Here is a 57,671-nt window from a genome sequence, read left to right as displayed (position 1 = left end):
GTCCGTGGGAGCTGAACAAGACGCTCGCCATCGACGTGATGGACGGCATCGGCACCAATGTCCGCCTCGACAGCCGGGGGCGGCAGGTGCTGCGCAGCCTTCCGCGCGTCAATGACGAGGTGAACGAGGAGTGGGCGAGCGACAAGACCCGCCACGCGATCGACGGGCTGATCCGTCGCCGCCTCGACACGCCCTATGTCCGCAAGGACGGCAAGCTGCACCCGGTAAGCTGGGAAGCGGCATTTGACGCGATTGCCGCGGTAGCGCAGGGCGCTGGCGACAGCGTGGCGGCGATTGCGGGCGATCTGGTCGATTGCGAAACCATGTTTGCGGCAAAGGCGCTGGTCGGTCAGTTTGGTTCGGCGATGCTCGAAGGCCGCCAAACCGGCATGGACTATGATGTATCGAGCCTGTCTGCGGTCAATTTCAACACGACGATCGCGCGGCTGGAAGAAGCGGACGCCATTTTGCTGGTTGGCACCGATCTTCGCTGGGAAGCGCCGCTGGTCAACACGCGCATTCGCAAGGCGATCCGCAAGCGCGGCGCGAAGGTGTTCGGCATCGGGCCGCAGCGTGACCTGACCTACAAGATCGAGTGGCTGGGTAACGACCTGTCGCTGATCGGTAATCTACCGCAGGCGGCGAAGGATGCGTTCGATGCCGCCGAAAAGCCGGTGGTGATCGTCGGCGGCGCTGCGCTGAAGGGCGGTCATGGCGGTTCGCTGGCAGCCGCAAAGGCGCTGAATCTGGTGCGCGCGCTGGAAGACGGGACCGCGTGGAACGGTTATAACGTCGTGCACATGTCGGCCGCGCGCATGGGCGGGCTGATGCTCGGCTATGCGCAGGCGGGCGGGCTTGCCGATATCGTCGCCGCGAAACCGAAGCTGGGCTTTTTCCTCGGCGCGGATGAGGTCGATTATTCGGCGTTCGGCGATACGTTCAAGGTGTATGTGGGCCATCATGGCGATCGCGGCGCGCATGCCGCCGACGTGATCCTGCCGGCGGCGGCCTATACCGAAAAGCCGGGAACCTATGTCAATCTGGAAGGCCGCGTGCAGCGTGGTGACCGCGCTGTTTTCCCGCCGGGCGATGCGCGCGAGGACTGGACGATCCTGCGCGCGCTTTCCGAACGGCTGGGCAAGACGCTTCCCTTCGACAGCTATGACGAACTTCGCGCCGCGATGTTCGCTGAAGTGCCCGCGCTGGCGACGGAAGGGCTGGTGAGCCTCGAATGGAATCCGCCCTCGCTGGGCAGTGAAGCGTCGGGCAGCGTCATCTATCCGATTCAGGACTTCTACCTGACCAACGCGATTTGCCGCGCCAGCCCGACGATGCAGCGTTGTTCGGCCGAACTTGTCCATGGCGAGCAATTTGCGGAGGCAGCCGAATGACCGCCTGGTTCGAATCCTTTGGCATGATGCACGGATGGGCGTGGTTTCTGGCCACGATCATCGGCATTCTGGTGATCGCGCTGCCGCTGATGCTGGCGGTCGCTATTGTGATTTATGTCGACCGCAAGATATGGGCGGCGATGGCGCTGCGCCGGGGTCCGAACGTCGTTGGGCCGTTCGGGGTGCTGCAGAGCTTTGCCGACGGATTGAAGGTCTTTCTTCAGGAAACGATCATTCCGACCAGCGCCAACAAGGGGCTGTTCCTGCTGGCGCCGATCATCACCTTCACCGTCGCGCTGATCGTATGGGCGGTGGTGCCGTTCCAGCCGGGCGTGGTCGTCGCCAACATCAATGTCGGGCTGCTCTATGTGCTCGCGGCATCGTCGCTCGGCGTATACGGGATCATCCTGGCGGGCTGGTCGTCCAACTCCAAATATCCTTTCTATTCGGCGATCCGCGCGGCGGCGCAGATGGTAAGCTATGAAGTCGCGATCGGCTTTGTGCTGATTTCGATCGTGCTGTGGGCGGGAAGTTTCAACCTCACCACGATCGTCGAGGCGCAGCGCAGCATTTACGGCCTCGGCATCCTGAACGGCTTCGGGTTCAACATCCTGCTGTTCCCGATGGCGGTGGTGTTCTTCATCTCCTCGCTAGCCGAAACGCAGCGCGCACCGTTCGACCTGACCGAGGCCGAATCGGAACTCGTCGCCGGGTATCAGACCGAATATTCGTCGATGGCGTTCGCGCTGTTCTGGCTGGGCGAATATGCCAACGTCATCTTGATGTGCGCGCTGAACGCGATCCTGTTCTGGGGCGGATATCTGCCGCCGTTCGACATTCCGTTCCTGTACGTGGTGCCCGGCATCATCTGGCTGCTGCTGAAGATGGGTTTCTTCTTCTTCGCGTTCAGTTGGGTAAAGGCGACGGTGCCGCGCTATCGCTACGACCAGCTGATGCGACTTGGCTGGAAGATCTTCCTGCCGCTGTCGCTGATCTTCGTCTTCCTCGTTTCCGGGTTCCTGATGCTGACCCGGGTGGGATTGTGAGCATATGAGTTTCGCCCAGACCCTGAAAACCTGGACGCTGTGGGAGTTCGTCAAGGCGCATGCGCTGACCTTGAGCTATTTCTTCAAGCCCAAGGCGACGATCAACTATCCCTATGAAAAGAACCCGATCTCCGCACGGTTTCGCGGTGAGCATGCATTGCGTCGCTATCCCAATGGGGAAGAGCGCTGCATCGCGTGCAAGCTGTGCGAGGCGATCTGCCCCGCGCTTGCCATCACGATCGAGGCGGAGCCGCGCGACGACGGATCACGTCGCACAACGCGCTACGACATCGACATGGTGAAATGCATCTATTGCGGGCTGTGCCAGGAGGCATGTCCGGTGGATGCGATCGTCGAAGGACCGAATTTCGAATTTGCGACCGAAACGCGAGAGGAACTGGTCTATCACAAGGCCAAACTTCTCGAAAACGGGGACCGGTGGGAACGCGCGATCGCCGCAAACCTTGCCGCCGACGCGCCCTACCGTTAAGCGGCTGCCAACCTAACGGGGGCTTCCTGATTCCGTGATACAAGCTATCGCCTTTTACCTGTTCGCTTTCGTGGTGCTGGTTTCCGCCGCACTGACGATATCGTCGCGCAATCCGGTGCATTCGGTGCTGTGGCTGATCCTGGCGTTCTTCAACGCCGCCGGCCTGATGGTACTGGTAGGTGCCGAGTTCATCGCGATGCTGCTCGTCATCGTTTATGTCGGCGCGGTCGCGGTGCTGTTCCTGTTCGTCGTGATGATGCTCGACATTGATTTTACCGAGCTTCGCGCCGGGTTCGTCCGCTATTTTTGGATCGGGCTGGCGTTGTCGCTGGCGCTGGTGTGCGAAATATTCATCGCGATTGGCGCATGGAGCGCCGGCGGTATCGACTTCGCCCGGCGCGCAGCGCCGATCGACGGCGCGGTGCCGAATATCCAGGCGATCGGCGAGCTGCTCTACAGCCGCTATCTTTTCGTATTCGAACTGGCCGGGCTGGTGCTTCTGGTCGCGATGATCGGTGCGATCGTGCTGACCTTCCGCCAGCGGCCGGATTCGCGCCACCAGCGTATCCGCCAGCAGGTTTCGCGCCGGTCGAAGGATGCGATCCGCAACGTCAACGCGCCCGTTGGGCAGGGAGTGGAGCTGTGATCGGCCTTACCCATTATCTGGTCGTTTCGGCGATCCTGTTCACCATGGGGGTGCTGGGCATCTTCGTGAACCGCAAGAATCTGATCGTCATCCTGATGGCGATCGAACTGATCCTGTTGGCGGTGAACCTGAACCTGGTGGCTTTTTCGGCCTATCTACAGGATCTGGTGGGTCAGGTGTTCGCGATGTTCGTGCTGACCGTCGCTGCGGGCGAAGCGGCGATCGGGCTTGCGATCCTGGTAATTTATTTCCGTGGCCGCGGTTCGATCGCGGTCGATGACGTCAACCGGATGAAGGGGTGATCGTTCGGTGACTTCGATTCAATTCATCGTATTCCTGCCGCTGCTGGCGGCCGCGTTTGCCGGGCTTTCGAACCGGGCGTTCGGCACGATCGTGCCCAAGGTGGCGACCACCGGCGCGCTGTTCATCGCATGTGCGCTGAGCTGGCCGATCTTTATCGGCTTTCTCAGCGGTGCGAATGAAGCGGGCGTGGCACCGGTCTTCACCTGGATGAAGTCGGGGTCGTTCGACGTTGCCTGGCAGCTTCGCGTCGATGCGCTGACATCGGTCATGCTGGTGGTGGTGACGAGCGTTTCGTTCCTCGTGCACCTGTATAGCTGGGGCTATATGGAGGAGGATCCGGATCAGCCGCGGTTCTTCGCCTATCTGTCGCTCTTCACTTTCGCCATGCTGATGCTGGTCACCGCGAACAACCTGATTCAGATGTTCTTCGGCTGGGAAGGCGTTGGCCTTGCTTCCTATCTGCTGATCGGTTTCTGGTTCCGCAAACCCAGCGCCAATGCCGCCGCGATCAAGGCGTTCGTGGTCAACCGCGTCGGCGACCTTGGCTTCATGCTCGGCATTTTCGGGACGTATCTGGTGTTCAACACCGTATCGATCCCCGAAATTCTTCAGGCTGCTCCCGGCATGGCCGGCTCCACGATCGGCTTCCTGGGCCACCGCTACGACACGATGACGGTTATCTGCCTGTTGCTGTTCGTCGGTGCGATGGGCAAGTCGGCGCAGCTCGGCCTGCACACCTGGCTTCCGGACGCGATGGAAGGTCCGACGCCGGTTTCGGCGCTGATCCACGCCGCGACGATGGTCACCGCGGGCGTGTTCATGGTTTGCCGCCTGTCGCCGATGTTCGAAACCAGCCCGACGGCGCTCGGCTTCATCACTTTTATCGGCGGGGCAACCTGTTTTTTCGCGGCGACGATCGGCACGGTTCAGACCGATATCAAGCGCGTGATCGCCTATTCGACCTGTTCGCAGCTCGGCTATATGTTCTTCGCGGCGGGCGTCGGTGCCTATGGCGCGGCGATGTTCCACCTGTTCACCCACGCTTTTTTCAAAGCGCTGCTGTTCCTTGGCGCGGGTTCGGTGATCCATGCGATGCATCACGAACAGGATATGCGCTGCTATGGCGCGCTGCGTAAGGAAATCCCCGTTACCTTCTGGGCGATGATGGCGGGCACGCTGGCGATTACCGGCGTCGGTATCATCGATGTCGGCGGCTTTGCCGGATACCATTCGAAAGATGCGATCATTGAAAGCGCGTTCGCGGCGGGTAGCTACCCGGCATATTGGGCGGGCGTGATCGCGGCGCTGTTGACTAGCTTCTATTCCTGGCGCCTGATGTTCCTGACCTTTTGGGGCAAGCCGCGCTGGATCACGTCCGAGCATGTTCAGCACGCGGTGCACGAAGCCCATGGGCACCATCCGGCCGAGGACGCGCATGTTGCACACAGCGGTGCGGAAGTGGCGGACAATCCGCAGGCCGAGGATTCGGGAAGCGAGCCGCACGTCCATGGCCCGCATGAAACGGACCTGCCCGAAGGCACCGGCGGCTATCACCCGCACGAAAGCCCGATCGTGATGCTGATCCCGCTGATCGTGCTGTCGATGGGTGCTGTCTTTGCCGGGTATTTCTTCCACCCGTTCTTTATCGATCCGGAAAGTGCGGGCGCGTTCTGGAAGGGCAGCGTGTTCTTCAACGAACATCTCGCCCATGCGAGCCACGAAATTCCGACCTGGGCGAAGCTGTCGGCGACGGTCGTGATGCTGCTGGGACTGGCGGTGGCGTGGTACGGCTATATCGCGAACAAGGACTTTCCCGCGAAGTTCGCCGACCATTTTCGGTTGCTGTACCGCTTCCTGCTCAACAAATGGTATTTCGACGAGCTTTATCATTTCATCTTCGTGCGTCCGGCATTCGCCATCGGCCGCTTTTTCTGGAAGGCCGGCGATGAAGGCACGATCGACCGGTTCGGGCCGAACGGTTCGGCCGCGGTGGTTTCCTTTGGCAGCCGCCTCGCCGGACGCCTGCAATCGGGATATTTGTACAGCTATGCTTTCGTCATGTTGATCGGCCTTACCGCGGCGATCACCTGGGCAGTGACGCGGTGAGGGCAGGACGATGAACGGTTTTCCAATCCTCTCCATCATGCTGCTCGTGCCCGCCGTCGCGGCGGTCGCGTGCCTGTTCCTCGATGCGAAATCGGCGCGCTGGCTGGCACTTGCTGCCACGCTGGTCGATCTGGCACTTGGCATCGTGCTGTGGGCCAGTTTCGATATCGGCGGCGCGCAATGGCAATTCGTCGAACATAGCGATGCCTTGTTCGGCAGCTTTTCCTGGGCGCTGGGCATTGACGGTTTCGCGCTTCTGCTGATCATGCTGTCGGTGTTCCTGATGCCGATCTGCATCGGGGCGAGCTGGGAAGCGGTAACCGAACGCGTGCCCGAATACATGGCGGCATTCCTGCTTACCGAAGTGCTCATGATCGGCACCTTCGCGGCCCAGGACCTGTTCCTTTTCTACGTCTTCTTCGAAGCGGGCCTGATCCCGATGTATCTGATCATCGGCATCTGGGGCGGGGTGAACCGGATCTACGCCAGCTATAAATTCTTTCTCTACACGCTGCTCGGATCGGTGCTGATGCTGATCGCGATGCTGTGGATGACGCAGCAGGCAGGAACGACGTATATTCCCGACCTGATGAACCACGACTTCCCGGCGCATGCGCAGACATGGCTGTGGCTGGCTTTCTTCGCCTCGTTCGCGGTGAAGATGCCGATGTGGCCGGTGCACACCTGGCTTCCCGACGCGCACGTTCAGGCACCGACCGCGGGATCGGTGATCCTTGCGGGCGTGCTTCTGAAACTCGGCGGATATGGTTTCCTGCGTTTTTCGCTGCCGATGTTCCCCGAAGCGTCGTCCCAGCTGATCTGGCTGATCTTCGGCCTGTCGGCGATCGCGGTGATCTATACCTCGCTCGTCGCGCTGGTGCAGAGCGACATGAAGAAGCTGATCGCCTATTCCTCGGTCGCGCATATGGCGATCGTCACGATCGGCCTCTTCGCGTTCAACCGGCAGGGGATCGAGGGCGCGATGATGATCATGCTGGGCCACGGCCTGGTGTCGGGCGCGCTGTTCCTGTGCGTCGGCGTCATCTACGACAGGCTGCATACGCGAGAGATCAATCGCTATGGCGGTCTTGCCATCAACATGCCGCGCTATGCCGTATTTTTCCTGCTGTTCACCATGGCCTCGATCGGCCTGCCGGGCACCAGTAACTTCGTCGGCGAATTGCTTGCGCTGATGGGCACCTATCAGGTGTCGACCTGGACCGCGCTGCTATGCACCACCGGGATCATCCTGGGTGCTGCGTACATGCTGTATCTCTATCGCCGCGTTGTGTTCGGCGATCTTATCAAGGACGATGTGAAGGCAATGCCCGACCTTAGCATGCGCGAAATCGCGCTGCTCGCCCCGATCGCGGCGGTGGTGCTGTGGATGGGCGTCTACCCCGAAAGCTTCCTCGCGCCGATGCGGCAGGACGTGACCATCCTGCTCAACCGGATCGATCGCGCCCAGCCGGCGAGCGATTCCGCGCCCAGCGCGGGTAACCCGGCGGCCGCTGCCGCCCGGCACCATGCGGAAGGGGAGGCGCACTGATGAGCTATTCCCAGCAAATGATGATGATCCTGCCCGAAATCGTTCTCGCGCTCGGATCGCTGATCCTGATGATGGTGTCCGCGTTCGCCGGCCACCGTTCGGCGCGGGGCGTGAGCTGGGCAGCGGTCGCGCTGCTGATCGGCGCAGGCATTGCGCTTCTGGGACCTGCGTCGTCGGGCGGCGTCGCATTTTACGGGCTGCTGCGCGCCGATGCTTTTTCCGCGTTCGCCAAATTGTTGATCTATATCGCCGCCGCGGTTTCGATCATCATCGCGCCACGCTTTTTCGCGGCGACGCATGGCGATGACCTGAAACCCGAATATCCGGTGCTGATCCTTTTGTCGGCGATCGGCATGGGGGTGATGGTATCGGCGAGCGACCTTTTGACGCTCTATGTCGGGCTCGAACTGCAGAGCCTTGCCGCCTATGTGCTGGCCAGCTTCATGCGGCAGGATACGCGTTCGGCCGAGGCGGGGCTGAAATATTTCGTGCTCGGCGCATTGGCGAGCGGCATTCTGTTGTACGGGATTTCGCTGGTATACGGTTTTACCGGCAGCACGCTGTTCGACGTGATCGCGCTGCAATATAGCGGTGGACTTTCCACCGGGCTTTTGTTCGGGCTGGTGTTCGTGTTCGCGGGCCTCGCGTTCAAGATTTCGGCCGTGCCGTTCCATATGTGGACACCTGACGTGTACGAAGGCGCTCCGACGCCGGTGACCGCGTTTTTCGCGTCGGCGCCGAAGGTTGCGGCGATGGGCCTTGCGGTTCGCATCGCGGTCGAGGCGATGGGCCCGGCGGTCGATCAATGGCGGCAGATCGTTATCTTCGCGGCGCTTGCGTCGATCATCCTTGGTGCGGTCGCCGCGATCGGGCAGAGCAATATAAAGCGGCTGCTCGCCTATTCGTCGATCAACAATGTCGGATTCGCGCTCGTCGGCCTTGCCGCGGGGACGCAGGCGGGCGTGTCGGCAGTGCTGATCTATATGACGATTTATATCGCGATGACGCTCGGCAGCTTCCTTATCGTTCTGCAGATGCGCGATGAAAACGGCGTGCCGGTTGAAACCATTGCCAGTCTTGCGGGCATGTCGCGCACGCGGCCCTGGCTCGCGGCGGCGCTGGCGATGTTCATGTTCAGCCTTGCCGGCATTCCGCCCCTGTTCGGGTTCTACGCCAAATTCGCGGTATTCAGCGCGGCGGTCGACGCCGGGCTGTTCGCGCTGGCGGCGGTCGGCATCGCGGCATCGGTGATCGGTGCCTATTATTATCTGCGCGTCGTCAAAACGATGTTCTTCGACGAACCCGCGCCGGCCTTCGCCCCGATGCAAAGCAAGGTCGAGGGCGGGCTGATCGCGATCAGCGCGCTGTTCATTTCCCCGCTCGGATATCTGCTGATCCCCGCACTGCTGTCGGCGACGACGTCGGCGGCACGCGCGCTACTCTGACCGGCGTGATCCGTACGGTCGGGGAGACCGGTTCGACCAACGCCGATATGGCGGCGCTCGCGCGGGAAGGCGTCGCCGAGGGCGAATGGCTTCGCGCCGAGCGTCAGACGGCGGGCCGCGGGCGGCAGGGCCGGCAATGGGCGTCCGAAACGGGCAATTTGTACGCGAGCACGCTGGTGCGGCTTCGCGCTTCCGATCCGCCCGCGCCGACGCTGGGCTTCGTCGCCGCCGTCGCGCTGGAAGAGGCGGTATCGGCCTATCTGGGCGAGGCGAAGGCGCTGCTCAAATGGCCGAACGACCTGCTGGTAAGTGGGGCGAAGCTGTCTGGCATCCTGCTCGAACGAACCGGCGATGCGGTCATCATCGGTTTCGGCGTCAACCTTGCGCATCATCCCATGGATCTGGACCGGCCGGCGACCAGCCTTGCCGCGCAGGGATGCGATGTCGCGCCCGAACTGTTTCTCGAAACACTGGCCGAATCGCTTTCCCGCTGGCTGGTGCGCTGGCGCGGCGAAGGGTTTGAAAGCGTTCGGCGGCGTTGGCTGGAACGCGCACATCCGCAGGGAAGCGCGCTCGCCGCACGGCAGGGCAACGAAGTGGTAGAGGGGCTGTTCGCAGGGATTGATGCGCAGGGCGCGCTGCTGCTGCGCTTGGCGGACGGAACGCGCCATGTCATTCATGCAGGCGATGTGTTTCTGATCGAATAAGGGGAGGGCGCGCGCGATGCTGCTCGCGATCGACGCTGGAAATACCAATATCGTGTTCGCGCTTTTCGACACGGGGGCGAATACGCGGCCATGGGGGGAAATCCGCGCGCGCTGGCGGATTACCACCGATCCGCGGCGCACCGCCGATGAATATGCGGTATGGCTGAGCCAGCTGCTCGCGCTGGAAGGGTTCGAACGCGGCGATATCGGCAAGGTCATCATCGGCACCGTCGTTCCGCGAGCGCTGCACAATCTGCAAACGTTGGCTCGCAAATATTTCGCCACCGAACCGCTGATCGCAGGCGAGGGCGGATGGGATTTCGCGCTGGACGTGGATGAGCCGCAGAATCTGGGTGCGGACCGCGCGCTCAACATGATCGCGGCCAGTGAGATGCATCGCGGCGGCGACCTGATCATCATCGATTTCGGGACGGCCACCACGTTCGACCTGATCGATTATCGCGGAGCGTACAAGGGCGGTATCATCGCGCCGGGCATAAACCTCTCGCTCGACGCGCTGGTCAATGCCGCGGCGCAATTGCCGCGCATGGCGATCAGCGCGCCGACCAATCCATCGGTCATCGGCAGGAACACGGTGGACCAGATGCATATCGGCATCTATTGGGGCTATATCGCGATGATGGAGGGGCTGGTCGCGCGGATGCGACAGGAAGCCGGCCGCCCGGTTCAGGTGGTCGCGACCGGCGGCCTTGCCATATTGTTCGAAAAACATACCGATATATTCGATGCCGTCGAAGCGGACCTGACGCTGCATGGACTGGCGATCCTGTGGGCGCGTTCCCATAACGACAGCAATGACACACGATAACAGAACAGGATTTCAGTGACCCCAGGCAACGAACTCATTTTCCTCGCGCTTGGCGGCTCGGGCGAAATCGGCATGAACGTCAACCTGTACGGCACGCAGGGCAAATGGGTGATGGTCGATTGCGGCATCACCTTCGCCGATCCCTTTTATCCCGGTGTGGACGTGATCCTGCCCGATCTGCAGTTCATCGAAGAGCGTGCCGACGACTTGTTGGGCATTGTACTGACGCACGGTCATGAGGACCATATCGGCGCGCTGCCCTATCTTGCCGGCGACCTTGGCGTGCCGTTGTTCGCCACGCCGTTCACCGCAGGGCTGATTCGCGGCAAGCTGGAGGAAGAGGGCATTTCCGATCAGGTCGAACTGAACGTCATCGACCGCGAAGGATCGTTCGACCTTGGCCCGTTCGGCTTTCGTTACGTTCCGCTGGCGCATTCGATTCCGGAGGGAAATGCGCTGCTGATCGATACCCCGCATGGCCGTATCTTTCACACCGGCGACTGGAAGCTGGACGATGCGCCGTTGCTGGGCGAACCGGCGACCGCGAAACAGCTCAGCGCGATCGGCGACGAAGGCGTGCTGGCGCTGGTGTGCGATTCGACCAATGTGTTCAACGAACACGCCTCCGGTTCCGAAGGCGATGTGCGCAAGGGGCTGGACGAAGTGGTGCAGGCGGCGACGGGCCGGGTGCTCGTCACCACTTTCGCATCCAATGCGGCGCGGTTGCAGACGCTGGGCGAGGTCGCGACCGATACCGGCAGGCGGCTCTGCGTTGCGGGCAGGTCGCTAAATCGCATTCTCGCCGTCGCGAAAGCGAGCGGATATCTGCGCGATTTTCCCGACGTCGTCGATTTCGACACCGCGATGTCGCTGCCGCGCGATCAGGTGCTGATCGTGGCGACCGGCGGGCAGGGCGAACCGCGCGCGGCCCTGTCGCGCGTCGCTGAAGGATCGCACCCGATCAAGCTGGAAGCCGGCGACACCGTCGTCTTTTCTTCAAAACAGATTCCGGGCAATGAAGTCGCGATCGGCCGCATCCAGAATGCCCTGGCGGCCAGGGATGTGCAGATGGTGACCGACCGCCAGGCCTATGTCCATGTGTCGGGTCATCCAGGTCGCCCCGAACTCGCCGAAATGTATAAATGGATTCGCCCCGACATTTTGGTGCCGGTCCATGGCGAACTGCGCCATTTGACCGAACAGGCCCGGTTCGGGATCGAATGCGGTGTGCCGGGCGCGGTCGTGCAGTCGAATGGTGAGATCATCCGGCTCGCGCCCCAGGAACCCAAGCGGATCGGACATGCGCCCGTCGGCAGGCTGGTGCTCGACGGCGATGTTATCCTGCCCGCCGATGGCGGCACGATCAACGAACGGCGCAAATTGTCGGTCAACGGGCAGATGTCGGTGGCAGTGGCCGTGCGCTCGCAGGGCGGGCTGGCCGGCACGCCGCAAGTGCGCTTTTCGGGGGTTCCTGTCGAAGAGGAGCGCGACGCGTTTCTGAACGAAGTGGTCGACGCGGTCGCAAGCGCCGTCAGCGATGGTGGCGCGCCCGACGATCGGCTGCGTGAAAGCGTCCGGCTTGCCGCGCGGCGGACGGCAACGCGCTGGACGGGCAAGAAGCCGGTGGTCGATGTGCTGATCGTGGAGGTCTGATCGCGCGATGGGCCTGCCATCGGCGATCGCGGTCTATTTCCTGATCTGGGTGCTAAGCGCCTTTCTTGTCCTGCCGTTCATCAACGCGCGCAATCAGCGGGAAGAGGGGGATGCGCAAATCCCGGGGCAGGCGGATAGCGCGCCGACGCATTTTCCGGTGCGGCAAACGGCGCTGTGGACGACGATCGTCGCAACCGCGCTGTTCACGGTCTTCTGGCTGAACTGGGACTATGGCTGGGTCACGGTCGATATGCTCGACTGGACCCAGTGGTGAGCGGGGCCCGCTGATCCGAACGGTCAGGTGCGAAGCCGTTCGATCGCCTGCGCGAGCGCTACGTACAGTTTGCCCATATCCGATGACAACAGCGTCACGCCGAGCGGTGATCCATCGCGCAGCGACAAAATCTGCCGCAACATCGCTTCGAAATCGTGGATATAGCGGTTGACCTGTTCGCGAAAATGATCGTCCTCGCCATATAGCCGGGCGATGTCGCGCGCTTCGGACGGATCGAGCAGGCGCACCGCACGGCGCGTGAAAACGCCGCGATCGCCTTTCAGATACGCCGCCCAGGCGCTGTCGGACACTTCGTGGCTGAAACTCTTCGCAATGTCGATCGACGCCGAATTGAGCGCTTCGATGAGCAACGACACCCGCCGCGCGAAAGTGTCGCGATCATGCGATTCGCGCTCGGCGCGCGCTTCCTCGAGCCGGTTTTCGATATCGGCGGTGCTGCCGGAAATCTCGTCCATCTGAACGCTCAGCCGCTCGGCCGCTCCCGCAGCGGCGGCGACCGCCTCCTCGATCGTGCGGTGAAGTTCTGCGATTTGGCGATTGACGGTGGTGTCGACCGCGCGGCCCAGCGCGTCGGCGCCCTCCTGCTCCAGCTTGCGCGCTGCGGCGGGAATGACGCTGGCAAGCGTGTTGCGCGCCTGATCGCTGGCGGTTGTGGCGGTTTCGCGGATACGCAGCAGCGAATCGACAAGCTGCGGTGCGGCTTCGTCGGCAAAGCGCCGAGCACTTTCCACCGTAGCGTCGACGATCCGCTGCACATCGGTAATCCGATCCTTGCCGTTATCGAGATTTTCGAGCAGCGACTTGTTGGCCGCAGCCAGCGTATCGCGCTGATGCGACACCACCCCGGCAATCGCCTCTACCGCATCATGCGTGCTTTCCGCTGCCGTCACCAGCGCTAGCAATTCCGGCTTTGACGCAGCCACGATCCGGCGGCTTTCGTCGATCCGCGCGTCCAGCCTTGCCAGCGCCTCTGGCATCGTTTCGTCCATTTCGCGCGTCGCGGCGTCAAGCGCGATCAACAGATGATCGGCGGTTTCGATCACCGATCTGGCAGTTACGTCCCCGCTGCGCATCGCTTCGTTCATCGCATCCGCCGATCCGGTCAGCGCGTTCAGCGACTCGGCGATATCCTGCGCGCGACGCGTGCTTTCACCGTGCAACGTTTCGATGCGCGCATCGACCGCTGAAACGCCGGTATCAATCGATGCGAACAGGTCCGAACTGCGTTGATGCTCCGCGCCGAGCTGTTCCGAAATACGCGCAATCGCATCCTCGATCGCATCGATCCGCTCACCGAGTGCCGCTGCGCCTTCTTCACCTGCGCGATGCATCGCCTCCTGATTCGATGTGAGCATCGCGACCACCGCTTCGCCCTGTGCGCTGATGCCCTTGCGCGCTTCATCGACCGCCTGCGCTGCGCGATCGAGCACCGCGTCGACCTGACCGGACATCGCGTCGGTCACGCGTTCAAGCCGCGCGCCGGCGGCTTCGCTGGTGGCCTCCATACGTGCGATATGCGCGGCAAGCCGTTCGGCCGCGCCGCCCGCGATCTCGTTCGATTCACGCCCCCGATGGGCGAGCGCGGCAAGCTGCGCATCGAGCGCAGAAACATGCCGTCCGGCAGCAAGGCCGGTATCGTCCAGCGTTTCCTTCAAATCGCGCGTTTCGGCATGCGCCTTGGGCAGCGATGCCAGCACGATGTCGAGTGACTGACCGGTATCCTGTGCGGCATGGGTCAGCCGGGCGGTCGCCTTGTCGATCGCCTTGACCTGTTCAGTCATGCCGTTGCTGACCGCGTGCAACCGTTCGGCCGCGTCGTCGCCCATGGTGAACAGCGCATTCGTCTGATCGGCCAGCGCGGCGCGATTTTCTTCGATCCGGCGCGAAAGCGTGGCGATGATTCGTTCGAGACTCGCCGCTTCGGCGCGCATTGCGCGCGCGGTCTTGCCGAAACGCCGCGCCTCGGCCCGGCTGGTGCGCATGGCCAAAAGCCAGACGATACCGGCCAGGGCGGGGGGGATGCACAGCGCGGCGACAAACTGGGCAAGCGCGACCGGTGGCATCCCTGCCTGCACCTGCGGCCAGGCGAGTGCCAGCATGCCCGCTATCCAGGCAAGCGAGGCAGCCAGCGTGAGAACGACCGCAATCCGGCCGATTGCGCTGCGCTCGGGCGCATCCTCCCATGCATCGTCGACAAGCAGTTCGTGCTCCAACGCCTGCTCATCGGTGGTGTCCGGCGCATCCACCTGCGGCGATTGCGCGTCTTCAGGGCGTAACCCCACGATCTTCGACCCCCCGTTCATGCCGGCATGTTTACCACGATTCGGCCAGCGGCAAAGTCCATTTGCGAAACGATCTCTTAAGCATGTTCGCGTTATGCCGATTCGCATGGCATATGATCCCGGTGCAATCGATGCGATTCTGGCGGCGGCGGTAGGGGACGAACCCGGCCTGATCGCCGAGTTGCGCGAGGCCTTTCTCGACAGTGCGAAGCGATGTTTCGCGGCGATGGAAGATGCGCCGGACGACGACGCCTGGCGCGGCGCGGCGCTTCGGATGAAAGGGCTGGCGGCAAGTTTCGGTGCGATTCGCCTGATGGCGATGGCGTCGCAGGCGGCAGAAAAGCCGTTTGGCGACCCGGACACGCTACGACGTATGAAGCAAGCGGTGGTGCGGCTGTAACGATCGCCTATTTCTTGCGGCTGAGTTCGCGCATCGCCCGATCGAGACCATCAAGCGTCAGCGGATACATGCGATCGTCCAGCAATTCGCGGATCAGGCGAGTCGACTGGCTATAACCCCAATGCGCCTGCGGGGCGGGGTTGAGCCATGCCGCGGAGGGATAGGTGTTGGCGAGGCGCTGCAGCCAGACGCCACCTGCCTCCTCATTGAAATACTCGACCGATCCGCCAGGATGCGTGATTTCATAGGGACTCATCGCCGCATCGCCGACAAATACCAGCTTATAATCATTGCCGAATTTATGCAGCACGTCCCAAGTGGGTATGGTTTCGGAAAAACGGCGGCGATTGTCCTTCCACAGCCCTTCATAGGGGCAGTTGTGGAAATAGAAGAATTCCAGATTCTTGAACTCGGCCGTGGCGGCGGAAAACAGTTCCTCGCAAATCTTGATATACGGGTCCATCGATCCGCCGACGTCAAGGAACAGCAGGAGTTTGACCGCATTGTGCCGTTCGGGGCGCATATGCACGTCGAGCCAGCCCTGTTTGGCGGTGCCGTGCACCGTTGCATCTAGATCGAGTTCGTCGGCTGCGCCTTCACGCGCGAAGCGGCGCAGGCGGCGCAACGCCACCTTGATATTGCGGGTGCCGAGTTCGCGCGCATTGTCCAGATTTGAAAATTCGCGTTTTTCCCACACCTTCAGCGCGCGTTTATGCCGGCTCTTGCCCCCGATGCGGACACCGTCGGGATTGTACCCCGAATGGCCGTAGGGAGAGGTGCCGCCCGTGCCGATCCATTTGTTGCCGCCCGCGTGCCGTTCGGTCTGTTCCTCAAGCCGCTTTTTCAGCGTCTCCATGATGTCCTCCCACGACCCCAGCGATTCGATCTCGGCCATTTGTTCGGGGGTGAGATATTTTTCGGCCAGTGCGCGTAGCCATTCTTCGGGGATTTCCGCCTGTTCGTCGCCGGTTGCAACAATCCCCCGAAATACCTTGGCGAACACCTGATCAAACCGGTCGAGCAGTCCTTCGTCCTTCACGAAGGTGGCGCGCGCCAGATAATAGAAATCCTCCGGCGTCTGGCGGATGACATCCTGGTCCAGCGCTTCGAGCAGCAACAGATGCTCTTTCAGGCTGGCCTTGATACCGGCGGCGCGAAGTTCATCGACGAAGGAAAGGAACATGCTGTTTCTTCCGAATGTCCGGCGGGGTTTGCGGCCCCGCCCGGCCGTTCAGCCCTTGCCCTGACGGCGGCTCATAAAGGCAAGGCGTTCGAACAGCATCACATCCTGTTCGTTTTTCAACAATGCGCCGTGCAGCGGCGGAATTGCCTTTCCGGGGTCCTGCGATTGCAGCACGTCGAGCGGCATATCCTCGTGCATCAGCAGCTTCAGCCAGTCGAGAAGTTCGCTGGTCGACGGTTTTTTCTTTAGTCCCGGCACATCGCGAATGTCGTAGAAAATATCCATAGCGCGGCTGACCAGCAGTTTCTGGATATCGGGAAAATGAACGTCGATGATCGACTGCATCGTCTCACGATCGGGAAATTTGATATAATGGAAGAAACAGCGGCGCAGGAACGCGTCGGGCAGGTCCTTTTCGTTGTTCGACGTGATGACGACAATGGGACGCTCCCTTGCGCGCACCGTTTCGCCGGTTTCGTATACATGAAATTCCATGCGATCGAGTTCCTGAAGCAGATCGTTCGGAAACTCGATATCGGCCTTGTCGATCTCATCGATCAAAAGGACTGGCAGCCTTTCGGAAGCGAAGGCGTCCCATAGTTTTCCGCGTCGGATATAGTTCGAAATGTCGTGAACGCGTTCATCGCCGAGTTGACCGTCGCGCAGCCGCGCGACCGCATCATATTCGTACAGGCCCTGTTGCGCCTTGGTCGTCGATTTGACGCCCCATTCGATCAGCGGCGCATCGACTGCTTGGGCGATTTCCTGCGCCAGCACCGTCTTTCCGGTGCCCGGTTCGCCCTTTACCAGCAGTGGACGGCGAAGCGTGACCGCAGCGTTAACCGCTACTTTCAGATCATCGGTCGCGACATAGCTTTGCGTGCCTTCGAAGCGCATGGTGTCCCCAATTCGTGACAATTTCTCTGTCCGAATAGGCGGCGCGGGAGGGCGCGCGCAAGCGCCATCGCGGACGAGGCGATCAGGCGCGTTCGCGTGCGTCGACGCGTGCTTCGAGCAATTCCCAAAGGCCGCGATGCTGGGCCAGCACCTGACGAAACCCGAACAGCATGGCGCGCTCGACAGGAGCGGTTGTCGCCATCGCCGCCATTAACGATGCGGTTTCGCTTTCAGGCGGCATGGCGAGCGGCGGCACATCGATTTCCAGTCGGCGCGCCGCGCTGTCGAGAATCTGTCGGATGATCGGCCATTCCAGCGCGAGTGCGATCGCGGCGCCGGTGGCGCATCCCGCCCGATCGGAACGGGAAAGCATTTCCAGCGCGTGGCGCTGTGCCGTGACCGCGGTTTCGGATTCGGCATGGGCAGGGGTGCTGGGCGGCGGGCCGGCGGCGGCGGAAAGCGCGACCAGAAAGGCGCGCTCGGTATGGAAATTGTCGCTTGCCGTTGTAAGCCACTGCGATGCGAGCGGATCGGCGCCGTTTGCGAGCGCCAGGTCGAACAGGCCGGGATGGTTGCCATGGATCAGGCACAGGAAATGCATCGCATCGGCAAGATCGCGAAGCTGTGTCGCCGGATTGGCCAGATGCCAGAGAAGCGGATGCGCGCCGCTGCCTTCGCTGCGGTCAAGATCGCGGACCCGCTCCCAGATTGCGTCAGATGTTTTCAGATCCGCGCTGTTCAACGGCATAGGCTCCTTTACCCGACCCGATGGTTTGTGTCCCATCGGCAGTGGTAGGGCAAAAGCCTATACCGAAGCGCGTAAAAGACTGGTTTATGGCCGGTTAGGTATAAAATTCGGCCCGGCGCGGATACCGCCGCCGGGCCGTGCTGATTACTGGTCGAGGAAGGAGCGCATCTTGCGGCTGCGGCTGGGATGTTTCAGCTTGCGCAGCGCCTTTGCCTCGATCTGGCGAATACGTTCGCGGGTCACACTGAACTGCTGCCCTACCTCTTCCAGCGTGTGATCGGTGTTCATGCCGATGCCGAAACGCATGCGAAGCACGCGCTCCTCACGCGGGGTGAGGCTGGCGAGAACGCGAGTCACCGTTTCCTTCAGATTGGACTGGATCGCGGCATCAACCGGGATGGTCGCGTTCTTGTCTTCGATGAAATCGCCCAGATGGCTGTCTTCCTCATCTCCGATCGGCGTTTCGAGGCTGATCGGCTCCTTGGCGATTTTCATCACCTTGCGAACCTTTTCCAACGGCATGGAAAGGCGCTCCGCCATTTCCTCCGGCGTCGGTTCGCGGCCCTGTTCGTGAAGGAACTGACGACTGGTGCGCACCAGCTTGTTGATCGTTTCGATCATGTGCACCGGAATGCGGATCGTGCGCGCCTGATCGGCGATCGAGCGAGTGATTGCCTGACGAATCCACCAGGTCGCATAGGTGCTGAACTTGTAACCGCGACGATATTCGAACTTATCGACCGCCTTCATCAGGCCGATATTGCCTTCCTGAATCAGGTCGAGGAACTGAAGCCCGCGATTGGTGTATTTCTTCGCGATCGAAATCACGAGGCGCAGATTAGCCTCGACCATTTCCTTCTTCGCGATCCGCGCCTCGCGCTCGCCCTTTTGCACCATGTTGACGATGCGGCGAAATTCGGTGAGCGCCATACCCGTCTGTTGCGCGATTTCGGCGATTTCGGTGCGAATGCGATCGACCGCATCGCCTTCGTTTTCGGCAAACGCCTTCCACTTCTTGTCGATGCCCTGGACCTCGGCCAGCCAGTTTTCGTCAAGCTCGTGATCGACATACTGGTCGAGGAAGGATTTGCGATTGACCTTGTGCCGTTCGGCAAGGCGCAGCATCTGGCCGCCAAGCGCGGTGAGGCGGCGGTTATAGCTGTAGAGTTGATCGACGAGATATTCGATCTTCGCCTGATGGAACTGAACGCTTTCCACCTCGGCGGTCAGGTCTTCGCGAAGCTTCTGATATTTGCGCTCGTCGGCGGCCGACAATTCGCCGCCAGCCGCCATCGAATCGAGTCGCTTCGCCTGCATTGCCGAAAATTTCTTGTAGATCGCGGTGATATTCGCGAACTTTTCCAGCGCCTGCGGCTTCAGCGCCTCTTCCATCTGGGCGAGGCTGAGCGTGTTGTCTTCATCGTCATCGTCCGAAGGCCGCTTGGCACGGCGCTCGGTCATCGAATCCTCGTCGTCATCCTCCGACTCGTCTTCGACATCGTCCTCTTCCTTGAACGAAGGGCCGGCATTCTTTTCGGAGATTTCGCCGTCGTCCGAATCCTCACCATCCTCTTCAAGGCTTTCGGGCGCGGGCTCCTTGCTCAGCATCGCGTCGAGATCGAGAATCTCGCGAAGCTGCATTTCGCCTTCGTTCAGCGCATTCGACCAGTCGATGATCGCGTTGAAAGTAATCGGGCTTTCGCAAAGCCCCACGATCATCGTGTCGCGGCCCGCCTCGATCCGCTTGGCGATGGCAATCTCGCCCTCACGGCTGAGCAGTTCGACCGCGCCCATTTCGCGCAGGTACATGCGAACGGGATCGTCGGTGCGATCGACCGTTTCCTTCTTCTTCGTCTCGACAGCGGGTGCCTGCTGCCCCTGATTCGCGTTGTCGTCGGCGTCGATCGCGTCGGGGGTGTCGTCGTCGGGCTGTTCGTCCTCACCCGCGTCTTCATTCTCGACGACATTGATGCCCATGTCGTTCAGCGACGACATCACATCCTCGATCTGTTCAGAGGACATCTGGTCCTGCGGCAGCATCTCGTTCAACTGATCGACCGTGATATAGCCGCGCTTCTTGGCGCGCGCGACCAGCTTCTTGAGCGACCCTTCGTTAAGGTCGATCAGCGGTGCGTCACCATTTTCATTCGCCTCGGCAACGTCCGCCGTCTTAACCTTCGCCATTAATAGCCCTCAAAATCACGCCTTATTATACACTATTCGTCCGCCAGTATCAGATTTGCAAGCCGCGCTTCCAGCGTCTGCTGTTCGCGGATCAAGGCCACCTGGCGTTCGAACGCCGCATCACTGCCGCTGACCTTCAACTCCGCAGTCGCCTGGGCGAGCGCGGCGTCGACGGCAGGTCGCGCGACGAGCACTGCAATCGCTTCGTCCAGATCGGCGACAGCGCGCGTTTGATCGGCATCGGCCTGGGTGAAGGAAAAGGCCACCGCATCGGCCCGCAACAAATCGCTCGCAATCGATCCAAAGCCGGACTTTACCAATATGGTGCGCAAACGCGCGCCATCAAGCGCTTGATCCTCAAGCGCTACATCGATCACCGCTTCGAACAATCGTCCCAGCGCGCCATCGGCGAGGCGAAGCGTGCCGAGCACCTCCATATGCCGGGCGATTTCCGCCGGGTGGCGGATAAGACCGGCAAGGATGGCCTTGGCCAGAACCCGGTCGATTCCGCCGGAATTGACGTTGCGGACGATCGGGGAGGGGGGCGGTTCCGGCGGCTTCCATGGTCCGCGACGTTGCCCCCGGCGCTGAAAATCGCGTTGGCGGACGGGCGCGGCGAACAGCCGGTCGTAGCGGCGACGAAATTCGGCGACATATTCGCTGCGCACGACGGGATCGCCGATCGTCTCGGCATGGGCGGTGAGCCGCTGGCGAAGCCCTGCGCGCGCTTCGGGCGTATCGAGCGGTTCGGCGGCTACCTCATGCGCCCAGAGCCGTTCGACCAGCGGTTCGGGCTTGGCGAGCAGCGCCTCGAACGCATCGGCCCCGCGTTGACGGACGAGATCGTCGGGGTCGAGCCCTTCCGGCATCGTGACGAAACCCAGGCTACGCCCCGGAGCGAGCAGCGGTAGAGCACGAAGCGCGGCGCGCATCGTGGCCTTTTGCCCCGCTGCATCGCCGTCAAAGCATAGCAGCGGCACATCGATCATACGCCAGAGCCGTTCGATCTGCACTTCGGTCATCGCGGTGCCGAGCGGCGCGACCGATTCGACGAACCCCGCCTGGGTGAGCGCGATCACGTCCATATAGCCTTCGACCGCGATCACGCGGCCCGCCTTGCGCGCGGCGGTCTGCGCCCGGTCGAGATTGTAGAGGTTGCGCCCCTTGTCGAACAGCGGGGTTTCGGGCGAGTTCAGATATTTGGGTTCACCGTCGCCGATGATCCGCCCGCCGAACGCGATCACCCGCCCGCGCACGTCGCGGATGGGGATCATCAGCCGCCCGCGGAAGCGGTCATACGGCTCTTTGCCTTCGACCTGGATCAGCAGCCCTGCCTCGACCAGCTTCGCATCGCCATAGTCGCTGAGCGCCTGGCGCAGTTTCGAGCGCGAATCGGGGGCGAAGCCGAAGCCGAAATCGCGCGCCGCCTCTTCACTGATCCCACGACGCTGAAGCAGGTCGCGTCCCTCGGCCCCGCCGATGCCGTGAAGCTGTTCGGTGAACCAGCGCGCGGCATCCTCCATCGCCTCGCGCAGCCCCTTTTGCCGCTCGGCCCGCTGGGCGGAGCGTTTGTCGGGGGCGGGGACCTCCATCCCTGCCGCCTGCGCCAGTTCCTTCACCGCATCCATGAAAGGAAGGCCGCGCTGATCGGTCATCCAGCGGATCGCATCGCCATGCGCGCCGCACCCGAAGCAATGATAGAAGCCCTTGTCGTCGTTGATCGTGAAGCTGGGCGTCTTTTCCTGATGGAAGGGGCAGCAGGCTTTCCATTCGCGCCCCGCACGCTGCAACTTCACAGACTTGCCGATCAGCGCCGACAGCGTTGTTCGCGCGCGCAATTCATCCAGAAAGGCGGGGGTAAGGGTCACTTACTCTCCCTCCCGTTTGCGGGAGGGGGCTGGGGAGGGCATGTCGAGCGGCAACAAAATGCGCTCGATTTCGGTCATTACACCTTCTGTTCGCTCGATCACGTCATTGTTCCAGAAGCGCAACACACGATATCCCCGAGATTCGATATAGCGTGTTCGGGCCGCATCCGCATCCGCCTGAAGAGCATGCTGTCCGCCATCGACTTTGATCACGAGCTTCGCTGCTCGCGATACAAAATCACAAATAAATGGACCAATAGGAAATTGCCGGTTGAAACGAACGCCAGCGCATTGCCGTGCGCGCAGATGTTGCCAAAGAAGGCGCTCGGCGGGTGTTGCGTTCTGCCGCAGTTTACGGGCGCGGGCCGTCGGCCGTTTGTCACCCTTGGCCAACACGCCCTCCCCCGACCCCTCCCGCAAGCGGGAGGGGATTTTGGTCAACCCAGCGCCGCTTTTACCAGCCCGCTTGCCTTGCTCATGTCGAGCTGCGCGCCGTGGCGGGCTTTCAGTTCGGCCATCACCTTGCCCATGTCCTTCATGGACGCAGCGCCGGTCTCCGCCTTGATCTTTTCGATCGCCGCTTTGGTTTCCGCCTCGTCCATTTGGGCGGGGAGGAAGCGTTCGATAACCGCGACTTCGCCCGCCTCGGCATCGGCCAGTTCCTGACGGCCGCCCTTTTCATACATTTCGATCGATTCGCGGCGCTGCTTGACCATTTTTTGCAGCACTTCGATGACATGCGCATCGTCATCGGCGACCGGCCCGCTGGTCCGCGCTTCGATGTCGCGATTCTTGATTGAGGACTGGATCAGGCTGATCGTGGCGCGGGCATCCTTGTCGCCTGCCTTCATGGCGGCAATCTGCGCCGCCTTGATATCGTCGCGAATCATTCACGTTTCTCGCATGAGCAAAATGGGAAACGTCGATTATAGCGTGCAGTTCGTCCGATTAACAGATTGACGGCTTGCCCGCTCGGGTCTAGCCGACAGCCCTTAGCGACATCGCGAGACAACCCTTTAGAAACGGAGAGCCGGACGCTCATGGCCGACGCCCAACCCACGCCCATGCCCGACGGAGCAACCGGCGTTTTGGTATTGGCCAGTGGCGACGTGATATGGGGCAGGGGCTTTGGCGCCACCGGCGCCGCCGTCGGTGAAGTGTGCTTCAACACCGCGATGACCGGATATCAGGAAGTGCTGACCGACCCCAGCTATGCGGGGCAGATCATCACCTTCACCTTCCCGCATATCGGCAATGTCGGCACCAATGCCGAGGATGTCGAGGCAGACGATCCGCATGCGCTGGGCATGATCGTGCGCGAGGACGTGACCGAACCGAGCAATTTCCGCTCGGTCGCTCGGCTCGACGAATGGATGAAGCAGCATGGCCGGATCGGCCTGTCGGGAATCGACACCCGCGCGCTGACCCGCCGTATCCGTGAAAGTGGCGCGCCGACCGGAGTGATCGCGCATTCGCCGGACGGCAGCTTCGACATCGACGCGCTGCTCGCCGAAGCGCGTGGCTGGCCGGGGCTGGAGGGCATGGACCTTGCCAGGCAAGTCACCGCCAAGATGCATTATGGCTGGCAGGGCGGCATCTGGCGGCTGGGGTTCGGGTATGAAGACGAATCCCCCTCCCGCACGGCGGGAGGGGAGAAGAAGCCCCATGTCGTCGCGCTCGATTACGGGGCGAAGCGCAACATCTATCGCAATCTGGTGCGCGCTGGCGCGAAGGTTTCGGTGCTCCCCGCCGATGCATCCTATGAAGAGGTCATGGCGCTGAAGCCCGATGGCATTTTCCTGTCGAACGGCCCCGGCGATCCGGCGGCGACCGGTGAATATGCGGTGCCGGTGATCCGCCGCCTGCTCGACGACAAAATGCCGATTTTCGGCATCTGCCTTGGCCATCAGCTTCTGGCGCTGGCGGTGGGCGCGCAAACCACCAAGATGTTTCAGGGCCATCGCGGCGCGAACCATCCGGTCAAGCGGCTGGAGGACGGCGTGGTGGAGATCACCAGCATGAACCACGGCTTTTCGGTGAAGACCGAAACGCTGCCTGAAACCGCGCGCGAAACGCATGTGTCGCTGTTCGACGGATCGAATGCCGGCTTCATGCTCACCGACCGCCCCGCCTTCAGCGTGCAATACCACCCCGAAGCCAGCCCCGGCCCGCAGGACAGCTTCTACCTGTTCGAACGGTTCGTGGGGATGTTGGGATGAAGCCTGTCGACAGATCTAGCTTGGCCGAGATCACGAAGAGCTTGCGAACGAGTAGTGCGGTAGTGCCTGCACTTATTCTTACGGGAATTTGCCTTCCTATTTGTGCCGCCGCAGCCGCTTTTGTTCCACCTCCAGGAAACTATTTTTTTCTGGGTCTGGCCCTGCTTTGTCCCTTGGCAACTTTGCTACAGATTGTTTTCTTTACTTTTGTTGATCGAGATCGTTTGCAAAACGAATCGCATGTAGAGCGCAAAATGATGCTCGCCCAAATGCGACCTGAAATCGGAGACTCGAGCGCCGTATTGGAGGCTGAGGCGAATGATAGGTTGATCGCTAATCCTTCTGCGGAGGAAGATGGCGATGCATAACACATTTCTAATTAGCTATGATCCGACAATGTCCGATCCTAGTCCCAACCGTTTAGTCGAATTTGTGCGGTCAAATGGTTATACCTACCAATACATGGTGCCGTTCCTAGGGTCGATTTTTTTAAAGTCTACGGCGACGCTTTCTCAATTAAACAGTAGCTTTTCACCGTTCATCAACCCTAATCACTTCGTGATAACTCAAATATTGCCGGTTATGACTAGCGGATTGTTACAACAAAATTCTTGGGATTGGCTCAACGCCGATACTCCTCCCCCACTTCCGGATTTTCGATAGAAATGCCCAAACGCACTGACATTTCCTCCATCCTCGTCATTGGCGCGGGGCCGATCATCATCGGTCAGGCGTGCGAGTTCGATTATTCGGGTACGCAGGCGATCAAGGCGCTGCGCGAGGAGGGCTATCGCATCATCCTCGTCAATTCGAACCCGGCGACGATCATGACCGACCCGGAAATCGCCGATGCGACCTATGTCGAGCCGGTGACGCCCGAAGTGGTCGCAAAGATCATCGAAAAGGAGCGGCCCGATGCCGTCCTGCCGACGATGGGCGGGCAGACCGCGCTCAACACCGCGCTTGCGCTGTTCCGTGACGGCACGCTCGACAAGTTCGGGGTGAAGATGATCGGCGCCGACGCCGATGCCATCGACAAGGCGGAGGACCGGATCAAGTTCCGCGACGCGATGGACAAGATCGGGCTGGAAAGCGCGCGTTCGGCCATCGCGCACACGATCGAGGAGGCGATTGCGGCGCTTGAGGTCACCGGCCTGCCCGCGATCATCCGCCCCAGCTTCACGCTGGGCGGCACCGGCGGCGGCGTTGCGTATAACAAGGACGAGTTCCTGAAGATCGTCGCGGGCGGGCTGGATGCGTCGCCCACCACCGAGGTGCTGATCGAGGAATCGATGCTCGGGTGGAAGGAATATGAGATGGAGGTGGTTCGCGACCGCGCGGACAACGCCATCATCGTATGCGCGATCGAGAATATCGACCCGATGGGCGTCCATACCGGCGATTCGATCACCGTCGCGCCAGCTCTCACCCTGACCGACAAGGAATATCAGGTGATGCGCAACGCCAGCATCGCCTGCCTGCGCGAAATCGGCGTCGAAACCGGCGGGTCGAACGTTCAGTTCGCGGTCAATCCCGACGATGGCCGGCTGGTCGTGATCGAGATGAACCCGCGTGTGTCGCGTTCGTCGGCGCTCGCGTCAAAGGCGACGGGCTTTCCGATCGCCAAGGTCGCGGCGAAGCTGGCCGTTGGCTACACGCTCGACGAAATCACCAACGATATTACCGGCGTAACCCCGGCGAGCTTCGAACCGACGATCGATTATGTCGTCACCAAAATTCCGCGCTTCGCGTTCGAAAAGTTCAAGGGCGCCGAAAAGCTGCTCGGCACCAGCATGAAGTCGGTCGGCGAGGTCATGGCGATCGGCCGCAACATTCATGAGAGTCTGCAAAAGGCGTTGCGCGGGCTGGAAACCGGGCTGTCGGGCTTCAACACGGTCGAGCGGCTGGTCGGTGCGAACCGCCCGGTGATCGAGGCGGCGCTCGCCAAGCCGACGCCCGATCGGCTGCTATGCGCGGCGCAGGCGCTTCGCGAAGGCTTCACCGTCGCCGAAGTGCAGGGAATCACGAAATACGATCCCTGGTTCCTCGAACGCATCGCCGAAATCGTTCGTGCCGAGCAGCAGGTTTGCACGCATGGCCTGCCGCGCGATGTTGCGGGGATGCGCCGGTTGAAGGCGATGGGTTTTTCGGACAAGCGGCTCGCCTGGCTCGCGCTGCAATCTGCGAACCTGCGCCAGGGCAGCGAACGCGCGGTGGCGCGCGGCGGCGGGCTGGTGCACGAAGCGGTCAAGGCGATGACCGGCGGCGTGACAGAGGAGGAGGTGCGCGCGCTGCGCCACAAGCTTGGCGTGCGCCCCGTCTACAAGCGCATCGACACCTGCGCCGCCGAGTTCGAGGCGAAGACGCCGTATATGTATTCGACCTATGAAGCGCCCAGCTTCGGCGAGCCGGAGAATGAGGCAGCGCCGTCGGATCGCAAGAAGGTCGTCATCCTGGGCGGCGGTCCCAACCGGATCGGGCAGGGGATCGAATTTGACTATTGCTGCTGCCACGCCTGCTTCGCGCTGGAGGATGCTGGGTTCGAGACCATCATGGTCAATTGCAACCCGGAAACCGTCTCGACCGATTACGACACGTCCGACCGGCTGTATTTCGAACCGCTGACGGTGGAGGACGTGCTCGAAATCCTGCATGTCGAAAAATCGAACGGCACGCTGGCCGGGGTAATCGTGCAGTTCGGCGGTCAGACGCCGCTCAGCCTCGCCCGCGCGCTGGAAGAGGCCGGCATTCCCATTCTGGGCACCGCGCCCGATGCGATCGACCTGGCCGAGGATCGCGAACGGTTCGCCGCGTTGGTCGCGAAGCTGAAACTGAAACAGCCCGAAAACGGCATCGCGCGCAGCCGCGAAGAGGCGATCGCGGTGGCCGAGCGGATCGGCTATCCCGTGCTCACCCGGCCCAGCTATGTGCTTGGGGGACGCGCGATGGAAATTGTCGATTCCACGCAGCAGCTTGAACAATATATCGAAACCGCGGTGCAGGTTTCGGGCGACAGCCCGGTTCTGATCGATCAGTATCTGCGCGACGCGATCGAGGTCGATGTCGATGCGGTGGCCGATGGTGAAACCGTGGTGGTTTCCGGCGTGCTCCAGCATATTGAGGAAGCGGGCGTCCATTCGGGCGACAGCGCCTGCTCGATCCCGCCATATAGCCTCCCGCAGGATATTATCGACGAAATCGAGCGGCAGACGCACGCGCTTGCCAAGGCGCTGAAGGTTCGCGGGCTGATGAACATCCAGTTCGCGGTGAAGGATGGCGAGGTTTTCCTGATCGAGGTCAATCCGCGCGCCAGCCGCACCGTGCCGTTCGTGGCGAAGGCGATCGGCACCCCCATCGCCAAGATTGCGGCACGCGTGATGGCGGGCGAGAAACTGGCCGATCTGCCGACCATCGACCGCGATATCGATTATGTCGCTGTGAAGGAGGCAGTGTTCCCATGGGCCCGCTTTCCCGGCGTTGATCCGGTATTGTCACCGGAAATGAAGAGCACCGGCGAAGTCATGGGAATCGATAATGATTTCTCTATCGCCTTCGCCAAATCCCAGCTCGGCGCGGGCGTAACCCTGCCCAAAAGCGGGACGGTGTTCGTCAGCGTGAAGGACAGCGACAAGCCGGTCATTCTGCCGGGCGTCCGGATTCTTTTGGACCACGGATTCAAAATCGTCGCGACCAGCGGCACGGCAACCTATCTGGCGGAACAGGGTATTGCCATCGAACGCGTGAACAAGGTCGCGCAGGGTCGGCCGCATATCGTCGATCGGATTATGGATGGTGGCATCGACCTTGTCTTCAACACCACCGAAGGCTGGCAGTCGCTTCAGGACTCCGAATCAATCCGCGAATCGGCGGTTGCGCGCAAGATTCCGTATTTCACCACTGCCCCTGCGAGCAATTCCGCTGCGCAGGCGATTCTGGCGCTTTCGCGGCAATCCCTTGAAGTGCGGCCATTGCAGGCTTATTATTCGCGTTCGCACGATTAATTCCCGCAGACGATGATGAAGGTGCGGGCGGACCCGATGGCGGGCCGCTTGGGAAGCGGGTTTTTGACAGGGAAGAGAGTATGGCGACCGTCGAAAAGATGCCGATGCTGGCCGAAGGCCATGCGAAGCTCAGTGCCGAGCTGAAGCGGCTGAAAGCGGAGCGCCCGCAGATTGTCGACGCGATTGAGGAAGCGCGTGCGCATGGCGATCTGTCGGAAAATGCCGAATATCACGCCGCGAAGGAGCGGCAGGGACAGGTTGAAGCCTCGATCGCGGATATCGAGGACAAGCTGAGCCGCGCGCAAGTGATCGACCCGACCGAGCTTTCGGGCGACAAGATCGTCTTCGGTACGACAGTAACGCTGCTCGACGAAGACGATAAGCCGATCAAATATCAGATCGTCGGTCAGGCCGAGGCGGACGCCAAGACCGGCCGCATCTCATACAATTCTCCGCTGGGCCGAGCGTTGATCGGCAAGCGAGTCGATGACGAAGTTGAGGTCACGGTCCCGTCGGGCGACCGTTTCTATCTCGTTCAGAAAATCGAGTTCATCTAAGACAGGAATAGCGGATGGATATGCAGCGCGGGCAGACGCCCCGGGGAGTGTTCGCCGGGTTCGGCGCGCCCGCGACCGCATCCATCGCCATCGCCACCATCGTGGTCAGCCTTGCGCTGATCGGGCTGGGCGCGATCAACAGCGCCGCGCTGTGGGGTGGTTTCATTCCGGCCAGACTCGACGGCAGTTCAGCCTTCGCGCAATATTACTCGCTCGCGCCTGTGTGGCTCACGCCGCTCACCGCGACCTTTGTCCATGCCGGTTTGCTGCATCTGGGCTTCAATATGGTCATGCTCGGCTATACCGGGCGAGAAGCGGAGCGGACGTTGGGCGCGCGCGGAATTCTGGTTCTCTATGTGTTCGGGGCATATGCGGCGGCTGCGGCGCAGTGGCTTTCGGGGCCGCATATGCAAGCGCCGATGATCGGTGCAAGCGGTGCGCTCTCGGCGATCGTCGGCGCATATTCGCTGCTTTATGGGCAATCGCGGGCGAAGGCCATCGGTCCATTCCCTGCTCGGATCGTGCATGTACTCTGGCTGGCGCTTGCCTGGACGGGCATCAATCTGCTGATCGGATTGATGAGTGTGCGGGCAGGAACGCCAATCGCGGCCGCAGCGCATGTCGGCGGTTTTATCGCCGGTCTAGCGCTTGCGCGGCCGCTGCTCGCCTGGCGCTGGCGGGGGGCCTGAAAACTGCGTCAGGCGCGCTGTCGATCAGGCCTCGGGCGCTTCATCCTTACCGGGTTCGAGCAGGCGGTGGAGGTGAACCACGACATATTTCATTTCGGCATCATCGACGGTGCGTTGTGCCGAGGCGCGCCATGCTTTTGAGGCGCTGGCATAGTCGGGAAACACTCCGACAAAGTCTATTTTCGACAAATCAGTGAAATCGAGCGTGCGCGGATCGCTGACGCGGCCGCCGAACACAAGGTGGAGCTTGCTCATGACGTCTCCCGGGAGTTTGGTGCTGGGCGAGAGCGCATAGCTACTCCCGCCCGTCACGCAACCCCGGAAAATCATCAAGGCGTAATTCAGCCCGCCTTGGGACCGCTGGCGGCGGATTTTCCGGCTTTCGTTGCAGCGTTGACAACATGAGAAAAAGCGTTGGAAGCCTTTGACTTTGCCTGATTTTTGTCGGGCGCAAGCGATTCAAGCTCTTCTTTGCCAGCATCGCGCGCCGCGACGAAGGCTGCGCTCGCGCCTTCGGCAAGCCGCTGCCCCAACGGTCCGAGCACGTCCTTTTCGCGTTCGGTGCGCGGGATGAGCGAACCGGCGAGCAGGCCGACAGCGACGCCCCCGACCAGCACCGAAAGCGGATTGCCTTCCAATCCTTCGCCAGCGCGGCGCGAAGCCTCCTTCGCCCGCTGCTTGCTGTCGGCATATGCCTTGCTCGCGCCCTCGCGCGCCTTGTACGCACCATCGCGCGCTTTGTCCGCCGCGTGCGAGGCACGCTCACGAACGCCTGAATTGTCGTTGGTGGGGGGAGTGGACTCCGTCATCACACGCTTCCTTTCCTTCGGGCGCCGTCGGCACCCCTTATCGTTCAGAACGTTTGGCTCCGGCCGCGGTTGCGACCCTTTTGGACCTGCGCCGTCGTAATGCGCCATAGGCCGGGCGCGCGAAAAACAGCGCTGCCGCGGCGCCGATTACCCCCGCCACCATTACAGGTTTACGTATGGCGGTACGGCGCGCGCTTTCCGCCGCATCACTCGCCAGATTGATCGGCCTCATCCTGATGCGCAACGCATCGAATGTTCCCATCATTTGCGCCCGCGCAATCTCCGACTTGGTTCGCGCTCTGGCGACATCGGCCCGATCGGTCATCGCCCGCCTCCATTGGTATTGCGCATCGCCCGCTTGGCATGGCTGAGTGCCGATAAAGCGAGCCAGGCAGCGACCATCAACGTCAATGCAACAATGATGATCGTCGCCCAGAATGCGCCGACATACGGCCACAAAACCAGTATAGCGCCGATTAGCAATGCGATCAGCGCGGCGTTGGCCAGGATGATCGCACCCACGGCAAACCCTGCCGCCAGCTTCGCATCTGCCATCCGCTCGGCGGCAAGCGCACGATAAAAATCGATCTCCGCGCTAACCCAGGTGCGCGCATCGCGAATTAACTGCCGCGCGAGCGAGATTAATCCCGCCGCTTCCCGCCTATGACCTTTCACGCTGCCCCCGCGATGTAATCAGTCAAGATCATCGTCGTCGAAATTGTCGCCGACCTGTTCGATCCCGGCTTTCAGAACCCGGGCGAGCACGAAACCGACCGCAGCGGCCGCGCCGATCGCGATTGCAGGACTTTTGCGGACGAACGCACGTGTTTCGTCGAGGAGTTCCTCGACTTCCTTGCTGCGTAAAGTATCAGCGAAGCCTGACACCTGACCGGCGGCGGATCGGGCATAGCTGCCATATTGCTCGCCCATCCGCTTGTCGACGCTACCCGCCGCGTCATCGATCATCTTGGCGACTTCATCAATGGCGCCGCTCGCGCGGTTCTTGCCATCCTTGGCATAGTCGCGTGCCTTGTCGCCCGCCTGCCTGGACAGCTTCGACGCTTCGTCCTTGATCATGGCCTTGGTCGATTTTTTCGGCGATTTGGCCTTGCCCGTCTTTTTGACCGGTTCAGCCGCGACGGCCCTGGTCGCTTTGGGCTTGGGTGCGGTCGCGCCTTCGCCGGGCGTGGCGCTTGCCGGACCGGTCTTTACAGGCTCGGCCGGAATCTTTTGTTCTGCCATGTCACGGATCCCTTTCGTCTTGTCAGCGAAACAACCGCGAGCGCGCCTCGCGGTTCCATCGGCACGAGCAATTGCCGCATCGCTCGCGAGCGGATACATGCTCGCGGCGATACCGCACGCTGTGCGCCAAGCCTAAGGAGACTGTTACGTGACCGCAATAATCGACATTCACGGCCGTCAGATTTTCGACAGCCGGGGCAATCCCACCGTAGAGGTCGATGTCATGCTGGAGGATGGCAGCTTCGGCCGTGCCGCCGTGCCGTCGGGTGCATCGACGGGCAAGCATGAAGCGGTCGAACGGCGGGACGGCGACAAAAAGCGGTATCACGGCAAGGGCGTGACTCAGGCGGTCGAATCGGTGAACGGAGAAATTGCCGAAGCACTATTGGGCCTTGATGCGGAGGATCAGACCGATCTCGACCGGGTGATGATCGATCTCGACGGCACCGAAAACAAGGGCCGGTTGGGCGCGAACGCGATTCTGGGGGTGAGCCTTGCCGCAGCGAAGGCCGCCGCCGACGCCCGCGGCCTTCCGCTGTATCGCTATGTCGGCGGGGTGAGCGCGCATATGCTGCCGGTGCCGATGATGAATATCATCAATGGCGGCGAACATGCCGATAACCCGATCGATTTTCAGGAATTCATGATCATGCCGGTTGGCGCCGACAGCATCGCCGAAGCGGTTCGATGCGGTTCGGAGATTTTTCACACGCTGAAAAAAGCGCTGAGCGACAAGGGGCTTTCCACGTCGGTCGGTGACGAGGGCGGCTTCGCGCCCGCGCTGAAATCAACCGACGAGGCCATCGGATTCATCATGCGCTCGATCGAGGCAGCGGGATACCGGCCCGGCGATGACGTCATGCTCGCGCTCGATTGCGCCTCGACCGAATTTTTCCGGGACGACGCCTATCATATGGAGGGCGAAGGCAAGGTCCTAAGCTCGGGCGAAATGGCCGACTATCTGCTCGCTCTCGCGCAGAATTATCCCATTTTGTCGATCGAAGACGGCATGAGCGAGGATGATTTCGACGGCTGGAAAATCATGACCGACAAACTTGGCGACAAGGTGCAACTGGTCGGCGATGACGTGTTCGTCACCAACCCTACGCGAATCGCCGATGGTATCGAGGGCGGCTATGCCAATTCGCTGCTGGTGAAGGTCAATCAGATCGGCACGTTGACCGAAACGCTGGAAGCGGTGGAGATGGCGCACCGCGCGGGCTTCACCACCGTCATTTCGCACCGGTCGGGCGAGACCGAGGACTCGACAATCGCCGACCTTGCCGTCGCAACCAATTGCGGTCAGATCAAGACCGGCAGCATGTCGCGCTCCGACCGGCTGGCCAAATATAATCAGCTCATCCGTATCGAGGAGGAACTGGGCGGCGCATCGCGGTATGCGGGCCGTTCGATCATTCGGGTCTGATCCGGGGCGGACGCTTCGTCCGGTTCAGAAAAGACGTGCTCCGTTGTCGACGGGCTGGTCGAGTGTCATCAGCACCACCTCACCCTCGGCATCGGGTGCGCCGAGCACCAGCACTTGCGACAGGAATTTGCCGATCTGGCGCGGCGGAAAGTTCACGACCGCCGCGACCTGGCGGCCGATCAGTGTTTCCGGAGCGTAATGGCGCGTGATCTGCGCGCTCGATTTGCGTATTCCGATCGCATCGCCAAAGTCGATCCACAGCTGGATCGCCGCTTTGCGTGCTTCGGGGAAGGGGCGGGCGTCGACTATCGTGCCAATACGGATATCGACCGCGAGAAAATCCTCGAATACAATGTCATCGGCTGCCGGAGCGCCGGGTTCGGGCACGGCGTGCATGGTTAATAATCCTTGATTCGCAAAGCCGGGTAGGGGAATATCTCGCTTATGTCGCGTACGTCACCCATTGCCGCGATGCTTCGTCGTGCGGGCCTGCCCGCCGCGGCGATCATCTTCATGGTCTTTTTCGGCTATTATGCCGTGCTGGGGCCGAACGGCGTTCTGGCGTATCGTGATTATCAGCGTCAGCTTGCGCAAAAACAGGCGGTCTATGCCCAGCTCGACAAGCATCGGCAAACGCTGCGCAATCGCAAGGAGCAGCTCGATCCGCGCCATGCCAACCCCGACATGGTCGACGAACTGGTGCGCAAGGAGCTGAACGTCGTCCATCCGGATGAAAAAATTATCCCGCTGGATTGATCCACCCGGCATTTTTGAATGAACGCAACGCAGAAATTGCGCGTTGACGTTGCGGTCGGGCGGATAAGCGTTTTATAGGCTCGGCTCTTTCCTGCTCCCCAAGGACGAGGGTTCCTATCGTGGCCAAGGCAGCGTCATCACGCAGCACAAAATCAGAATCGGGTTCGAAGACGGGTAAGTCCGAACCTTTAATCCCAAATCGCGAACGTCCCGATGAGCCGGGCCGGTACAAGGCGTCGAAGGACGAGCTTGTCCAGTTTTACCGGCAAATGCTTCTCATCCGGCGATTCGAGGAAAAGGCCGGACAGCTTTACGGCCTCGGCCTGATCGGCGGTTTCTGCCACCTGTATATCGGACAGGAAGCCGTTGCGGTCGGTATCCAATCCGGGCTGGACGGCGACAGGGACTCGGTCATCACCGGCTATCGCGACCATGGGCACATGCTTGCCTATGGCCTTGATCCGAAGGTCATCATGGCCGAACTGACCGGCCGAGACGCCGGCATTTCGAAGGGCAAGGGCGGATCGATGCACATGTTCTCGACCGAGAAGAAGTTCTACGGCGGGCACGGCATCGTCGGCGCGCAGGTGCCATTGGGCACCGGGTTGGCCTTTGGCCATAAATATAACGAGGATGGCGGCGTTTGCGTCGCATATTTCGGCGACGGGGCCTCGAATCAGGGGCAGGTTTACGAAGCCTTCAACATGGCCGAGCTTTGGAAGCTTCCGATCATTTTCGTGATCGAGAACAACCAATATGCCATGGGCACCAGCGTCAATCGCTCGGCGGCCGAGGATCAGCTTTTCCGCCGCGGCGAAAGCTTCCGCATTCCCGGTATCCAGGTCGATGGCATGGACGTGCTGGCGGCGCGTGGCGCAACCGAAACGGCGCTTGAATGGGTGCGCAGCGGCAAGGGGCCAATCATCCTTGAGATGAAGACCTATCGCTATCGCGGCCATTCGATGTCCGACCCGGCGAAATATCGCAGCCGCGAGGAAGTGCAGTCGGTCCGCGACAAGTCGGACCCGATCGAGCATGTGAAGCGCGAACTGGCCGATGCCGGGGTCGCAGAGGACGAGATGAAGGCGATCGAAAAGGAAATCCGCAAGATCGTGAACGAGGCCGCGGACTACGCCGAGACGGCGCCGGAGCCCGAACCCGAGGAGTTGTATACCGACGTGCTGGTGGGGAAGTATTGAGATGTCCGTAGAGATCAAGATGCCCGCGCTTTCCCCGACCATGGAGGAAGGCACCCTCGCCAAATGGCTGGTCAAGGAAGGCGATACCGTAGCCGCCGGCGACATCATGGCCGAAATCGAGACCGACAAGGCGACGATGGAATTCGAAGCCGTCGATGAAGGCGTGCTGGCCAAGATCGTCGTGCCCGAAGGCACGGACGGCGTAAAGGTCGGCACGGTCATCGCCATGATCGCCGAAGAGGGCGAGGATGCGGGTGATGTCGAAGCACCCGCCGCCGATACACCGGACAAAAAGGAAAAGGCAGGCGAGAGCGATGCGAAGCCCGCTAAGCCGACGACCGAGAAGGACGAGGCGCCGACCAAGCCTGCACGGCTCGAATCGGACGTGAAACCGCCCGAACCCGAAGTGCCTGAAGGCACCGAATTCGTGAAGATCACGCTGCGTGAAGCGCTGCGCGACGCGATGGCGGAGGAAATGCGGACCGACGAACGCGTGTTCGTGATGGGCGAGGAAGTCGCCGAATATCAGGGCGCGTACAAGGTCACCCAGGGGCTGCTCGATGAATTCGGGCCGAAGCGCGTCATCGACACGCCGATCACCGAATATGGGTTTGCCGGTGTCGGCACGGGCGCCGCAATGGGCGGGTTGAAGCCGATCGTCGAATTCATGACGTTCAATTTCGCCATGCAGGCGATCGACCATATCGTCAATTCAGCGGCGAAGACGAACTATATGTCCGGCGGGCAGATGCGCTGCCCTATCGTGTTTCGCGGTCCCAACGGCGCGGCGAGCCGCGTCGGCGCGCAGCACAGCCAGAATTACGGCCCCTGGTATGCCAGCGTTCCGGGGCTGATCGTGATCGCGCCCTATGACGCCGCCGATGCCAAGGGGTTGATGAAGGCGGCGATCCGTTGTGAAGACCCGGTGGTTTTCCTTGAAAACGAACTGCTTTACGGCCGCAGCTTCGACGTGCCCAAGCTAGACGATTTCGTCCTGCCGATCGGCAAGGCGCGGACGATGCGCGAGGGTAAGGATGTCACGATCGTCAGCTATTCGATCGGGGTCGGTCTTGCGCTCGAAGCGGCCGAAACGCTTGCCGGAGAGGGCATCGATGCCGAGGTTATCGACCTTCGCACGCTGCGCCCGCTCGACAAGCAGGCGGTACTCGATAGCTTGAAAAAGACCAACCGGGTGGTGATTGCCGAAGAAGGCTGGCCGACTTGCTCGATCGCCAGCGAAATTTCAGCGATCTGTATGGAGGAAGGCTTCGATTATCTCGACGCGCCGGTTACCCGCGTGACGAACGAAGATGTGCCGCTGCCCTATGCGGCGAACCTGGAAAAATTCGCGCTGATCGATTCGGACCGGATCGTGAAGGCGGCTAAGAAGGTCTGCTACAAGGACTGACAGGCGACTGCCGGCGCGTCGATGGCGCGCCGGCCGGTCAGCTTGCCGAATATTTGTCGCAGGTCTTGGCAGTGACGCCGGTAGAGGATTGCAGGTCCTCGCTGTCGCGTTCGCGAACCGTGTAGGATGCTTCCGACCGCAAGATCGGTTCGCCGATGATCTGGCTGCCGACCACCGGTTTGTATTGGTACGTTACTTCGACAAAGATCATGTCGACATCGTCAGCAGCCGTGATCCGGTTTTTGGACGATCCCATATATTGCAATGCGCCGTTGTTTTTTCCGGTCCCCTCATCGCCATATTGCGGTTTGGATTGGGTGACATTCAGTGCTCCCATGCACCGCTGCCAACGTATCCATTGCCCCGCCGTCGACCCGGTTTTGCCGTTGGGCGACACGCTGGAAACCACCACGCGGCCGCGTTCGCCGAAATCGATGCTGTCTCCGATCAGGTTGGCGCTCAACAGCGCTTCGTTGACATCGGCTTCGGTGATCGAATCGCGGACACGCGCGACATTGTCGGCGACGCTCGTGCTGATCTGATTCACGCGCATCATCGCGATCGCATAATGCGCGGTCTCGATTCCCATCAGCGCCACGCCAAGCAGGATGGGAAGCGAGAACGCGAATTCGATCAGCGCGAGTCCGCGCTTCTCGCGCGCAAGCCCTGCCATGACGGCAAGCGGGCGGGATATGGCGGCGGTCATCAGTCGCATCGCTCTGTCGGCGCCGCGCGAGAGGCATATGGCTGGTTCCGCACCGCGATCGTCGCCTGAACCGTGCGTTTGTCGATCCATCCCATAATTCCAGAAACCGGGGTAAGATTGGGGTAATTGGCCGTCACCGTATAGTTGACGATGTCGTCCGCATTGCCCAGGTCGGCGCTGCCCAAGGTGCTGTCATATTTGCCGTTATTATTAGCGTCTTCGTAACAATCGCCTTTATTATAAACGCCCTTCGGGTCGATATCCTGAAGTATCTTTTCCGGCTTTCCGACGTTTGAAAAATTGTAATAGCTCTTGGTGTCGACAGTAACATATTTCTTGTCGACCACCTGACCCACCTCATCGATTATCGTCTGTTTGACGCTGTCGATATCCTGATCGCCCACCGTGGCCTTTCGCGCGGCCTTGGTCATCGCGCCTTCCACCATCGCGGTGACATAGCCCTGATAGCCGATTTCAAGCGTGGCCATCAGCGTCATGATCAGCACCGGCGCAATGATCGCAAATTCCACCACCGTGACCGCGCGCCTGTCACGCAGCAGGCCAGGGGAAGGCAGCGCGATCATTGGTTCAACCTCAATGCGCCAATTTTAGAACCGATCTCCTCAAACTTGGCGATCAGGTCAGCCGAGCTATTGATGCCCGCCGCCTGATCCGGCGTGCTGGCGCAATTTTTCATGTCGGTGGTCAAGGTCGTGGCAAAGGCAATGACCCAAACCTGAATATTTTCGCTTTTCGCGGCGTTGCACGCCATCCGGAAACGCTGAAGATGACGCGCCTCCTGATTGCTGGCCGAAGAGCCAAGAACCCGGCGATCATAGGTTTCGATGCCGTATGAGGAGTATTGGTCCATTGTAGGCGCCATATCGCCGTCGGTCATGAAGATTAGATATTTGCGGACCTGAAACCCGCGGATTTTTTTCGGATTATCGGGATCGTACTGATCGTTGGTTTCCGGCGTATCCGATTTGAAAATACCGTCTGGCGAAATAAACCGGGCACCCCAGATCATGCCAATGTCGTGATAGGTTCCACCCTGCGGCTTCAAACCGTTGAGATATTTCATGAACGATGTTTTATCGTTATAATATTCTTTCAAACGGCTTGCCTGGCTGGCGCAGTAGCGACTTTCCATGGCTTGAGTTTTTGTGTTAGGATTTATTTCGACTTCCGGCCACCATGGTGCCCAGCGCGTATCGTCGCTATAGGGAATCAGATTGATATCGAGGTCATAGGCATCCGACGGCGCGATCGTTGCCGAACCACCATCGATCGTCGTATTATTGGTCTTTCTCATCTCTATGCAGCCGCCCCAAGTGGCGGTCCCGGTGTCCTGCGATGGGATGGGGGTTGCCTGACCCGTAATATATTGGCTGGTGTCTAAAGTGAATTGCCCATATTCCCAGTCATAAGAAGTTACCGAAGTGCTATATGTGCACTCTCCGTAAATCCCATATTTAAAAGAAAATTTTAGCTGATAACTTCCGCTAACGGCATTGCATTGGCTTTGCGTCAAGCTGGTGCTGACGACAACCTTTGCCACTGTTTTTGATTGGCGTTGCCGCGTTTGGTACGGAGCGGACTTGCGAATATAGCTGCTATTCTTAGCGTAAACCAGTTTTCCGACATTAACCGTGCCGTTATACGGTACAAAGCCGTATCGAAGGCGCAGATTGTTTCCATGAAGCTGGTCCTGCGCGGACTTCAACGTATCGTATAGCGAAGAAGCGGCGTTGCGAAGCGCCTGCATCTTTGACCCGGATTGCTCAACTTCGTTACAGGCGCTGTTGGCAATGGACGGCGGGCAGTTCATCGATCCCGACATATCCACGACCATCATAACGTCCGTAGACACGAAATCCTGCGTTGCCGAGCAATCGGCTTCGATCGGAATTCGTTTGTAGCCAAAGATTTTCATGATCGACGTCGGGACGGTGGTGCTTGCCGTCATGTGTACCGTTCCGGCTTCGGGCACAGTCACTTTCGGGTCGAAATCGGTGGTCTGAAACGTATTTTGTGGGAAGTTGAAATTGAAATATTTGCGCGCCTCATCATTGACGTCGTCCGTCAGCGTCGGTCCCGAAAGAAGCTTGCGCGCGGCGAGCACCCCGGAATCGCACGCCTGTTGCAACCGGTCCTGCGCCATATAGGCGACCGACATGTCGAGCCCCGACCCGATCATCGCGGTCAGCGGGATCAGCGCCGCCGCAACAATGGCCAGCGTGTTGCCGCGCACATCCCCGGCAAGCGCGCTGAGGAATCCGCGCGACTTCCCCCGTTGCCGCCGACCGGCCTTGTTTTGCATCCGCTGGTTTCGCATGACATTCCCGTTTCAGCGCCGCTCTATGCCCCAGTAAGGGTTAATGGCGGCGTAAATGGCATGATGAACAAGGCGCTAACGCTTGGCTGACACTGTGGATTCGACCAATATTTACAGTACCGACAACCCCGAACGCGCGCTGGTGGCGACCTATGCCCCGGTCGAGCGGCGACGGGCGTTGCTTGCGTTGCTGGCGCTGGACGATGTGCTGGCTGAAGTGCCGCGCACGACGAACGAACCGGCATTGGGGCAGATGCGGCTTATCTGGTGGCGCGATGCGCTGACGGCGCTCGATAGCGCCGCCCCGCCGGCTCAGCCGGTTCTGCGCGCGGTGGCGAATGACGTGCTGCGGCATGACGTCACCGGCGCGAAGCTAGGCGAAATACCGGACGGCTGGGCAGTTCTGATCGAAACGGAGGACTTGGACGAGGCGGCGATGCGCGAGTATGCGAGGTTGCGCGGCGCGGTACTGTTCGATTCGGCGGGCATGGCGCTGGGGGGTGGCGACATCCCGCTGGCCCAGGCGGGCGAAGGCTGGGCATTGGCCGATCTTGCCCGCAATCTGTCCGTTTCCGATGCTGCCGCGCGGGCGGCGGGACTTGCTCGGCCGTTATTGACACAGGCATTGTCGCGCAAATGGCCGGTTCGGCTGCGTGCATTGGGGGCGATGGCGCATATCGCGCGGATGGATCTCGACACCGGTTGGGATCGCCCCGTGGCGCTGGGCGCGCCGCGCCGCGTCGCGCGGCTTGGCTGGCACCGTTTGACGGGGCGGTAAGGGGGGAAGGCAGGATGTGGCGGTATCTGGTCGGCGCGCTTGCCGCGATGTTGATGATGGGGGCAGCGGCCTTGATGATGCAGGGGCATGCCCAAAGCGAAGTCAATGTGCCGCCACCACCTCCCCCAGTGCAACCGGTGGCGTCGGCCACGCCCGATCCGCTTCCTTCACCGCCAGAGGCGACCGAAAAAACGCGCGAGGAAAAGCGCTTCGACCGCTATGATGACGATCATGACGAATGGATCACGCAGGCGGAACTGCTGAAATCACGCCGAAAATCGTTCGCCCGGCTGGACAAGGACGGCGACGGCAAGCTCAACTTTCGCGAATGGGCGCACACCACCTATGACAAATTCGCCAAGGCCGATGCCGACAAGTCCGGCAGGCTGAGTCGCACCGAGTTCGCCACGACCCGGCGCAAGCGCAAACCGAAGAAGAAACCGGCCTGCGCCTGCGCAAAGGACTGATACCAAACTGTATTGACCTGAAGTCATAGCAATATCGTCATTGCGAGACCCGAAGGGGCGCGGCAATCCAGCTATGCGCGTATAAACGATGGTTGCTGGATCTCCACGTCGCTGCGCTCCTCGCGATGACGACGTAAGGGGCGGGTCACGCTTTCCGCACCTTCGTATGACGCCCTTTCGCTTCGGTCCTGTCCGGTACGACCTTACGCACCGACGGAGCCATGGTCAGGAGACAGCTTTTGCCAGCCCCCGCGACAATTTGAGCGCAGCGTTGAGCCGGGTTTTGGGGTCGTTCCACGCCCGCGTGATGACCAGCTTCATATCGGGACGCAGCTTCGCGGTGCCCTCCAGCCGATCGACATAGGCGAGCAGCCCTTCAACACTGGGGAAATTGTCATTGAAGAAGGTGACCAGCGCCCCCTTCGGCCCGACATCCAGCTTGGCGATATTCGCCTTTTTCGCCGCCAGCTTCGCTTCGATCAGCCTCAGCAGGTTTTCGGTGGCTTCTGGCAATTTGCCGAACCGGTCGATCAGTTCAGCGGCGAACGCCTCGATCCCGTTGCGGTCCTCGACCTCGTTCAGACGACGGTACAGCCCCATTCTCAGGTCGAGATCGGGAACATAGTCTTCGGGGATGAGGATTGGGGCATCGACGGTGATCTGCGGTGAGAAATCCTTTTTCGCCTCGTCGCGCAGACCGCCCGATTTGGCGTCGAGGATCGCGTCCTCCAGCATCGACTGATACAGTTCGTAGCCGACCTCCTTGATATGCCCCGATTGTTCGTCGCCCAGCAGATTGCCTGCGCCACGAATGTCGAGATCATGGCTCGCAAGCTGGAACCCCGCGCCAAGGCTTTCGAGGTCGGAAAGGACCTTGAGCCGCTTTTCGGCCGCATCGGTCATCATCCGTTCGGGCGGCGTGGTCATATAGGCATAGGCGCGCGTCTTGGCGCGACCGACACGCCCGCGAAGCTGGTACAGCTGGGCAAGGCCGAACTTGTCCGCGCGATTGACGATCAGCGTGTTGGCGGAAGGAATGTCCAGCCCGCTTTCGACAATCGTGGTGGAAACGAGCACTTCGAACTTCTTGTCGTAAAAGGCGCTCATCCGCTCCTCGACCTCGCTCGGGCTCATCTGGCCATGCGCGACGACGTAACGCACCTCGGGCACTTCTTCGCGCAGGAACTGTTCGATATCGGGCAGGTCGGCGATGCGCGGCGTGACGAAATAACTTTGCCCGCCGCGATAATGTTCGCGCAGCAGCGCTTCGCGAACCACGACCGGGTCCCAGGGCATGACATAGGTGCGCACGGCAAGGCGGTCGACCGGCGGCGTCTGGATCACCGACAGTTCGCGAAGCCCGCTCATCGCCATTTGCAGCGTGCGCGGGATCGGCGTCGCGGTAAGGGTGAGCATGTGAACGTCGTTTTTCAGCGCTTTCAGCCGTTCCTTATGGGTGACGCCGAAGCGCTGTTCCTCATCGACGATGACAAGGCCCAGCCGTTTGAACTCGACCGCCTTGGCAAGAACGGCATGGGTGCCGACGAGGATGTCGATATCGCCGGAAGCCACGCGTTCCTTCGTCGTCTTCATCTCCGATGCGGTGACCAGCCGCGACATGCGGCCGATATTGATCGGAAAGCCTTCGAACCGTGCAGTGAACTGATTGAAATGCTGACGCGCGAGCAGCGTGGTCGGGCATACCACCGCAACCTGCATCCCCGCCATAGCGGCGACGAACGCGGCGCGCAGCGCGACCTCTGTCTTGCCGAAACCGACATCGCCGACGATCAGGCGGTCCATCGGTTTTCCGGCGGAAAGATCGTTCAGCGCATCGTCGATCGCGCGGTCCTGATCCTCGGTTTCCTCATAGGGGAAGCGATCGACAAAGGCCGGATACCCGGTATCGCGCTCGGCAACTTCGGCAGGGCGCAGCGCGCGTTTGGCGGCGGTCGCGATGAGTTCGCCCGCGATTTCGCGGATGCGCTCCTTCATCTTCGATTTGCGCCGCTGCCATGCCTCGCCGCCCAGCTTGTCGAGGCTCGCGCCTTCCTCGCCCGATCCATAGCGGGAAAGGACTTCGAGGTTTTCGACCGGCACGTAGAGCTTGTCGCCGCCCGAATAGCTCAGCGCCACGCAATCGTGCGGGCTTTTGCCGACGGGAATCGACATCAGCCCCTCATACCGGCCGATACCGTGATCCGAATGAACGACCAGATCGCCGGGCGAAAGCGTCGCCAGTTCGTTCAGAAACGCATCGGTCGACTTCTTGCGCTTGCGCCGACGCACCAGCCGGTCGCCCAGCATATCCTGTTCGGTAAGCAGCGCGATATCCGGCGCGGTAAAACCGTGATCGAGCGGCAGCACGGTGAGCGCGACGCCCGTATCGGCAGTGCCCAGCGCCTCCTGCCAGCCATCGGCCGGTCGAATGCCGGTCAGCCCGTGATCCTGAAGCAGCCCGGTCAGGCGTTCGCGCGCGCCGGGCGAATAGCTGGCCAGTATCGGCTTGCGGCCGTCTTTCCGCAGCTTGGCGATGTGCGCGACGACGGCTTCGTAGATATTGGTGCCGGCGGCGCGTTCGGGCGCGAAGTCGCGCGGGCCGTCGACCCCGAAATCAAGGACGGTGTCGCTTTTCGGTTCGTGAAAGGGCGAGGTGAGATGCGCGGGCGCATTTTCCAGCTTCGCGCGCCATTCATCAGCGAGCAGATAGAGCTGATCCGCGCCGAGCGGGCGATAGCTGCCCGGATCGTTCGATTGCGCGCGCACGCGGTTCGACTGATAATCGGCGATCGCTTCGAACCGCGCATCGGCGGCCCCAGGCGTATTCGCATCGCGCACCACCACCGCGCCATCGGGCAGGTGATCGAACAGCGTTTCCAGCTTTTCTTCGAACAATGGAAGCCAATGCTCCATCCCGGCGAGGCGACGCCCTTCCGAAATCGCCTGATACAGCGGGTCGCCAGTCGCCGTCGCGCCGAATTTCTCTCGATATCGCGCGCGAAAGCGTTTGATGCTGTCTTCGTCGAGCAGCGTTTCGGACGCCGGGAGCAGGGTGAAGCCGTCGATGCGCCCGGTAGTGCGTTGATCCGACGCGTCGAAGGTGCGCACGCTTTCAATTTCGTCCCCGAAGAAATCGAGGCGCAGCGCCGCTTCCGATCCGCTGGGGAACAGATCGACCAGCCCGCCGCGCACCGCGAATTCGCCGGCGTCATTGACTGTGTCGACACGGGTATAGCCATTGGCGGCAAGCAGCGTCGACAGGCGTTCCAGCGAAATCCGTTCGCCGGGCGCTAGCCGGGCGACAAGCTGGCGGACGCGGAACCGGGTGAGGGTGCGCTGCGTGGCGGCGTTGACGGTGGTGAGAAACAGGCGCGGCTTTTTCGACGTCTGTTGCAGCGCGTGGAGCGCCGCCAGCCGTTCCGCCATCGCACGCAGCGTTGGGCTGGCGCGATCATAGGGCAGGCAATCCCATGCCGGATAGCTGATGACCTCAAGCTCCGGTGCGAAATAAGGCGCAGTCGCGGCGATGGCGCGCATCGCGTTTTCATCCGGCGCGATGAAGACCGCGCCGCCCTTGCTGCCGCGTGCAAGGTCGGCGAGCAGCGAGGGCAGGAAGCCGGTGGGAACGCCCGAAAGCGTCAGCGGACGAGTGGCGGTGAGGACGGTTTTCAGGTCGGGCATAGCGTTACGCCTCGCAAGCCCGTTGGTGCTGAGCCTGTCGAAGCACGATCTTTCTCTTTCGGTGGGGGAGAGGGAAGGCCGGCCCTTCGACAAGCTCAGGGCAAATGGAGCGAGGCTATTCGGCGATCGGAACGAAGTTCAGCTTCTTCATCTTCGCGATGATCTCACCGTCGAAGCGATCGGGAACCGGCTGGGTTCCCAGCGCCCACGCCATAATGTCGACATCCTGCTCCTCAAGCATTTCTTCGAACAGCGCGATCTGTTCATCGGTGAAGGCGAGGTGGTGCGCGTCGAAAAAACCGCCGATCATCAGGTCGGCTTCTTTCGTGCCGCGATGCCACGCGCGAAAACGCAGGCGTTTGAGGCGGGTGTCGCGGTCCATAAGCGTCGCTTTCCAATAGCCGTGCGGCCGGCGGCGCTGGCGTTGCGCTGTCGGCTGAATGGGTTTTGCCGGAACAGATAGGGTGCGCTGGCCAAAAAGGCCAGTGGGTGAGTGGCTCGGCGCTGCGGGCCTTGTAATGACAAGAGTAGGTGATGGGCACCTTTCGCGGCAGCGCGGCTTTGGCTAACTCACCCCTATGCGCCCCGAATTGCTCAATCCGTTGTTTGCCGAGGTCACGGCCCTGAAAGGGGTCGGGGCCCAGCTTGCCAAGCCGCTGGAGAAGCTGGGGTTGGCGCGGGTGGTGGATGTGGCGTTTCACCTGCCCTCGGGCTGGATCGACCGGGTGCCGCGCGATGAACTGGATACCGCCGATGCGGGGCGGGTGATCGCGATCACGCTGACCGCGACCGATTACCGCACCGGCGGGTCGCGCCGGTCGCCAGTTCGCGTGCAGGCGAGCGATGCCGCCGGGAACATCGTTTCCCTGGTCTATTTCGGTGGCAATTCGGGCTGGGTGATGAAGCTGCTGCCGCTGGGCGAGAAGCGGCGCGTTTCGGGCAAGCTCGAAACCTATGGCCAGGAATTACAGATCGTGCATCCCGACCATGTCGTGCCGGTGGAGGAGGCGGAAAGCCTTGCCGGGCGGGAGGCGGTCTATCCGTTGTCCGAGGGGATGACGTCGAAGCGGCTGGCGGGGCTGGCGGCTCAGGCGATCGACCGCGCGCCTGAGCTTCCCGAATGGATCGAGTCGGGATTAAAGGCGAAGCATGACTGGCCCGACTGGCGTGAGGCGTTGCAGCGCATCCATGCCGACCCGGCGGATGCGAAGGCACGCGAGCGGCTGGCCTATGACGAGATTTTCGCGACGCAACTGGCGCTGCTGCTGGTGCGCGGCGCGGCGCGGGCAAAGCGCGGGCGGCCCTTGGTGGGCGACCACCGGCTGCGCGACATGCTGAACCTGCCTTATGCGCCGACGGGCGCGCAGGCGCGCACGATTCGCGAGATCGAGGGCGATTTGGCGCAACAGCGGCCGATGCTCCGGTTGCTGCAGGGCGATGTCGGTTCGGGCAAGACGCTGGTCGCGCTGATGACGCTGTTGATGGCGGTGGAAGCGGGCGCGCAGGGGGCGTTCCTCGCTCCCACCGAAATCCTGGCGCGCCAGCATTATGAAACGCTGCGCACGATGCTGCGCGGGTTGCCGGTCGAGGTCGGGATCCTTACCGGACGCGACAAGGGCCGCGCGCGTGAAGCTACGCTGATGGGGCTGGCCGACGGATCGATCCATATTCTGGTGGGCACCCATGCGATCTTTCAGGAAGGGGTGACCTACAAGGACCTTGGGCTGGTCGTGGTGGATGAACAGCATCGCTTTGGCGTCGCGCAGCGCATGATGCTGCAGGCCAAGGCGCAGGTGCCGCCCCATTTGCTGGTGATGACGGCGACCCCGATCCCCCGCACGCTCACCCTCGCGCAATATGGCGAGATGGACACCAGCCGATTGGATGAAATGCCCCCCGGTCGCGAGCCGATCGAGACGCGGGTAGTGTCAGAAGAGCGGATCGATGCGGTGATCGACGGGCTTGCGCGGCATCTGTCGAACGGGGGGCAGGCCTATTGGGTGTGCCCGCTGGTCGAGGAGAGCGAGAAAAGCGATCAGGCGGCGGCCGAAGCGCGCGCCGAGGTGCTTCGTCAGCGTTTCGGCGACCGGGTCGGACTGGTGCACGGCCGGATGAAAGGACCGGCCAAGGACGCGGTTATGGCGGCGTTCCAGTCGGGTAAGACCGGTGTGCTGGTCGCGACGACGGTGATCGAGGTCGGCGTGGACGTGCCTAACGCCACGCTGATCGTGATCGAGGGCGCGGACCGGTTCGGCCTGGCGCAACTCCACCAGCTTCGCGGGCGGGTGGGGCGCGGCGGCGGACATTCGATATGCCTGCTGCTGCGTGGCCAGCATTTAAGTGAGACATCGCGTGCGCGGCTGGCGCTGATGCGCGAAACGAACGATGGCTTTCGCATCGCCGAAGAGGATTTGCGGCTGCGCGGGGCGGGCGAATTACTGGGCACGCGCCAATCGGGCGAAATGCAGTTTCGCCTCGCTACACCCGAAAGCCTGACCGCGCTGCTTCCTGCCGCGAACGGCGATGCGCGGCTGTTGATGGATCGCGACGGCGGACTGGAAGCGACACGCGGACGTGCTGCGCGGCTGGCGCTGTACCTGTTCGAACGCGATTCGGCGGTGGGGCTGCTCCGATCAGGCTGAGCGGGCTTGTTTGCCCATTTCGGCAAGCATGGTGAACAGGTTGCCAGTGGCCTGTCAGGCGGGATTCAACAGGCCGTGATTCTTTTTTCCGGCCGAAACCCGCACGACATTTCCGGCAATGGCGATATGATGCGCTTCGTCCACCACCTTTTCCCCGTCAACGCGCGCGCCGCCGCCCTTGATAAGCCGCTTCGCCTCGCCCTTCGAAGCGCACAGGCCCAGACCCACCAGCGCGTCTAGGATGGCAATCCCGCCCACCACATTCATGCTTGGCAGCGCTTCGCCCGCCGCGCCTTCCTCGAACGTCTTGCGCGCGGTTTCTGCGGCGAAGCTTGCCGCGTCTTCGCCCCGGCACATCGCGGTGGCGGCATCGGCCAGCACCTTTTTCGCCTCGTTGATCTCCGCACCCTCAAGCGCTTCCAGCCGCGCAATCTCGTCAAGCGGCAGATCGGTGAACAGGCGAAGGAAACGGCCGACATCGCGATCGTCAGTGTTGCGCCAGAATTGCCAATAGTCATAAGCAGAAAGCTGGTCGTCGTTGAGCCAGACAGCGCCCGCCATCGTCTTGCCCATCTTGCCGCCATCGGCGGTGGTGATCAGCGGGGTGGTAACACCATAAACTTCGGTCCCGTCGACGCGGCGCGCCAGTTCGATCCCGTTGACGATATTGCCCCACTGGTCCGACCCGCCCATCTGAAGCCGGCACCCGGCGCGGCGCGACAGTTCGAGAAAGTCGTATGCCTGAAGGATCATGTAATTGAATTCGAGGAAGCTGAGCGATTGTTCGCGATCGAGCCGCAGCTTCACCGAATCAAAGCTGAGCATACGGTTGACCGAAAAATGCTGCCCGATGTCGCGTAGGAACGGAATATATTCGAGTTTGTCGAGCCATTGCGCATTGTCGAGCATGACCGCGTCCGACGGCCCGTCGCCAAAGGTCAGGAAGCGTTCGAACACGCGTTTGATCGAGGCGACGTTCGACGCGATGACGTCGTCGGTCATCAGTTTGCGCGCTTCGTCCTTGAAACTGGGATCGCCGATCTTCCCCGTGCCGCCGCCCATCAGCACGATCGGCTTGTGCCCAGCCTGTTGCAGGCGGCGAAGCAGCATGATCTGAACCAGACTGCCGACATGGAGCGAGGGCGCGGTCGGATCGAAACCGATATAGCCGGGCACGATCTGTTTCGCCACAAGGCTATCCAGGCCCGCAGCATCAGTAAGCTGGTGAATATAGCCGCGCGAGGCGAGCAGGTTGAGCAGATCGGAACTGTATTCGGTCATGGTGCGCCATCCGATAATTAGATTGCGCGCGATTTGCACCCCCGTTTGCATGGGGAGTGGGAAGAAGGACGGCGCTTTGACAGGCTAAGCGCGGACGGGTTGTGGAGGAGCGCGAACGGATTGTTGAACCGCCCATCGTTTGGCCTGAGCTTGTCGAAGGCCTGCTCTGTCCTTTACGCAGGCGGTGAACGAAGAAGGGTGGGGCTTCGACAGGCTCAGCTCGAACGGGGGTAGCGTTGCGTTTTGATCTCGTCTGTCATCCCGATACGCAGCAAAGTGCGCTCGACAGTATTGTCGTGACGGTCGCACCGCGCAAAGGCGCGTGTCTGCGCGTGTCGTTCCGCGCGCGGGGCGATGTGGCGGCGGTGCGCTGGCCCGGCGCGGCGAAGCGGGGCGAGGGACCGTGGAGCCGCGCTGACGAGCTATGGCGGCATAGCTGTTTCGAGGTGTTTTTCGGCCTTCCGGACAAACTGGGCTATCGCGAGGTGAACCTCAGCACGTCGGGGCGCTGGGCCGGCTATCGCTTCACCGGCTATCGCGAAGGAATGGCGGATGCGAATGACGTCGCGCTGCTTGCAGCCAAATGGCGCATCCTGTCCGACCGGGCCGAGATGCATGCACTGATCGAACTGCCGTCAGCCTATCGGCACGCCGACCTGATACTGGGACTGTCGGCGGTGATTGAGGATGGCGATGGCGGCAAATCCTATTGGGCGCTGGCGCATCCGCCGGGAAAACCCGATTTTCATCATCGCGATTGCTTTGCGCTGCCGATCGCGGCACCTGACGCCATATGAAATTCGGTATCGATCGCCTGCTCGCCGAGCCTGACTTGCGCAAGCCCCTGGAGGGAAAGCGTGTCGCGCTGCTCGCCCATCCCGCCTCGGTCACCGCGGACCTGACTCATTCGCTCGACGCGCTGGTCGCGGCGGGGGTGAAGATCAGCGCGGTGTTCGGGCCGCAGCACGGGGTGCGTGGCGACCTTCAGGACAATATGATGGAATCGCCCGATTTCACCGATCCGGTGTACGGCGTTCCGGTGTTCAGCCTGTATGGCGAAGTGCGCCGCCCCACCGGCCAGTCGATGACGACGTTCGATACGATTCTGATCGACCTTCAGGATCTCGGCTGCCGCATCTACACCTATGTTACCACGCTGCTCTATATGCTCGAAGCGGCGTCGAAGCATGGCAAGAGCGTGTGGGTGCTCGACCGGCCCAATCCGGCGGGGCGCCCTGTCGAAGGCCTGACGCTGTTGCTCGGCTGGGAAAGTTTCGTGGGCGCCGGGCCGATGCCGATGCGACACGGCATGACCCTGGGCGAAATGGGGCGCTGGTTCATCGATCATTTCGGGCTCGACCTTGATTACCGCGTGGTTGCGATGGAAGGCTGGCAGCCCGAAACGGGACCGGGTTTCGGCTGGCCGATGGACCGCCCCTGGGTGAACCCCAGTCCCAATGCGGCGAACGTCAACATGGCGCGCGCTTATGCCGGGACGGTGATGCTGGAGGGCACGACGCTTTCCGAAGGGCGCGGCACGACCCGGCCGCTTGAAGGTTTCGGCGCGCCCGATATCGATGCGCGCGCGGTGATTGAAGAGATGCGCAGCATCGCGCCCGAATGGATGACGGGTTGCACGTTACGCGATTTCTGGTTTCAGCCGACCTTCCACAAATATGTCGGCGAACTTTGTTCGGGCGTGTTTATCCATGCCGAAGGGGCAGGTTACGATCACGAATCGTTTCGTCCGTGGCGGGTTCAGGCGGCAGCTTTCAAGGCGGTGCGACGGCTGTATCCCGACTATCAATTGTGGCGCGATTTTCCTTACGAATACGAATTCGACAAGCTTGCCATAGACGTGATCAACGGCGGTGCCGCCCTGCGGGAGTGGGTGGACGATCGGCATGCGGAGGCGGGCGACCTGGACACCCTTGCCAAACACGACGAAGCGGCCTGGCAAGACGTTCGGCGCATGCATCTGTGCTATTGAGCGTTACCGCGCGACGTCCTAACAGCCGATAATGCTTGCGGGGCTGATTTTCGCCACTGAAGATGCCGAGGACCGGCCGGACATGCTGGCGGCGACGCTGCCGTTCGGCGGGATGACGCTGCTCGAATATCAGGCGCGGCTGCTGATCGCCGCCGGCGTCGGGCATATCATGGTCGCGGTCGGCCGGGTAACGCCGTCGTTGCTGGGTGCGGTAAGCCGGATTTCCAGAGGCGATGTCGCGGTCGATGTCGTCCGCTCCGCCGAAGAGGCGTCGGCCAGGGCGCATCCGCTGTGCAACCTGATCGTCGTTGCCGACGGACTGGTGAGTACCGATCTCGCCATTCTCACCATGGCGGGCGAAACGCCCGATTCGCTTCTCGTGACGAGCGACGCCAATGTCGCCGCCGCTGTCGAGCGGGTCGATGCCGCGCGTTGCTGGGCCGGTGTCGCGATGATCAGCGCCGAGCGGCTGACCGAAATGGCCGACATGCCGCGCGAATATGATTTTCAATCGACACTGCTTCGCCTGTGTGTTCAGGAAGGCGCACGGCACGTCGCGCTTCCCGCTTCCGCACTGAAGGCCGGGCATGGCGTCGAACGAAGCGCCGATGCGTTGGCGAACCGAAGCAACGCAGTGCTCGCCGCGCTTGCCAATCAGCGGATCGGATGGGCGGATCGGTATATCTTCACCCCGATCACGCGGCTGGCGCTTCCCTGGCTCGTGGGTAAAAGCGTGCCTAACTGGGCGGTGATCCTGGCCGGCGTGGTGCTGGGCATCGGGTCGCTCGGATTGCTCGGCTATGGCCTTACGGCTTGGGGCATGGGCGTTTCGCTGCTTTCCGTGGCCTGCTTTTCCACCGGATCGCTGCTCAGCTGGTTACGCGGCGATGACCGGCGCGCACGCTGGCAGGAAGGCGCGATTATCGGGCTTGCCGGATTGGCCGTACTGATGGCCGGAGGACAGGCGATGATGCGCGGCGTCGGCTGGCCCGTCATGGCGCTGGCCATCACCGTCCTGATCGTTGCCGCAATCGTCGAGCGCGCGCCCGTCCGCCGTCGGCCCTGGTTCGGCAATGCCCCGTCCTATCTCTTGCTGCTGTTCCCGTTCGTTGCAGCAGGCTATATCGTGCCGGGTATTGCAGCGGTTCTTTTATATGCGCTGACCACGCTCGGAATCGCGGTTGAGGCGCTGCGTCAAAAGCCTTAGGCTTGTATTAACGATATTTCCGGTAATCGACGATCATGTCCGGCCACCAAGTCGACACGCGCGATGGACGCACCCTCAGCGCTGACAGGCTGCTCGCTATCGCGGCGGCTGTGTTGCCGTGCGACCTGCACGGCGGCGGGGGGATGGTTGGTGATTTGTTGCTCGACGATCAACAGCGTCTGGACGAGCGCACCCGCTTTGTCGCGCGCAACCGGCTTGACGCGATCCTCTCCGCAACCAGCGAAGAAATACGCGATCATGCGGCGCAGTTGCTGGAATCGCGCGGGGAGGGCGATCTTGCCAAAAAGCTGCGCAGCTATGACGGTGCGGCGCGGCTGCTGCGTCAGGCCCCGGCGTTTCGCGACAACGGTTTGGTGGCGGAAATTCTGGATAGCGCCCGGCTTGATCTGATCGGTGCCGACCTGCCCGTCCAGGCACCCGCAGATGCCGATGAGGCAAGCCTCCTTGCCCAACTGGTCGATTCGTCCGACAGGCTCGTTTCGTCTGCTGCCGTGGCAATGCTAAGCGCGGACAGCAGGCGTCGCGCGATGAACGATCAGCACGGCCTGACGGGGGCCGATCTCGACGCCGAAACCTATTACCGGCTGGTCTGGCTGGTAGCGGCCGCGCTCCGACTCGGCGGGGATACCGGTGCGCAAAGCGATCCGATCGCGCTGGATCATGCGTTGATCGAATCGGCGCGCCGCAGCCTGGCCGCGCATGATGAGGGCGAGCGGGCAGAGGCAAGCGCCGCCCGACTGGCACAGGCGCTTGATGCAAAGGGCGATCGACTGGCAGCGCTGATGGAGGCGGCGCTGGCCGATCGACGGATCATATTGTTCACCGCGTTATTTGCGCGCGCATTGCACGTGCCATATCGTCGTACGCGTGCCCTGCTTCTTGCCGATCCCGAGTTTTTATGGGTGGCGCTGCGAGCGCTTGATTTTCCTCGCGAGACACTGGCAGGGATCGGATATGCGTTGAGCGAGGCCGACAAGCGACGCGATGTCGAACGTTTTGCTAGCCATATCGATGTCGTCATGGCGTTGTCGCGCGACGATGCGATCCGGGCGATTGCTCCCGATATGCTGGACGACGGCTATCGCGACGCGCTGACCGCGCTTGGCGGGAAGGAGAGGGCGTGATGCTGGAAATCCCACCGCCGGCCGTAACCGCGCGAACCGATCTGCAAGGCATATTGATCGAGGCGGACAACCGCATTGCCGAACTCAATCGCACTGCCGGCGGCGACATCGGCAAGCCTGTCGCCGTGCCGCAGCTTGCCGCGCTGGTGCGTCTCGCGCTGCGGCTGCGCATCGTCCTGTCGCGTCAGATCGTCGCCGCGGATGGCGAGAGCGATGTGGAGCTTTGGGTGCGCGTCGAACCCGACGATACCGGCCTGTCGTTGCAAGTCAGCGGCTGGCGCGATCACCGCGACTGGCCGGTTGTCGAGGACGCGGCGCAGGAAAGCGATTTCGCCCAAGCCGATGCCGACTGGCTGTGGGAGACTGATTCTGCGCTTCGCATCACCGCGCTTTCACGTGAAGCGGGCGCTAAGTACGGGTTTGACGCCGATGAACTGCTCGGCAGGCCGCTGACCCGGCTTTTCGCATTATCCGATGATGAAGGGGGCGAATTTCCGATACTCGACGCGCTTGCTTCGCATGGACGGTTCGATGGTCAGGTCGCGCAACTGCGCGGTTCGGCGCGAAAAGTGTATCTGGCGGCCAACCCGCGAACCGACGCGACCGGCAGGTTCATCGGGTTTGATGGCGCTGCGCGGTTGATCGACGATTCCTCTCATGGGGCAGAGCCGGAAGGCACTGCGCAAACGCATGACGATCCGGCGACGGCGGTGGACTCCGCTTTTGGCGCTCGGTTGGAAAAGGCATTGCGCGGACCGTTGGGCAGGATCATCGCCAATGCCGACAGTATCCGGTCGCAATCGGATGGGCCGTTGCGTCAGGATTATGCCGATTATGCGGCGGATATCGCAAATGCGGGGCGGCACCTGCTGGGTCTGGTTGAGGACCTGGTCGATCTGCAGGCGATCGAGCGCGACGATTTCGACGTGGCTGTTGAGGCAGTCGACCTTGCCGACGTTGCGCGGCGCGCCGCCGGATTGCTCACGCTTCGCGCCCAGCATGCCAAGGTGACGATCGATGCGCCAAAGACAGATGAAGGCCTGCCGGCGACCGGTGAATTCCGGCGCGCGCTGCAGGTTCTCGTCAATCTGATCGGCAATGCGGTTCGCCATTCACCGGCGGGTGCGATGATCTGGATCCGTGCCGAGCGCGATGGCGACCGTGCCTGTCTGATCGTTGCCGATCAGGGCGCTGGTATCGCCGAGGACGATCAGGCACGGATTTTCGAAAAGTTCGAACGCCTCGATACCGCCGACAGCGGCGGCAGCGGCCTTGGCCTGTACATCGCGCGGCGTCTTGCTCGCGCAATGGGCGGTGACGTTACGGTGGACAGCGCGCCGGGGCAGGGCGCGCGCTTCATCTTCACGCTGCCGGGACGCGACTAGGGCTGATTCAGTCCCGGTGCTGTCGCGAACGATGAACCAGCACCAGTCCCAATGCCATCAACAATCCGCCACGGATCGCCCACTGGCTTTGCGCGATCATAAAGCTCGTCCGCGGCCAATGGACCAGCCCCAGCCCCTGAAGGACCCATAACAGGCCCATCAGGGTGCAAAGGATGCCGAAAAGCGCCAGGAACTTGCGGCGCATCGGTTGATCAATCAGCGCTTATCGAGTGCGACGTAATCACGCTGCGTCGGGCCGGTATAAAGCTGACGCGGACGTCCGATCTTCTGGGCGGGGTCGGAAATCATTTCATTCCACTGCGCGACCCAGCCCACGGTGCGGGCGAGAGCGAAGAGCGCGGTGAACATCGCGGTCGGGAATCCGATCGCCGACAGAACGACACCCGAATAGAAATCGACATTGGGGAACAGCTTCTTTTCGACGAAATAATCGTCGTTCAGCGCGATTTCCTCAAGCTGCAGCGCGACGTCGAACACCGGGTCCTTGACGTCCATCGCCTTGAACACCTCACGCACCGTCTGCTGCATCACCGTCGCGCGCGGATCGTAATTCTTGTACACGCGGTGGCCGAAGCCCATCAGGCGGAACGGATCGTCCTTGTTCTTGGCGCGCGCGATATATTCGGGAATGCGCTCGGGCGTGCCGATTTCGCGCAGCATGTTGAGCGCCGCTTCGTTCGCCCCGCCATGCGCAGGACCCCACAGACAGGCAATGCCCGCCGCGATGCAGGCAAAGGGGTTCGCGCCCGAAGAACCGGCGAGACGCACGGTCGAGGTCGATGCATTCTGTTCATGGTCGGCATGCAGGATGAAGATGCGGTCCAGCGCCTTTTCGATCACCGGATCGACTTCATATTTTTCGGCCGGGACGCCGAACGTCATGCGCAGGAAATTACCGGTATAGGACAGGTCGTTATCCGGATACAGGAATGGCTGACCGATCGAATATTTATACGCCATCGCGGCAATCGTCGGCATTTTCGCGATCAGGCGGTGGCTGGCGATCATCCGCTGTTGCGGATCGGTGATGTCGGTCGAATCGTGATAGAAAGCCGACATCGCGCCCACCGCGCCGCACATGATCGCCATCGGGTGCGCATCGCGGCGGAACCCGCGGAAGAAGGTGGCGAGCTGTTCATGCACCATGGTGTGGCGCGTGATCGTCCACATGAACTTGTCGAGTTCGTCTTTCGAGGGCAGCTCCTTATTGAGGAGCAGGTACGCCACTTCCATGAAGCTCGACTGTTCCGCCAGCTGGCCGATCGGATAGCCGCGGTGCAGCAGCACGCCTTCACCGCCATCGATATATGTCAACCCCGAATCGCAACTCGCGGTGGAGGTGAAGCCGGGATCATAAGTGAACATGCCCGTATCGGCATAGAATTTGCGGATGTCGACGACCTTCGGACCGACGCTTCCTTCAAGAACGGGATATTCGCCGTCCTTCCCTGGCACCTGGAATTTTGCGTTGTCGGTCATCGGATCGATCCTTTCATTTTTGTCATTGTCCGGCCGCTTCTGCCTGATCGGCAATGCGGCCGAGGCTTTCTTCACGCCCCAGCAGAAGGAGCACGTCGAAAATCCCCGGGGAGGTCTTTCGGCCCGTCAGCGCCGCGCGAAGCGGCTGCGCAACAGCGCCCAGTTTCACGCCGGCCTGTTCTGCCACATTACGGACCGCGGTTTCGAGCGTTTGACTATCCCAGTTTCCGAGCGCGTCAAGTGCGGCATGAACCTGCGACAGCAACGATCGGGCGTCGCCTTCAAGAAGTTTTGCCGCTGCTTCGTCCATGGCCAGCGGACGCGTGCGGAACAGGAACTGCGCGCCATCGGCGAGTTCGTCCAGATTTGCCGCACGTGGCTTGAGCACCGGCATGGCACGGTGAAGCAGTTCGCGTTGCCCGTCATCGATTGCGAAACCGATGCGCGGCGCCACCAGTTCCGTCAGCCGGGTATCGTCGCTTTCCCGAATATAATGACCGTTGAGATTTTGCAGCTTTTTCAAATCGAACCGAGCTGGTGACCGACCGACGCCAGCCAGGTCGAACAGCTCGGTTGCGCGTTCGCGGCTGACGATTTCTTCATCGCCATGCCCCCAGCCGAGGCGAAGCAGGTAGTTGGACAACGCTTCGGGTAAAATACCCATTTCGTCGCGATAGGCATCGACGCCCAGCGCACCGTGCCGTTTCGACATTTTCGCGCCGTCCGGGCCGTGGATCAGCGGGACATGGGCATATTCGGGAATGTCCCAGCCCATTGCCGTCATGATCGGCACCTGACGGAAGGCGTTGTTGAGGTGATCGTCACCGCGAATGACGTGAGTAACGCCCATATCATGATCGTCGACCACGACCGCGAGCATATAGGTGGGCGATCCGTCCGAGCGCAGCAGGATGAAATCGTCCAGTTCGCTGTTCTGGACGGTGATGCTGCCCTGAACATGGTCGTCGATCGTCATCGCGCCTTCGCGCGGCGCTTTCAGCCGGACGACGAAGGGCGCGCCTGCGGGAGCATCGGCGGGATCGCGGTCGCGCCAGCGCCCGTCATAGCGAAGCGGCTTGCCCGACGCGCGCTGCTCCTCGCGCAGCGCGGCAAGCTCCTCGGCACTGGCATAGCATTTATACGCCTGGCCCGATTCGAGCAGCTGGTATGCCACTTCGGCATGGCGGGCCGCGCGTTCGGCCTGGAAAACGGTATCCCCGTCCCAGTCGAGGCCGAGCCAGCGCATGCCGTCAAGAATCGCGTCGATCGCCGGCTGCGTGGAACGCGCCCGATCGGTATCTTCGATCCTCAACAGGAATGTACCGCCGTTGCGCCGCGCGAACAGCCAGTTGAACAACGCGGTGCGCGCACCGCCGATGTGCAGAAATCCGGTGGGCGAAGGCGCAAAGCGGGTGACGACCGGCTTTGCCTTCGCGGTATCAGGTGTTGCGCCCAAGCGCACTTGCTCCCAAGCTGGAAAAATTATGGCCAGTTCAGCCGCGCCTGCCCCTAGCATGGGGCCAACGCCGCTTCAAATGGCGGGTAGACGCCATATGGGGGCGCTTGGCCGCGCTGTCGAGCGCTGGCTTGCCGCTGAACGCGATCAATTGCCCCTGTGGTTGCCGGTAATGGTCGGGCTGGGCATCGCGGCATGGTTTCTGCTCCCCGATACGCCGCGCTGGGGCGCGTTCATTCTCGCCACGCTATCGCTGGCATTGATGGCAATCGCCACGTCACGCGGAGGGCGACTGACGCGCGCTGTGGCGATCGCCGGGTTCGCCGCCGCGATCGGCTGCGCGATGATCTGGTGGCGTGCGGAGCGCGTCACAGCGCCGGTATTGGCGCATCCCGGCGTTGCGCGGTTTACAGGCAAGGTGATCGCGATGGAGCCGTTGCCTGCGCGCAAGCTGGTGCGCCTGCGTGTCGCGGTGAGCGAGCCGCAGGCGATGCCGCCGGTCATTCGCGTCAATCTGGCCGAAAAGGATGTGCCGGAAGCGCTTTCGCGCGGGGCGTTGGTTCGCATGCGTGCATGGCTGATGCCGCCCCCGCCCGCAGCGCTGCCCGGCGCGTATGATTTTGCCAGGGTCGCGTGGTTTCAGGGTATCGGAGCGACCGGACGCGGGTTCGCGCCGGTTGAGGTCATCGAATCGGGCGATGCGCCTTCGGCCGATCTGCGTCACCGGCTGGCCGCACATATACGGTCGCGGCTGGCGGGTGACGCGG

At 61.6% G+C, this 57,671-nt stretch carries 53 protein-coding genes (2 of these 53 cut by a window edge); 31 read left to right on the top strand and 22 right to left on the bottom strand.

Annotation, left to right across the window (positions count from 1 at the left end):
• The 12 genes in view from nuoG to KY084_RS00440 are tightly spaced (at most 34 nt apart) and all read left to right on the top strand, a layout consistent with a single transcriptional unit that may run on beyond the window.
• Positions 1-1,391 carry the 3' portion of an NADH-quinone oxidoreductase subunit NuoG gene (nuoG, locus tag KY084_RS00495; protein ID WP_219236480.1) on the top strand. It extends 634 nt beyond the left edge of the window, so 1,391 of the gene's 2,025 nt are visible here — the last part of the coding sequence; its start codon lies beyond the left edge, outside the window; it ends in the stop codon at positions 1,389-1,391.
• A complete protein-coding gene (gene nuoH / locus KY084_RS00490) occupies positions 1,388-2,437 on the top strand; it encodes an NADH-quinone oxidoreductase subunit NuoH (protein WP_219236479.1) in 1,050 nt (349 codons plus the stop codon). Before nuoG ends, nuoH begins: the two co-directional genes overlap by 4 nt.
• 4 nt (positions 2,438-2,441) lie before the next feature.
• Positions 2,442-2,927, top strand: coding sequence for an NADH-quinone oxidoreductase subunit NuoI (nuoI, locus tag KY084_RS00485; RefSeq protein ID WP_219236478.1), 486 nt, complete (start codon positions 2,442-2,444; stop codon positions 2,925-2,927).
• A 34-nt stretch (positions 2,928-2,961) separates the two neighbouring features.
• Positions 2,962-3,573 carry an NADH-quinone oxidoreductase subunit J gene (locus tag KY084_RS00480; protein ID WP_219236477.1) on the top strand — a complete coding sequence of 204 codons (612 nt, stop codon included), beginning with the start codon at positions 2,962-2,964 and terminating at the stop codon, positions 3,571-3,573.
• Positions 3,570-3,875 (top strand): NADH-quinone oxidoreductase subunit NuoK, encoded by a 306-nt coding sequence (gene nuoK, locus KY084_RS00475; RefSeq protein ID WP_219236476.1) that lies wholly within the window; start codon positions 3,570-3,572, stop codon positions 3,873-3,875. Before KY084_RS00480 ends, nuoK begins: the two co-directional genes overlap by 4 nt.
• Positions 3,876-3,882: 7 nt before the next feature.
• Positions 3,883-5,982: an NADH-quinone oxidoreductase subunit L gene (nuoL, locus tag KY084_RS00470; RefSeq protein WP_219236475.1), complete on the top strand. Its 2,100-nt coding sequence runs from the start codon at positions 3,883-3,885 to the stop codon at positions 5,980-5,982.
• A gap of 10 nt (positions 5,983-5,992) precedes the next feature.
• Positions 5,993-7,531: an NADH-quinone oxidoreductase subunit M gene (locus KY084_RS00465; RefSeq protein WP_219236474.1), complete on the top strand. Its 1,539-nt coding sequence runs from the start codon at positions 5,993-5,995 to the stop codon at positions 7,529-7,531.
• Positions 7,531-8,976, top strand: a complete 1,446-nt coding sequence (gene nuoN / locus KY084_RS00460; protein ID WP_219236473.1) for an NADH-quinone oxidoreductase subunit NuoN — start codon at positions 7,531-7,533, stop codon at positions 8,974-8,976. The genes KY084_RS00465 and nuoN overlap by 1 nt, the downstream gene beginning before the upstream one ends.
• 5 nt (positions 8,977-8,981) lie before the next feature.
• Positions 8,982-9,683 (top strand): biotin--[acetyl-CoA-carboxylase] ligase, encoded by a 702-nt coding sequence (locus KY084_RS00455; RefSeq protein ID WP_219236472.1) that lies wholly within the window; start codon positions 8,982-8,984, stop codon positions 9,681-9,683.
• Positions 9,684-9,699: 16 nt separating this feature from the next.
• Positions 9,700-10,512 (top strand): type III pantothenate kinase, encoded by an 813-nt coding sequence (locus KY084_RS00450; RefSeq protein ID WP_219236471.1) that lies wholly within the window; start codon positions 9,700-9,702, stop codon positions 10,510-10,512.
• A 15-nt stretch (positions 10,513-10,527) separates the two neighbouring features.
• Positions 10,528-12,165: a ribonuclease J gene (locus KY084_RS00445; protein WP_219236470.1), complete on the top strand. Its 1,638-nt coding sequence runs from the start codon at positions 10,528-10,530 to the stop codon at positions 12,163-12,165.
• Positions 12,166-12,172: 7 nt separating this feature from the next.
• The gene (locus KY084_RS00440) at positions 12,173-12,439 is read left to right on the top strand and encodes a DUF1467 family protein (RefSeq protein WP_219236469.1); all 267 of its coding nucleotides are present in this window, start codon (positions 12,173-12,175) and stop codon (positions 12,437-12,439) included.
• A 23-nt stretch (positions 12,440-12,462) separates the two neighbouring features.
• On the opposite strand, the gene KY084_RS00435 is transcribed toward KY084_RS00440, so the two are convergent.
• Complete coding sequence (locus KY084_RS00435; RefSeq protein ID WP_219236468.1) at positions 12,463-14,763, bottom strand: coiled-coil domain-containing protein; 2,301 nt, start codon at positions 14,761-14,763, stop codon at positions 12,463-12,465.
• A gap of 85 nt (positions 14,764-14,848) precedes the next feature.
• Here KY084_RS00435 and KY084_RS00430 point away from each other — a divergent pair, with 85 nt between their 5' ends.
• Complete coding sequence (locus tag KY084_RS00430) at positions 14,849-15,142, top strand: Hpt domain-containing protein (protein WP_219236467.1); 294 nt, start codon at positions 14,849-14,851, stop codon at positions 15,140-15,142.
• 7 nt (positions 15,143-15,149) lie between these two features.
• Here KY084_RS00430 and KY084_RS00425 read toward each other — a convergent pair whose 3' ends face one another.
• The 7 genes from KY084_RS00425 to KY084_RS00395 all read right to left on the bottom strand — a co-directional run bounded on the left by KY084_RS00425 (position 15,150) and on the right by KY084_RS00395 (position 22,912).
• Entirely contained in the window at positions 15,150-16,325 is a 1,176-nt protein-coding gene (locus KY084_RS00425; protein ID WP_219236466.1) for a vWA domain-containing protein, read from the bottom strand.
• 48 nt (positions 16,326-16,373) lie between these two features.
• Positions 16,374-17,222, bottom strand: coding sequence for an AAA family ATPase (locus KY084_RS00420; protein WP_219236465.1), 849 nt, complete (start codon positions 17,220-17,222; stop codon positions 16,374-16,376).
• An 82-nt stretch (positions 17,223-17,304) separates the two neighbouring features.
• Entirely contained in the window at positions 17,305-17,970 is a 666-nt protein-coding gene (locus KY084_RS00415; protein ID WP_246586748.1) for a DUF6975 family protein, read from the bottom strand.
• A 144-nt stretch (positions 17,971-18,114) separates the two neighbouring features.
• Positions 18,115-20,154, bottom strand: a complete 2,040-nt coding sequence (rpoD, locus tag KY084_RS00410; RefSeq protein WP_219236463.1) for an RNA polymerase sigma factor RpoD — start codon at positions 20,152-20,154, stop codon at positions 18,115-18,117.
• Positions 20,155-20,186: 32 nt separating this feature from the next.
• Positions 20,187-22,022 (bottom strand): DNA primase, encoded by a 1,836-nt coding sequence (gene dnaG, locus KY084_RS00405; protein ID WP_219236462.1) that lies wholly within the window; start codon positions 22,020-22,022, stop codon positions 20,187-20,189.
• Positions 22,023-22,418, bottom strand: coding sequence for an endonuclease domain-containing protein (locus KY084_RS00400; protein WP_425516711.1), 396 nt, complete (start codon positions 22,416-22,418; stop codon positions 22,023-22,025).
• A 41-nt stretch (positions 22,419-22,459) separates the two neighbouring features.
• Positions 22,460-22,912 (bottom strand): GatB/YqeY domain-containing protein, encoded by a 453-nt coding sequence (locus KY084_RS00395; protein WP_219236460.1) that lies wholly within the window; start codon positions 22,910-22,912, stop codon positions 22,460-22,462.
• A 150-nt stretch (positions 22,913-23,062) separates the two neighbouring features.
• Between KY084_RS00395 and carA the strand changes: the two genes are divergently transcribed.
• From carA to KY084_RS00370, 5 genes are all read left to right on the top strand, one after another.
• Positions 23,063-24,241, top strand: a complete 1,179-nt coding sequence (carA, locus tag KY084_RS00390) for a glutamine-hydrolyzing carbamoyl-phosphate synthase small subunit (protein ID WP_219236459.1) — start codon at positions 23,063-23,065, stop codon at positions 24,239-24,241.
• A complete protein-coding gene (locus KY084_RS00385) occupies positions 24,238-24,609 on the top strand; it encodes a hypothetical protein (RefSeq protein WP_219236458.1) in 372 nt (123 codons plus the stop codon). Before carA ends, KY084_RS00385 begins: the two co-directional genes overlap by 4 nt.
• 297 nt (positions 24,610-24,906) lie before the next feature.
• Entirely contained in the window at positions 24,907-28,242 is a 3,336-nt protein-coding gene (gene carB / locus KY084_RS00380; protein WP_219236457.1) for a carbamoyl-phosphate synthase large subunit, read from the top strand.
• Between the two features lie 80 nt (positions 28,243-28,322).
• A complete protein-coding gene (gene greA, locus KY084_RS00375) occupies positions 28,323-28,799 on the top strand; it encodes a transcription elongation factor GreA (protein ID WP_219236456.1) in 477 nt (158 codons plus the stop codon).
• A 14-nt stretch (positions 28,800-28,813) separates the two neighbouring features.
• A complete protein-coding gene (locus tag KY084_RS00370; protein WP_246586747.1) occupies positions 28,814-29,488 on the top strand; it encodes a rhomboid family intramembrane serine protease in 675 nt (224 codons plus the stop codon).
• 24 nt (positions 29,489-29,512) lie between these two features.
• On the opposite strand, the gene KY084_RS00365 is transcribed toward KY084_RS00370, so the two are convergent.
• The 4 genes from KY084_RS00365 to KY084_RS00350 all read right to left on the bottom strand — a co-directional run bounded on the left by KY084_RS00365 (position 29,513) and on the right by KY084_RS00350 (position 31,539).
• On the bottom strand, positions 29,513-29,743 hold the full coding sequence (locus KY084_RS00365) for a DUF4170 domain-containing protein (protein WP_219236455.1): 231 nt from the start codon (positions 29,741-29,743) through the stop codon (positions 29,513-29,515).
• An 86-nt stretch (positions 29,744-29,829) separates the two neighbouring features.
• Positions 29,830-30,297, bottom strand: coding sequence for a hypothetical protein (locus tag KY084_RS16230; RefSeq protein ID WP_246586746.1), 468 nt, complete (start codon positions 30,295-30,297; stop codon positions 29,830-29,832).
• A 321-nt stretch (positions 30,298-30,618) separates the two neighbouring features.
• Positions 30,619-30,972: a phage holin family protein gene (locus KY084_RS00355; RefSeq protein WP_219236454.1), complete on the bottom strand. Its 354-nt coding sequence runs from the start codon at positions 30,970-30,972 to the stop codon at positions 30,619-30,621.
• An 18-nt stretch (positions 30,973-30,990) separates the two neighbouring features.
• Positions 30,991-31,539: a hypothetical protein gene (locus tag KY084_RS00350; RefSeq protein WP_219236453.1), complete on the bottom strand. Its 549-nt coding sequence runs from the start codon at positions 31,537-31,539 to the stop codon at positions 30,991-30,993.
• Positions 31,540-31,687: 148 nt separating this feature from the next.
• Here KY084_RS00350 and eno point away from each other — a divergent pair, with 148 nt between their 5' ends.
• Positions 31,688-32,965: a phosphopyruvate hydratase gene (gene eno / locus KY084_RS00345; protein WP_219236452.1), complete on the top strand. Its 1,278-nt coding sequence runs from the start codon at positions 31,688-31,690 to the stop codon at positions 32,963-32,965.
• Between the two features lie 24 nt (positions 32,966-32,989).
• Here the strand turns inward: eno and KY084_RS00340 are convergent, their stop codons facing one another.
• A complete protein-coding gene (locus tag KY084_RS00340; protein ID WP_219236451.1) occupies positions 32,990-33,361 on the bottom strand; it encodes a tRNA-binding protein in 372 nt (123 codons plus the stop codon).
• Positions 33,362-33,409: 48 nt separating this feature from the next.
• Between KY084_RS00340 and KY084_RS00335 the strand changes: the two genes are divergently transcribed.
• The 3 genes from KY084_RS00335 (at position 33,410) to KY084_RS00325 (ending at position 36,328) form a co-directional block, all read left to right on the top strand.
• Positions 33,410-33,721: an FtsB family cell division protein gene (locus KY084_RS00335; RefSeq protein ID WP_246586745.1), complete on the top strand. Its 312-nt coding sequence runs from the start codon at positions 33,410-33,412 to the stop codon at positions 33,719-33,721.
• Between the two features lie 191 nt (positions 33,722-33,912).
• On the top strand, positions 33,913-34,920 hold the full coding sequence (gene pdhA / locus KY084_RS00330; protein WP_343227931.1) for a pyruvate dehydrogenase (acetyl-transferring) E1 component subunit alpha: 1,008 nt from the start codon (positions 33,913-33,915) through the stop codon (positions 34,918-34,920).
• 1 nt (position 34,921) lies between these two features.
• Positions 34,922-36,328 (top strand): pyruvate dehydrogenase complex E1 component subunit beta, encoded by a 1,407-nt coding sequence (locus tag KY084_RS00325; RefSeq protein ID WP_219236449.1) that lies wholly within the window; start codon positions 34,922-34,924, stop codon positions 36,326-36,328.
• Between the two features lie 37 nt (positions 36,329-36,365).
• Here KY084_RS00325 and KY084_RS00320 read toward each other — a convergent pair whose 3' ends face one another.
• Genes KY084_RS00320 through KY084_RS00310 form a run of 3 tightly spaced genes read right to left on the bottom strand, consistent with a single transcriptional unit; the run spans position 36,366 to position 39,372 of the window.
• Positions 36,366-37,034, bottom strand: coding sequence for a TadE/TadG family type IV pilus assembly protein (locus KY084_RS00320; protein ID WP_219236448.1), 669 nt, complete (start codon positions 37,032-37,034; stop codon positions 36,366-36,368).
• On the bottom strand, positions 37,034-37,618 hold the full coding sequence (locus tag KY084_RS00315) for a TadE/TadG family type IV pilus assembly protein (protein WP_219236447.1): 585 nt from the start codon (positions 37,616-37,618) through the stop codon (positions 37,034-37,036). The genes KY084_RS00320 and KY084_RS00315 overlap by 1 nt, the downstream gene beginning before the upstream one ends.
• Positions 37,615-39,372, bottom strand: a complete 1,758-nt coding sequence (locus tag KY084_RS00310) for a TadE/TadG family type IV pilus assembly protein (protein WP_219236446.1) — start codon at positions 39,370-39,372, stop codon at positions 37,615-37,617. The genes KY084_RS00315 and KY084_RS00310 overlap by 4 nt, the downstream gene beginning before the upstream one ends.
• Positions 39,373-39,454: 82 nt before the next feature.
• Here KY084_RS00310 and KY084_RS00305 point away from each other — a divergent pair, with 82 nt between their 5' ends.
• Both KY084_RS00305 and KY084_RS00300 read left to right on the top strand, forming a co-directional pair.
• Complete coding sequence (locus KY084_RS00305; protein ID WP_246586743.1) at positions 39,455-40,150, top strand: squalene/phytoene synthase family protein; 696 nt, start codon at positions 39,455-39,457, stop codon at positions 40,148-40,150.
• Between the two features lie 14 nt (positions 40,151-40,164).
• Positions 40,165-40,617 (top strand): EF-hand domain-containing protein, encoded by a 453-nt coding sequence (locus KY084_RS00300; protein ID WP_219236445.1) that lies wholly within the window; start codon positions 40,165-40,167, stop codon positions 40,615-40,617.
• 225 nt (positions 40,618-40,842) lie between these two features.
• On the opposite strand, the gene mfd is transcribed toward KY084_RS00300, so the two are convergent.
• Both mfd and KY084_RS00290 read right to left on the bottom strand, forming a co-directional pair.
• Positions 40,843-44,298, bottom strand: a complete 3,456-nt coding sequence (gene mfd / locus KY084_RS00295; protein ID WP_219236444.1) for a transcription-repair coupling factor — start codon at positions 44,296-44,298, stop codon at positions 40,843-40,845.
• A gap of 115 nt (positions 44,299-44,413) precedes the next feature.
• Complete coding sequence (locus KY084_RS00290; RefSeq protein ID WP_219236443.1) at positions 44,414-44,680, bottom strand: FAD assembly factor SdhE; 267 nt, start codon at positions 44,678-44,680, stop codon at positions 44,414-44,416.
• A gap of 196 nt (positions 44,681-44,876) precedes the next feature.
• Between KY084_RS00290 and recG the strand changes: the two genes are divergently transcribed.
• Positions 44,877-46,940 carry an ATP-dependent DNA helicase RecG gene (gene recG, locus KY084_RS00285; RefSeq protein ID WP_219236442.1) on the top strand — a complete coding sequence of 688 codons (2,064 nt, stop codon included), beginning with the start codon at positions 44,877-44,879 and terminating at the stop codon, positions 46,938-46,940.
• A 54-nt stretch (positions 46,941-46,994) separates the two neighbouring features.
• On the opposite strand, the gene tyrS is transcribed toward recG, so the two are convergent.
• Positions 46,995-48,221 carry a tyrosine--tRNA ligase gene (gene tyrS, locus KY084_RS00280; protein WP_219236441.1) on the bottom strand — a complete coding sequence of 409 codons (1,227 nt, stop codon included), beginning with the start codon at positions 48,219-48,221 and terminating at the stop codon, positions 46,995-46,997.
• Positions 48,222-48,457: 236 nt separating this feature from the next.
• Here tyrS and KY084_RS00275 point away from each other — a divergent pair, with 236 nt between their 5' ends.
• From KY084_RS00275 to KY084_RS00255, 5 genes are read left to right on the top strand one after another with little or no spacing between them, the layout of a single operon-like run.
• Entirely contained in the window at positions 48,458-49,018 is a 561-nt protein-coding gene (locus KY084_RS00275) for a DOMON-like domain-containing protein (RefSeq protein WP_219236440.1), read from the top strand.
• Positions 49,015-50,211 carry an exo-beta-N-acetylmuramidase NamZ family protein gene (locus KY084_RS00270; RefSeq protein WP_219236439.1) on the top strand — a complete coding sequence of 399 codons (1,197 nt, stop codon included), beginning with the start codon at positions 49,015-49,017 and terminating at the stop codon, positions 50,209-50,211. Before KY084_RS00275 ends, KY084_RS00270 begins: the two co-directional genes overlap by 4 nt.
• Before the next feature lie 31 nt (positions 50,212-50,242).
• Entirely contained in the window at positions 50,243-51,418 is a 1,176-nt protein-coding gene (locus KY084_RS00265; RefSeq protein WP_219236438.1) for a hypothetical protein, read from the top strand.
• A gap of 35 nt (positions 51,419-51,453) precedes the next feature.
• A complete protein-coding gene (locus tag KY084_RS00260; protein WP_219236437.1) occupies positions 51,454-52,563 on the top strand; it encodes a DUF2336 domain-containing protein in 1,110 nt (369 codons plus the stop codon).
• Positions 52,563-53,948 (top strand): sensor histidine kinase, encoded by a 1,386-nt coding sequence (locus tag KY084_RS00255; protein ID WP_219236747.1) that lies wholly within the window; start codon positions 52,563-52,565, stop codon positions 53,946-53,948. Before KY084_RS00260 ends, KY084_RS00255 begins: the two co-directional genes overlap by 1 nt.
• A 7-nt stretch (positions 53,949-53,955) precedes the next feature.
• On the opposite strand, the gene KY084_RS00250 is transcribed toward KY084_RS00255, so the two are convergent.
• Genes KY084_RS00250 through gltX form a run of 3 tightly spaced genes read right to left on the bottom strand, consistent with a single transcriptional unit; the run spans position 53,956 to position 56,964 of the window.
• Positions 53,956-54,153, bottom strand: a complete 198-nt coding sequence (locus KY084_RS00250; RefSeq protein ID WP_219236436.1) for a hypothetical protein — start codon at positions 54,151-54,153, stop codon at positions 53,956-53,958.
• Between the two features lie 11 nt (positions 54,154-54,164).
• Positions 54,165-55,448: a citrate synthase gene (locus KY084_RS00245; protein WP_219236435.1), complete on the bottom strand. Its 1,284-nt coding sequence runs from the start codon at positions 55,446-55,448 to the stop codon at positions 54,165-54,167.
• Between the two features lie 22 nt (positions 55,449-55,470).
• Positions 55,471-56,964 (bottom strand): glutamate--tRNA ligase, encoded by a 1,494-nt coding sequence (gene gltX / locus KY084_RS00240; RefSeq protein ID WP_219236434.1) that lies wholly within the window; start codon positions 56,962-56,964, stop codon positions 55,471-55,473.
• 19 nt (positions 56,965-56,983) lie between these two features.
• Here gltX and KY084_RS00235 point away from each other — a divergent pair, with 19 nt between their 5' ends.
• Positions 56,984-57,671: the 5' portion of a ComEC/Rec2 family competence protein gene (locus KY084_RS00235; RefSeq protein WP_425516705.1), read on the top strand. 1,436 nt of this gene lie beyond the right edge of the window; the window shows 688 of its 2,124 coding nt (coding positions 1-688); its start codon is at positions 56,984-56,986; the stop codon falls past the right edge of the window.

It is taken from the genome of Stakelama flava, from assembly GCF_019351405.1.
GTDB lineage: Bacteria > Pseudomonadota > Alphaproteobacteria > Sphingomonadales > Sphingomonadaceae > Sphingomonas > Sphingomonas flava_A.
This window is presented reverse-complemented; position numbering and strand designations above follow the sequence as displayed.

Excerpts from the sequence above, each read along its gene's own strand:
- KY084_RS00270 (WP_219236439.1), top strand. The coding sequence starts at position 49,015 with ATGAAATTCGGTATCGATCGCCTGCTCGCCGAGCCTGACTTGCGCAAG.
- KY084_RS00440 (WP_219236469.1), top strand. The coding sequence starts at position 12,173 with ATGGGCCTGCCATCGGCGATCGCGGTCTATTTCCTGATCTGGGTGCTA.
- KY084_RS00300 (WP_219236445.1), top strand. The coding sequence starts at position 40,165 with ATGTGGCGGTATCTGGTCGGCGCGCTTGCCGCGATGTTGATGATGGGG.
- KY084_RS00465 (WP_219236474.1), top strand. The coding sequence starts at position 5,993 with ATGAACGGTTTTCCAATCCTCTCCATCATGCTGCTCGTGCCCGCCGTC.
- KY084_RS00290 (WP_219236443.1), bottom strand. The coding sequence starts at position 44,680 with ATGGACCGCGACACCCGCCTCAAACGCCTGCGTTTTCGCGCGTGGCAT.
- nuoN (WP_219236473.1), top strand. The coding sequence starts at position 7,531 with ATGAGCTATTCCCAGCAAATGATGATGATCCTGCCCGAAATCGTTCTC.
- KY084_RS00340 (WP_219236451.1), bottom strand. The coding sequence starts at position 33,361 with ATGCACGCCGTGCCCGAACCCGGCGCTCCGGCAGCCGATGACATTGTA.
- rpoD (WP_219236463.1), bottom strand. The coding sequence starts at position 20,154 with ATGGCGAAGGTTAAGACGGCGGACGTTGCCGAGGCGAATGAAAATGGT.
- KY084_RS00325 (WP_219236449.1), top strand. The coding sequence starts at position 34,922 with ATGTCCGTAGAGATCAAGATGCCCGCGCTTTCCCCGACCATGGAGGAA.
- KY084_RS00385 (WP_219236458.1), top strand. The coding sequence starts at position 24,238 with ATGAAGCCTGTCGACAGATCTAGCTTGGCCGAGATCACGAAGAGCTTG.
- KY084_RS00260 (WP_219236437.1), top strand. The coding sequence starts at position 51,454 with ATGTCCGGCCACCAAGTCGACACGCGCGATGGACGCACCCTCAGCGCT.
- KY084_RS00370 (WP_246586747.1), top strand. The coding sequence starts at position 28,814 with ATGGATATGCAGCGCGGGCAGACGCCCCGGGGAGTGTTCGCCGGGTTC.
- mfd (WP_219236444.1), bottom strand. The coding sequence starts at position 44,298 with ATGCCCGACCTGAAAACCGTCCTCACCGCCACTCGTCCGCTGACGCTT.
- KY084_RS00265 (WP_219236438.1), top strand. The coding sequence starts at position 50,243 with ATGCTTGCGGGGCTGATTTTCGCCACTGAAGATGCCGAGGACCGGCCG.
- KY084_RS16230 (WP_246586746.1), bottom strand. The coding sequence starts at position 30,297 with ATGACGGAGTCCACTCCCCCCACCAACGACAATTCAGGCGTTCGTGAG.
- recG (WP_219236442.1), top strand. The coding sequence starts at position 44,877 with ATGCGCCCCGAATTGCTCAATCCGTTGTTTGCCGAGGTCACGGCCCTG.
- KY084_RS00435 (WP_219236468.1), bottom strand. The coding sequence starts at position 14,763 with ATGAACGGGGGGTCGAAGATCGTGGGGTTACGCCCTGAAGACGCGCAA.
- KY084_RS00310 (WP_219236446.1), bottom strand. The coding sequence starts at position 39,372 with ATGCGAAACCAGCGGATGCAAAACAAGGCCGGTCGGCGGCAACGGGGG.
- KY084_RS00430 (WP_219236467.1), top strand. The coding sequence starts at position 14,849 with ATGGCATATGATCCCGGTGCAATCGATGCGATTCTGGCGGCGGCGGTA.
- KY084_RS00415 (WP_246586748.1), bottom strand. The coding sequence starts at position 17,970 with ATGCCGTTGAACAGCGCGGATCTGAAAACATCTGACGCAATCTGGGAG.
- KY084_RS00395 (WP_219236460.1), bottom strand. The coding sequence starts at position 22,912 with ATGATTCGCGACGATATCAAGGCGGCGCAGATTGCCGCCATGAAGGCA.
- tyrS (WP_219236441.1), bottom strand. The coding sequence starts at position 48,221 with ATGACCGAATACAGTTCCGATCTGCTCAACCTGCTCGCCTCGCGCGGC.
- greA (WP_219236456.1), top strand. The coding sequence starts at position 28,323 with ATGGCGACCGTCGAAAAGATGCCGATGCTGGCCGAAGGCCATGCGAAG.
- nuoI (WP_219236478.1), top strand. The coding sequence starts at position 2,442 with ATGAGTTTCGCCCAGACCCTGAAAACCTGGACGCTGTGGGAGTTCGTC.
- KY084_RS00255 (WP_219236747.1), top strand. The coding sequence starts at position 52,563 with ATGCTGGAAATCCCACCGCCGGCCGTAACCGCGCGAACCGATCTGCAA.
- KY084_RS00350 (WP_219236453.1), bottom strand. The coding sequence starts at position 31,539 with ATGGCAGAACAAAAGATTCCGGCCGAGCCTGTAAAGACCGGTCCGGCA.
- gltX (WP_219236434.1), bottom strand. The coding sequence starts at position 56,964 with ATGCTAGGGGCAGGCGCGGCTGAACTGGCCATAATTTTTCCAGCTTGG.
- KY084_RS00335 (WP_246586745.1), top strand. The coding sequence starts at position 33,410 with ATGTCGCGTACGTCACCCATTGCCGCGATGCTTCGTCGTGCGGGCCTG.
- KY084_RS00320 (WP_219236448.1), bottom strand. The coding sequence starts at position 37,034 with ATGACCGCCGCCATATCCCGCCCGCTTGCCGTCATGGCAGGGCTTGCG.
- KY084_RS00315 (WP_219236447.1), bottom strand. The coding sequence starts at position 37,618 with ATGATCGCGCTGCCTTCCCCTGGCCTGCTGCGTGACAGGCGCGCGGTC.
- KY084_RS00245 (WP_219236435.1), bottom strand. The coding sequence starts at position 55,448 with ATGACCGACAACGCAAAATTCCAGGTGCCAGGGAAGGACGGCGAATAT.
- KY084_RS00450 (WP_219236471.1), top strand. The coding sequence starts at position 9,700 with ATGCTGCTCGCGATCGACGCTGGAAATACCAATATCGTGTTCGCGCTT.
- carA (WP_219236459.1), top strand. The coding sequence starts at position 23,063 with ATGGCCGACGCCCAACCCACGCCCATGCCCGACGGAGCAACCGGCGTT.
- KY084_RS00250 (WP_219236436.1), bottom strand. The coding sequence starts at position 54,153 with ATGCGCCGCAAGTTCCTGGCGCTTTTCGGCATCCTTTGCACCCTGATG.
- carB (WP_219236457.1), top strand. The coding sequence starts at position 24,907 with ATGCCCAAACGCACTGACATTTCCTCCATCCTCGTCATTGGCGCGGGG.
- KY084_RS00420 (WP_219236465.1), bottom strand. The coding sequence starts at position 17,222 with ATGCGCTTCGAAGGCACGCAAAGCTATGTCGCGACCGATGATCTGAAA.
- nuoH (WP_219236479.1), top strand. The coding sequence starts at position 1,388 with ATGACCGCCTGGTTCGAATCCTTTGGCATGATGCACGGATGGGCGTGG.
- KY084_RS00425 (WP_219236466.1), bottom strand. The coding sequence starts at position 16,325 with ATGTTCCTTTCCTTCGTCGATGAACTTCGCGCCGCCGGTATCAAGGCC.
- KY084_RS00365 (WP_219236455.1), bottom strand. The coding sequence starts at position 29,743 with ATGAGCAAGCTCCACCTTGTGTTCGGCGGCCGCGTCAGCGATCCGCGC.